The organism is Vibrio sp. 10N.261.51.F11 (assembly GCF_041471665.1).
GTDB lineage: Bacteria > Pseudomonadota > Gammaproteobacteria > Enterobacterales > Vibrionaceae > Vibrio > Vibrio crassostreae_C.
Window position 1 is genome coordinate 115,343 of record NZ_JBFROW010000034.1, and the last position, 41,874, is coordinate 157,216.

The 41,874-nt window shown below is 44.7% G+C and carries 32 protein-coding genes and 1 riboswitch (1 of these 33 running past the window's edge); of the genes, 16 read left to right on the forward strand and 16 right to left on the reverse strand.

From position 1 onward, the window contains the following. Together clpS and clpA are read left to right on the forward strand one after the other, a co-directional pair. Nucleotides 1-18 carry the end of an ATP-dependent Clp protease adapter ClpS gene (gene clpS, locus AB4351_RS12030; RefSeq protein WP_004737430.1) on the forward strand. The gene continues 303 nt to the left of window position 1, outside the view, so the window shows 18 of its 321 coding nt (coding positions 304-321); its start codon lies off the left edge, out of view; the stop codon is at nt 16-18. Nucleotides 19-57: 39 nt separating this feature from the next. After that, entirely contained in the window at nt 58-2,331 is a 2,274-nt protein-coding gene (clpA, locus tag AB4351_RS12035) for an ATP-dependent Clp protease ATP-binding subunit ClpA (protein WP_017062108.1), read from the forward strand. A 180-nt stretch (nt 2,332-2,511) separates the two neighbouring features. On the opposite strand, the gene infA is transcribed toward clpA, so the two are convergent. The 3 genes from infA to aat all read right to left on the reverse strand — a co-directional run bounded on the left by infA (nt 2,512) and on the right by aat (nt 4,220). After that, nucleotides 2,512-2,730, reverse strand: a complete 219-nt coding sequence (infA, locus tag AB4351_RS12040) for a translation initiation factor IF-1 (protein ID WP_001040192.1) — start codon at nt 2,728-2,730, stop codon at nt 2,512-2,514. 81 nt (nt 2,731-2,811) lie between these two features. Next, the gene (locus tag AB4351_RS12045) at nt 2,812-3,510 is read right to left on the reverse strand and encodes an arginyltransferase (protein ID WP_065585123.1); all 699 of its coding nucleotides are present in this window, start codon (nt 3,508-3,510) and stop codon (nt 2,812-2,814) included. Continuing rightward, on the reverse strand, nt 3,510-4,220 hold the full coding sequence (gene aat / locus AB4351_RS12050) for a leucyl/phenylalanyl-tRNA--protein transferase (protein ID WP_017063504.1): 711 nt from the start codon (nt 4,218-4,220) through the stop codon (nt 3,510-3,512). The genes AB4351_RS12045 and aat overlap by 1 nt, the downstream gene beginning before the upstream one ends. Nucleotides 4,221-4,273: 53 nt before the next feature. Between aat and AB4351_RS12055 the strand changes: the two genes are divergently transcribed. Both AB4351_RS12055 and aroA read left to right on the forward strand, forming a co-directional pair. Next, a complete protein-coding gene (locus AB4351_RS12055) occupies nt 4,274-4,729 on the forward strand; it encodes a glycine zipper 2TM domain-containing protein (protein WP_372126125.1) in 456 nt (151 codons plus the stop codon). A gap of 162 nt (nt 4,730-4,891) precedes the next feature. Further along, nucleotides 4,892-6,172 carry a 3-phosphoshikimate 1-carboxyvinyltransferase gene (gene aroA, locus AB4351_RS12060; protein WP_017062105.1) on the forward strand — a complete coding sequence of 427 codons (1,281 nt, stop codon included), beginning with the start codon at nt 4,892-4,894 and terminating at the stop codon, nt 6,170-6,172. A 61-nt stretch (nt 6,173-6,233) separates the two neighbouring features. Here aroA and AB4351_RS12065 read toward each other — a convergent pair whose 3' ends face one another. Beyond that, the gene (locus AB4351_RS12065) at nt 6,234-6,479 is read right to left on the reverse strand and encodes a YciN family protein (RefSeq protein WP_017062104.1); all 246 of its coding nucleotides are present in this window, start codon (nt 6,477-6,479) and stop codon (nt 6,234-6,236) included. Between the two features lie 439 nt (nt 6,480-6,918). Here AB4351_RS12065 and topA point away from each other — a divergent pair, with 439 nt between their 5' ends. The 4 genes from topA (at nt 6,919) to AB4351_RS12085 (ending at nt 13,829) form a co-directional block, all read left to right on the forward strand. Then, entirely contained in the window at nt 6,919-9,549 is a 2,631-nt protein-coding gene (gene topA, locus AB4351_RS12070) for a type I DNA topoisomerase (RefSeq protein ID WP_017067846.1), read from the forward strand. A gap of 523 nt (nt 9,550-10,072) precedes the next feature. After that, nucleotides 10,073-11,302: a glucose-1-phosphate adenylyltransferase gene (gene glgC / locus AB4351_RS12075; RefSeq protein ID WP_080582251.1), complete on the forward strand. Its 1,230-nt coding sequence runs from the start codon at nt 10,073-10,075 to the stop codon at nt 11,300-11,302. Then, nucleotides 11,292-12,746 carry a glycogen synthase GlgA gene (gene glgA, locus AB4351_RS12080; RefSeq protein WP_372126127.1) on the forward strand — a complete coding sequence of 485 codons (1,455 nt, stop codon included), beginning with the start codon at nt 11,292-11,294 and terminating at the stop codon, nt 12,744-12,746. Before glgC ends, glgA begins: the two co-directional genes overlap by 11 nt. A 285-nt stretch (nt 12,747-13,031) precedes the next feature. Then, nucleotides 13,032-13,829, forward strand: coding sequence for an alpha/beta fold hydrolase (locus tag AB4351_RS12085; protein ID WP_017062100.1), 798 nt, complete (start codon nt 13,032-13,034; stop codon nt 13,827-13,829). A gap of 131 nt (nt 13,830-13,960) precedes the next feature. On the opposite strand, the gene AB4351_RS12090 is transcribed toward AB4351_RS12085, so the two are convergent. The 5 genes from AB4351_RS12090 to torD all read right to left on the reverse strand — a co-directional run bounded on the left by AB4351_RS12090 (nt 13,961) and on the right by torD (nt 18,100). Next, entirely contained in the window at nt 13,961-14,278 is a 318-nt protein-coding gene (locus AB4351_RS12090; protein WP_017062099.1) for a DUF2007 domain-containing protein, read from the reverse strand. Nucleotides 14,279-14,342: 64 nt separating this feature from the next. Then, entirely contained in the window at nt 14,343-15,023 is a 681-nt protein-coding gene (locus AB4351_RS12095) for a TVP38/TMEM64 family protein (RefSeq protein ID WP_017072239.1), read from the reverse strand. A 134-nt stretch (nt 15,024-15,157) separates the two neighbouring features. Then, nucleotides 15,158-15,748, reverse strand: coding sequence for a TfoX/Sxy family DNA transformation protein (locus tag AB4351_RS12100; RefSeq protein ID WP_019820997.1), 591 nt, complete (start codon nt 15,746-15,748; stop codon nt 15,158-15,160). A gap of 127 nt (nt 15,749-15,875) precedes the next feature. Continuing rightward, a riboswitch (cyclic di-GMP riboswitch) is annotated at nt 15,876-15,961 on the reverse strand. Nucleotides 15,962-16,131: 170 nt separating this feature from the next. Next, nucleotides 16,132-17,136, reverse strand: coding sequence for an HTH-type transcriptional repressor PurR (purR, locus tag AB4351_RS12105; protein ID WP_017063507.1), 1,005 nt, complete (start codon nt 17,134-17,136; stop codon nt 16,132-16,134). A 316-nt stretch (nt 17,137-17,452) separates the two neighbouring features. Continuing rightward, complete coding sequence (gene torD, locus AB4351_RS12110) at nt 17,453-18,100, reverse strand: molecular chaperone TorD (protein ID WP_017062095.1); 648 nt, start codon at nt 18,098-18,100, stop codon at nt 17,453-17,455. Between the two features lie 285 nt (nt 18,101-18,385). Here torD and torR point away from each other — a divergent pair, with 285 nt between their 5' ends. After that, nucleotides 18,386-19,099 carry a two-component system response regulator TorR gene (gene torR / locus AB4351_RS12115; protein WP_017067841.1) on the forward strand — a complete coding sequence of 238 codons (714 nt, stop codon included), beginning with the start codon at nt 18,386-18,388 and terminating at the stop codon, nt 19,097-19,099. 166 nt (nt 19,100-19,265) lie between these two features. Here torR and elyC read toward each other — a convergent pair whose 3' ends face one another. Beyond that, nucleotides 19,266-20,117: an envelope biogenesis factor ElyC gene (elyC, locus tag AB4351_RS12120; RefSeq protein ID WP_102332487.1), complete on the reverse strand. Its 852-nt coding sequence runs from the start codon at nt 20,115-20,117 to the stop codon at nt 19,266-19,268. Nucleotides 20,118-20,232: 115 nt separating this feature from the next. On the opposite strand from elyC, the gene cmoM reads away from it, so the two are divergent. The 5 genes from cmoM (at nt 20,233) to fdhF (ending at nt 32,308) form a co-directional block, all read left to right on the forward strand. After that, on the forward strand, nt 20,233-21,018 hold the full coding sequence (cmoM, locus tag AB4351_RS12125; protein WP_372126129.1) for a tRNA uridine 5-oxyacetic acid(34) methyltransferase CmoM: 786 nt from the start codon (nt 20,233-20,235) through the stop codon (nt 21,016-21,018). Between the two features lie 125 nt (nt 21,019-21,143). Then, nucleotides 21,144-22,481 (forward strand): chromosome partition protein MukF, encoded by a 1,338-nt coding sequence (gene mukF / locus AB4351_RS12130; RefSeq protein WP_017055049.1) that lies wholly within the window; start codon nt 21,144-21,146, stop codon nt 22,479-22,481. Further along, nucleotides 22,462-23,268, forward strand: a complete 807-nt coding sequence (gene mukE, locus AB4351_RS12135; RefSeq protein ID WP_017067527.1) for a chromosome partition protein MukE — start codon at nt 22,462-22,464, stop codon at nt 23,266-23,268. Before mukF ends, mukE begins: the two co-directional genes overlap by 20 nt. Further along, entirely contained in the window at nt 23,265-27,725 is a 4,461-nt protein-coding gene (gene mukB / locus AB4351_RS12140) for a chromosome partition protein MukB (RefSeq protein ID WP_372126132.1), read from the forward strand. Before mukE ends, mukB begins: the two co-directional genes overlap by 4 nt. A gap of 353 nt (nt 27,726-28,078) precedes the next feature. Further along, nucleotides 28,079-32,308, forward strand: coding sequence for a formate dehydrogenase subunit alpha (gene fdhF, locus AB4351_RS12145; protein WP_372126134.1), 4,230 nt, complete (start codon nt 28,079-28,081; stop codon nt 32,306-32,308). Nucleotides 32,309-32,432: 124 nt separating this feature from the next. Here the strand turns inward: fdhF and AB4351_RS12150 are convergent, their stop codons facing one another. From AB4351_RS12150 to AB4351_RS12175, 6 genes are all read right to left on the reverse strand, one after another. Continuing rightward, nucleotides 32,433-33,413 carry an alpha-L-glutamate ligase-like protein gene (locus AB4351_RS12150; protein ID WP_029235672.1) on the reverse strand — a complete coding sequence of 327 codons (981 nt, stop codon included), beginning with the start codon at nt 33,411-33,413 and terminating at the stop codon, nt 32,433-32,435. 3 nt (nt 33,414-33,416) lie between these two features. Continuing rightward, nucleotides 33,417-34,922: an inactive transglutaminase family protein gene (locus AB4351_RS12155; RefSeq protein WP_029235905.1), complete on the reverse strand. Its 1,506-nt coding sequence runs from the start codon at nt 34,920-34,922 to the stop codon at nt 33,417-33,419. 17 nt (nt 34,923-34,939) lie between these two features. Next, on the reverse strand, nt 34,940-35,680 hold the full coding sequence (locus tag AB4351_RS12160; RefSeq protein ID WP_372126136.1) for an ATP-dependent zinc protease: 741 nt from the start codon (nt 35,678-35,680) through the stop codon (nt 34,940-34,942). 288 nt (nt 35,681-35,968) lie between these two features. Continuing rightward, nucleotides 35,969-36,940 (reverse strand): tRNA 5-methoxyuridine(34)/uridine 5-oxyacetic acid(34) synthase CmoB, encoded by a 972-nt coding sequence (gene cmoB, locus AB4351_RS12165; protein WP_009846365.1) that lies wholly within the window; start codon nt 36,938-36,940, stop codon nt 35,969-35,971. A gap of 186 nt (nt 36,941-37,126) precedes the next feature. Beyond that, nucleotides 37,127-37,855 carry a carboxy-S-adenosyl-L-methionine synthase CmoA gene (cmoA, locus tag AB4351_RS12170; RefSeq protein WP_017062083.1) on the reverse strand — a complete coding sequence of 243 codons (729 nt, stop codon included), beginning with the start codon at nt 37,853-37,855 and terminating at the stop codon, nt 37,127-37,129. A gap of 139 nt (nt 37,856-37,994) precedes the next feature. Beyond that, nucleotides 37,995-38,900 (reverse strand): DUF72 domain-containing protein, encoded by a 906-nt coding sequence (locus AB4351_RS12175; protein ID WP_372126137.1) that lies wholly within the window; start codon nt 38,898-38,900, stop codon nt 37,995-37,997. A gap of 314 nt (nt 38,901-39,214) precedes the next feature. Here AB4351_RS12175 and aspS point away from each other — a divergent pair, with 314 nt between their 5' ends. Together aspS and ruvC are read left to right on the forward strand one after the other, a co-directional pair. Continuing rightward, the gene (gene aspS / locus AB4351_RS12180) at nt 39,215-40,993 is read left to right on the forward strand and encodes an aspartate--tRNA ligase (protein ID WP_017062081.1); all 1,779 of its coding nucleotides are present in this window, start codon (nt 39,215-39,217) and stop codon (nt 40,991-40,993) included. 171 nt (nt 40,994-41,164) lie between these two features. Continuing rightward, nucleotides 41,165-41,686 (forward strand): crossover junction endodeoxyribonuclease RuvC, encoded by a 522-nt coding sequence (gene ruvC, locus AB4351_RS12185; RefSeq protein ID WP_008219936.1) that lies wholly within the window; start codon nt 41,165-41,167, stop codon nt 41,684-41,686. Nucleotides 41,687-41,874: the final 188 nt, after the last annotated feature.

Here is a 41,874-nt window from a genome sequence, read left to right on the forward strand (position 1 = left end):
ACAATGGAGCAAGTATAAATTGCTCGAACAACACTGTTGTTCCCTTAGGAGGTACTTATGCTAAATAAAGAATTAGAGACGAGTTTAAATGGCGCATTTGCTCGTGCGCGAGACAAGCGACATGAATTCATGACTGTCGAACACCTCCTACTAGCATTATTAGAAAATGATGCGGCCAAGGAAGCGCTCCAAGCTTGTCAGGCTGATCTCGATGCTCTTCGCAATGAGCTCGATATTTTTATCGATCAAACGACCCCACTTATCCCTGAAAGCGACGAAACTCGCGAAACTCAGCCTACGTTGAGCTTCCAACGAGTACTTCAACGCGCTGTTTTTCATGTTCAATCTTCAGGTCGCAGCGAAGTAACAGGTGCTAACGTACTTGTGGCTATTTTTAGTGAGCAAGAATCTCACGCGGCATATCTTCTTAAGAAAAACGACATTAGTCGCTTAGATATTGTTAACTTCATCTCACACGGTATTACCAAAGCGAGCAACGAAGGCGACAGTCCTTCATCATCCGATTCATTTGGTGGTGCAGAAAATGCTGAAGAAGCTAACTCTGAAGACCGTTTAGAAAATTTTGCTACTAACCTTAACGAAGTCGCAAAGCAGGGCAATATTGACCCACTAATCGGTCGTGACAAAGAGCTAGAACGCACTATCCAAGTTCTGTGTCGTCGTCGTAAGAACAACCCTCTGTTAGTGGGTGAAGCGGGGGTAGGTAAAACTGCCATCGCGGAAGGTCTTGCATGGCGCATCGTTGAAGGACAAGTGCCTGAAATCATTCAGAGCAGCGTAATTTATTCTCTAGATATCGGTTCACTGTTAGCCGGAACCAAATATCGTGGTGACTTTGAGAAACGTTTTAAAGCGATTCTTAAGCAACTGGAGAAAGAAGAAGACGCGATTCTGTTCATCGATGAGATCCACACCATTATCGGTGCCGGGGCTGCATCGGGTGGTCAGGTTGATGCGGCAAACTTAATTAAACCACTACTAAGCAGTGGCAAATTACGTTGCATCGGTTCAACAACGTACCAAGAGTACAGCAGTATTTTTGAGAAGGAGCGTGCTTTAGCTCGTCGCTTCCAGAAAATAGATATTATTGAACCATCGCTAGACGATACGACCAAGATCCTGATTGGCTTGAAGCCAAAATACGAAGCTCACCACGAAGTGCGCTACACCAACAAAGCGTTGCGTGCCGCTGTGGAACTGTCAGCTAAATACATTAATGAACGCCACCTTCCTGATAAGGCCATTGACGTAATCGATGAAGCGGGCGCTCGTAGCCGTTTGGCACCTGCAAGCCGTCGTAAGAAAACGGTAAGCGTGGCTGATATTGAGTCAATGGTTGCGAAAATGGCGCGTATTCCTGAAAAGTCAGTATCGTCTTCAGACAAAGATACACTCCAGAAACTGGATGAGCGCATGAAAATGTTGGTATTCGGACAAGACCCTGCAATCGATGTATTGAGTGAAGCGATTAAGCTGACCCGTGCTGGATTGGGTGCAGACAATAAACCTGTTGGTTCATTCTTGTTTGCTGGTCCTACTGGTGTCGGTAAAACAGAGGTGACTGTTCAGCTGTCTAAGTTGATGGGTATTGAGCTTCTGCGCTTTGATATGTCTGAGTACGGTGAGCGACACTCAGTGAGCCGCTTGATTGGTGCGCCTCCTGGTTATGTTGGTTACGACCAAGGTGGTTTGCTAACGGATGCCGTAATCAAGAACCCGCACTCTGTTGTGTTACTGGATGAAATCGAGAAAGCTCACCCAGATATCTTTAACTTGCTACTGCAGGTAATGGATAACGGCACGCTAACTGACAACAATGGTCGCAAAGCGGACTTCCGTAATGTGATTCTAGTGATGACGACCAACGCAGGTGTGGCTGAAACCGAGAAGAAATCGATCGGCCTGATCCAACAAGATCATGCGCCAGATGCGATGGGCGAAATCAAGAAGGTATTTACTCCTGAGTTCCGTAACCGTCTTGATAATATCATTTGGTTCAACAGCCTTGACCCAAGTGTGATTAGCCAAGTAGTTGATAAGTTCATTGTCGAGCTTCAGGTTCAACTGGACGCTCGTGGCGTGTCTTTAGAGGTTTCTGAGGATGCTCGTCACTGGTTAGCTGATAAAGGCTATGACAAGACCATGGGTGCTCGTCCAATGGGACGTGTTATTCAAGAGAAGCTTAAGAAACCACTTGCTAACGAGTTACTGTTCGGTAGCTTGGTTGATGGCGGTACGGTTAAAGTATCCCTGAAAAAAGACGAATTGGATTTCATCTATGTTGGTGCTAAAGAAGAGGTCATGCACTAACGAAGTGATTGATAAATCAAAGGCTTAAATATAAAACGCATGACTTAGGTTGTGCGTTTTTTTATGCTTGCGAGATGCGAGATGCGAGATGCGAGATTGATGTGCTTGTGTAGTAAAAAGCTCAGGCAATAAAAAACGGAGCCTTAAGCTCCGCTTCTTATTGTATTCGCTAATTAAAAATTAACGAGCACGGAAGACGATGCGGCCTTTAGAAAGGTCGTATGGAGTCATCTCAACAGTTACTTTATCACCAGTAAGAATACGGATGTAGTTCTTACGCATTTTACCAGAGATGTGTGCTGTCACTACGTGACCGTTTTCAAGCTCAACACGGAACATTGTGTTTGGTAGAGTATCAAGGACAGTGCCTTGCATCTCGATTACGTCTTCTTTAGCCATCTAATCCTCTTTCGAAATTTGGCGGTTTTCAACGGCTTGATTGTGCCGTTAAAATCAAAATATGTAAAGTTGTCGCGTATTCTACCCTTGCCACCGCTGATTTACTAGCCTTTGATGACGTTGAAATCGTACTTTATAGTTCATCGCAGGGCATTCATCGATTTGATAACCCAAATATAACCATTGTTTTTGTTCTTTCTGGGCATGTTGGATCTGAAATAGAACGCCAAGTGTTCCCATCGAAATGTCTATATCAGGATCGAAGAAGGTATAAAACGCGCTCGTACAGTGAGCCATGATGTCGGTTACGGCGATACCAACCAACTTGTTCTCATCATAGATGTGCATGAACTTTGTAGTAAGCCACTCATTTTTAGAGAATTGTAGAAACTCTTCTTTCTTGGGTGGGTACATGGTTCCCGAACGGTGACGAGCGGTGATATAGCGACTGTATAAGTCAAACCAGTTGTCATCCATCTCATCTTTCAGTTCCCAACGTAGTGATTTTCCTTTGTTAAGGATCCGTCGTTGGCTTTTGGAAAGCTTAACCTCAGGAATTGAAAGCCGAATCGCTTGGCATGCTGAGCAATTATCGCAATGTGGCTTATAAATGGTTGAACCACTGCGGCGAAATCCATTCGCAAGCAGAACTTCATAGTTATCTGAGGTGTGCATGTGTTCGTCAAGCGTGACCGCCACTCTCTCTTCGAAGTGAGGTAAGTAGCTGCAAGCGTGATTGTCTGTTAATCCAATTCTGATTTGTTGTAAATCTGGATTCATTAAGGCATTTCCTTTAGCCATTGGGTTTTAAAGCATGCATCGTCAACGGAGAACTCTTTGAGTAATTGCAGAGAGCCTAGGAATTCATCCCTATCAACCTCGATAGCGCCCAAGGATTCCAAGTGAGGGTTCATGACTTGGCAATCAATCAGTTGTCCGCCGAATCGGGTAAAGTGTTTACAAAAGTACCACAGCGCAATTTTAGAGGCATTGGTCTTTAGGCTGAACATCGATTCACCGCAAAAGACTTGGCCTCTTTGTAAGCCGTAAAGTCCACCGATCAGTTCATCATCTTGCCAAACCTCAACCGAGTGGCAGAAACCTAATGAAGCGAGTTTGCGGTAGGCTGACTGCATGTCGCTGTTTAGCCAGGTTTCTTCTTCGGGTCTTAGTGAAGAGCAATAACCAATTACTCTGTCCGTCGCTTGGTTGATGCTGACTCGGTAATTGTGCTTTCTTTGAAACTTTTTAAGACTTTTTGACGGTTCGAATGTCTTAGGATTAAATACCGCTCGCGGTGCAGGGCTCCACCAAAGTATAGGCTCACCTGGGCCATACCATGGAAATATACCTTGGCTATAAGCGTTTAAAATTCGCATTGGTGATAAATCACCACCGAAGGCGAGCAGACCGTTGGGGTCATCAAGCGCGTCGAAAGGCGAAGGAAACTCTATACTAGTAGTATCAAGTTCGGTTAGGTATATAGTCATAAGTACCGCATTACAGATTAATCACTGACCAAGAGGTCTTTAGGAGTTTTACCATGAAGAAGTTGCTTTGGATTTTACTTGTTTTGCCCATGTTGGCAAATGCAGCTTACAACAGAAACCAAGCTCGACCAGTAAACGAGGTGGTTTATGGTGAGATTGATACGGTCAGATACATCACTCAGCAAGAGATCGTTGAGTCGAAAGCGAATGGTTGGGAAACCTTGTTAGGTGCGGCGATTGGTGGCTTGATTGGTAACCAGTTTGGCGGCGGCACTGGTAAAGAAGTGGCGACAGCTGTAGGTGCAGTAGCAGGTGCGGGTATTGCTCGTAACCGAGGTAACACACAATATAAAGTAGAGTACAAACTGGTCGAGTTATTGGTCAAAACCAAAGACGACAAGTTGGTCAACATTATCCAAGATGTCGATAACTCGATGCTGTTCAACCGAGGCGATGATGTACGAATTCTTTATTTTTCAGATGGTGTTCGACTTGATCTCGTGTACTAGTATATAAATACGATTGATTGGCTAATTAATCACCGGTTTGGGCCGGATTAGCTCTGGAGTTCGTTGGAAAAGTTCGTTAGTCTGCAAGTACGAAGAATTATTCATCACCCGAAAATAAATACGCGCCAGTGACTTCGGGTGGTACAAGGACTATAAGATTTAATGGAAAGCCTTACGTTACAACCAATTCAAAAAGTGAACGGGGAAGTTAACCTACCTGGTTCAAAAAGCGTTTCCAACCGTGCACTTCTTTTGGCTGCACTTTCTACGGGAACCACTCGCCTAACAAACTTGCTAGACAGTGATGATATTCGTCATATGTTGAATGCATTAACTCAGTTAGGTGTTGATTATCAGTTGTCTGCAGACAAAACCGTTTGTGAAGTGACAGGTGTTGGTGGTGCATTTTCAAGTGACAAAGCCCTAGAGCTTTTCTTAGGTAATGCGGGTACGGCGATGCGTCCGTTGGCGGCTGCACTATGTTTAGGTCGCGGTGAATACGTTCTTACTGGTGAGCCTCGTATGAAAGAGCGCCCAATTGGCCACTTGGTAACAGCACTGCGAGAAGCCGGTGCCGATGTTGAATACTTAGAGAACGAAAACTACCCACCATTGAAGATCACAGGTACAGGTCTGAAGAGCGGTACAGTTTCTATCGACGGTTCTATCTCTAGTCAATTCTTGACGGCATTTTTGATGGCTGCGCCCTTAGCTGAAGGTGAAGTGACCATTAAAATTGACGGTGAATTGGTTTCTAAACCTTACATCGATATTACGCTGCACATCATGAAGCAATTTGGTGTGGACGTGATCAATAATGATTACCAAGAGTTTGTGATTCCTACCGGGCAATCTTACTCGGCACCGGGTGATTTCTTGGTTGAAGGTGATGCATCATCTGCGTCATATTTCCTTGCAGCCGCTGCTATCAAAGGTGGTGAGATTAAGGTCACTGGTATTGGTAAAAACAGTATCCAAGGTGATATCCAATTCGCTGATGCGCTTGAGAAAATGGGTGCGGAAATCGAATGGGGTGACGACTACGTTATTTCTCGTTGTGGCGAGCTGAAAGGCATTGATATGGACTATAACCATATCCCAGATGCTGCGATGACTATCGCGACAACCGCATTGTTTGCGAAAGGCACAACGGCAATCCGTAATGTCTACAACTGGCGTGTGAAAGAGACAGACCGCTTGGCTGCAATGGCAACAGAGCTACGCAAAGTCGGCGCTGAAGTGGAAGAGGGTGAAGATTACATTATTGTTAACCCTGTGGCTGAACTGACTCATGCGGCGATTGATACTTACGATGATCACCGTATGGCGATGTGTTTCTCGCTGGTTGCCTTGAGCGATACGCCTGTGACGATTAATGATCCAGGTTGTACGTCAAAGACATTCCCTGATTACTTCGACAAGCTGAAAATGCTAAGTCTATAAAAATGCTTAGTATGTAAAGGTTTAGGAACAAAAAAGCTTGCCTAAGTGGCAAGCTTTTTAATTATTGCTGAATTGTAAATTCTTTCGAAAGGTGGTGCGCTAAGTATTTAAACATGTTAAATACCGCGGTTGTATTCTCGGTCGGCATTCCATTGCTGTCTAAGAAGTATTCACCTTTGAAGACGAGTACATCGTCTTTTTCTACTACGCTGTTTGCGCGCATGCCTTCAATGTAGTCATCATGTGATTGGATAATTTGGTTTGCGATAAGCAGTAAATCAAATTCTGCTATTACTTTCTTTGTCATGAGTTTATCTCTGATAACTGAATATAACGTTGAGTTTATGGTGTCGAACTAGAAATTCAATGATTTCACAACCGATTAAGAGAGTCTTTTCAAACATCCACAATTTATTTTGTGATTTACGGCAAAAATAATTGAATGGGGCTCGCGTTAGATTCGCGGACAAGCTTAGTATGAGCCCGTTTAGACGTAATGCCTGATGAATAGGCTCTTGCAAGTATTCTTAGTGAGTACTTTATAGCTTCTTTATATTGTGCCCCTTTTCTCTATGAGTCGTCGAATTGTCGAGCGATCAGATCCAATTTTGAAAAAAGCGGTTGATCTTCTAGTAATCTCGCACAATAGTAAAAAAAGAAGCAATGAATTTAGAATATCATGCGTAAAAGCCCACAAGCTAAATTGTTGGTGCTGAAGCATCGTGATTAAGGACGTTAGAGTCAATATGGGTAAATCGCTCGTTATAGTGGAGTCGCCAGCCAAGGCTAAAACTATCAATAAATATCTTGGCAAAGACTTTGTCGTTAAGTCGAGTGTAGGTCACGTACGTGATTTACCAACGGCAGGTCAAAGTACTGGTCAAAAGGCTGCAGCAGTTTCAACCAAGGGTATGAGCCCAGAAGACAAAGCTCGTATCAAAAAAGAAAAAGATCGCAAAGCTCTTATCAAAAAGATGGGTATCAACCCATATAAAGAGTGGGAAGCGAACTATCAAATCCTACCTGGTAAAGAGAAAGTCGTCGCTGAATTGCAAAAACTGGCTGAGAACGCAGACCATGTTTATCTCGCAACCGATTTGGACCGCGAAGGAGAAGCTATCGCATGGCACCTTCGTGAGATCATCGGTGGCGATGAAACGCGATACAAGCGAGTGGTTTTTAACGAAATCACCAAGAATGCTATTCAACAAGCTTTCGAAACTCCAGGTGAGCTAAATATTGATGGCGTAAACGCACAACAAGCACGACGTTTTATGGACCGTGTTGTTGGCTTTATGGTGTCACCTCTGCTTTGGAAAAAAGTAGCACGAGGCCTGTCCGCTGGCCGTGTTCAATCAGTAGCGGTAAAACTACTGGTAGAGCGTGAGCGCGAGATCAACGCCTTTATCCCTGAAGAGTTCTGGGATGTGCATGCTGATACTAAAACAGCAGAGAAAACCGACTTTAGACTGCAAGTTGCACAGAAAGACGGTGTTGCGTTTAAACCTGAAAATGAAGCGCAAACACAAGCTGCTGTTAGCGTTTTAGAAAAAGCGCAATACGAAGTATGTAAACGTGAAGACCGCCCAACAAAGAGTAAGCCGTCTGCACCTTACATCACGTCGACGCTGCAACAAGCGGCGAGTACGCGTCTTGGTTATGGCGTAAAGAAAACCATGATGCTGGCTCAACGCCTGTATGAAGCGGGTTACATCACTTATATGCGTACTGATTCAACCAACTTGAGTTCAGAAGCTGTAGAAGCCGCTCGTGAATACATTGGTTCTGAGTACGGCGCGCAATACCTTCCACCTAAAGCTCTTGCATACGGCAGCAAAGAGGGCGCTCAAGAGGCCCACGAAGCGATTCGTCCTTCAAGTGTAGATGTTAAGTCGGAAGATCTAAACGGCGTAGACGCAGACGCACACAAGCTTTACTCGCTAATTTGGAATCAATTCGTAGCGTGTCAAATGACGCCAGCTCAATACGATTCAACGACAGTAAGCGTTAAAGCAGATGAGTACACGTTGAAAGCGAAAGGTCGTATCCTTAAATTTGATGGTTGGACTCGTGTTCAGCGTCCAATGGGCAAGAACGAAGATACGATCCTTCCAGCAGTACAGATCGGCGATAAGCTTGATCTGATTGCGCTAGACCCTAAACAGCACTTCACTAAGCCACCGGCTCGTTTCACTGAAGCGGCGCTAGTTAAAGAGCTTGAGAAGCGTGGTATTGGTCGTCCTTCAACATACGCATCAATCATCTCAACGATTCAAGATCGCGGTTATGTAAAAGTTGAACAGCGTCGTTTCTATGCTGAGAAGATGGGTGAAATTGTTACTGACCGTCTAGATGGCAGCTTCAATGACCTAATGAACTACGACTTCACTGCTCGTATGGAGCAGAAGTTGGACCAAATCGCAGAAGGCGAAGCAAGCTGGAAAGGCGTGCTAGATAACTTCTTCGAAGACTTTACTGGCGATTTGGAAAAAGCAGACTTAGACGAAGACGCTGGTGGCATGAAGCCAAATCATATCGTGGAAACCGATATTGAGTGTCCGACTTGTAGCCGTAAAATGGGTATTCGTACTGCTTCGACAGGTGTATTCCTTGGTTGTTCTGGCTATGCACTTCCACCAAAAGAGCGTTGTAAGACAACAATCAACCTTGGTGATGAAGAAGGCATTATCAACGTGCTTGAAGAAGACGTTGAAACAGCAGCACTTCGAGCTAAAAAGCGTTGTCCTATTTGTGAAACGGCAATGGATGCCTATCTAATCGATGATAAGCGTAAGATGCACGTATGTGGTAACAACCCGAACTGTGAAGGTTATGTGGTTGAGCACGGCGAATTTAAAGTGAAAGGCTACGATGGTCCACTTGTTGAGTGTGACAAGTGTGGTTCTGACATGGTTCTGAAGAACGGTCGTTTTGGTAAATACATGGACTGTACGAGTGAAGATTGTAAGAACACTCGTAAGATTCTGAAAAATGGCGAAGTTGCGCCACCAAAAGAAGACCCGGTGCATTTCCCTGAACTTCCGTGTGAAAATTCAGACGCGTACTTTGTTCTTCGTGATGGTGCTTCTGGTCTATTTATGGCTGCGAGCAACTTCCCTAAATCACGTGAAACACGTGCACCATTAGTGGAAGAGCTGGTTCGTTTTAAAGACCGTATCTCACCTAAGTTCCAATACCTAGCATCAGCGCCAGTTGCTGACCCTGATGGTAAGCCGACAGTGGTTCGTTTTAGTCGTAAGACCAAAGAAAACTACGTGCGTACTGAAGTAGATGGAAAACCGTCCGGTTGGACTGCGTTGTACATCGACGGTAAGTGGGAAGTTACGGATAAGCGTAAAAAGCCTAAAGAGAAATAACTGAACGTTATTGATGAAAAAGCAGCCTAATGGCTGCTTTTTTTGATCTCAATATGACTAAATATGCAACTTGTTGACCTGGTGTTTCGTCGGTGGGGATTTATTAAATTCACACCGCGAAATTAATGGCGGCAATTAATCACATCTTCTTATGCAACTTTAACGAAAATGTAACTTAATTAAAATATTGTAACTCACAGATCAGCGTTTAGTTGTATACCTGATGTGTGTCGGGTGTTAATGTAATGTTTCGTCTGGACGGTGTAGTGTGAGCTGCTTTAAGTCTTAGGAAAGCAATCAGCTTACGTACCACAGAATGGCGTATTAAAAATTGAATTCGGCCGAAAAGTCGATAACGTATATAAAACCAAGTGCAAAGAATAGTGCACACATAACAACGTTTGGCTTAGGATATTGTCACTGTATGTGAATGGATATTCGCTAAATACCGAAATAAGTGTTGGTGCTCATCCCCCAGAGGAAGATACCTCTACGAGTACTAACATCGACAAGCTATAGATATATGGAGAATAAAATGGCTGGTGTATTGGGAATGATTCTTGCTGGTGGTGAAGGCTCTCGCTTAAGACCTTTAACTGAATCTCGCAGCAAACCCTCGGTTCCTTTCGGTGGTAGTTACCGCTTAATTGATTTCGCTTTGAACAACTTCGTTAATGCTGATCTAATGAAGATCTACGTATTAACACAATTTAAGTCACAGTCACTGTTCCACCATATGAAAAAAGGCTGGAATATCAGTGGCATAACAGACCGTTTTATCGACCCAATTCCTGCGCAAATGCGTAAAGGAAAGCGTTGGTATGAAGGCACAGCAGATGCTATCTACCAAAACATGGGCTTTATGGAGTTGGAAGAACCTGATCAAGTATGTATTTTTGGTTCAGACCATATCTATAAGATGGACATCAAACAGATGCTTGATTTCCATAAAGAGAAGAAAGCGGCTCTAACAGTATCAGCATTGCGCATGCCGCTTGCTGAAGCATCAGAATTCGGTGTTATTGAGGTTGATGCTGACGGCCGTATGATTGGCTTTGAAGAGAAACCTGCAAATCCGAAGTCGATCCCGGGCGATCCAGAATCAGCGCTCGTTTCAATGGGCAACTACGTGTTCGAAGCGAAAGAGCTTTTTGCCGAACTAACGGAAGATGCTGATAGAGAAGGTTCGACACACGATTTCGGCAAAGACATTATTCCAAACATGTTCCCACGTGGTGATGTGTTTGTTTATGATTTCAGCACCAACCGTATTACTGGTGAGAAAGAAGAAGTTTACTGGCGCGATGTAGGTACGATTGACGCGTACTGGCAAGCGCACATGGACCTTCTTAAGAAAGATGCGCCATTCTCGCTATACAACCGTAAATGGCCTCTACACACTTATTACCCGCCACTACCACCAGCTACGTTTACTGATTCGGCAAATGGTCGAATTCAGATCATTGATAGCCTTGTGTGTAGCGGTAGTTATGTACGTGGTTCGCGTATTGAAAAGAGTGTACTGGGCTTCCGCAGCAATATCGCATCAGCGTGTGATATTAGCGAAAGCATCTTACTCGGTGATGTAAAAGTGGGTGAGGGTTGTATCTTGCGCCGCGTTATCATTGATAAAGACGCAGATATCGCACCGGGTACACAGATTGGTGTAAATCTGACAGAAGACAAAAAGCATTACCACGTATCTGACGATGGTGTCGTAGTGATTTCTAAAGGAGCACGAGTTGGTTACTAAGACTCTCTCGGTACTTTTTGTAGCGTCTGAAGTTGAAGGCTTGATTAAAAGTGGTGGCTTGGCTGATGTAGCCAAGGCACTGCCGAAAGCGTTGCAAACACTCGAACAGGACGTTCGAGTGACTATCCCCGCATATAGAAACATTCCAAACATTGATTCAGCAGAAGTTATTTTATCGACTGAACTCGATCATTGGCCTCATACGGCTTATCAAGTTAAAAAACTGAGCGTAGAAGCCGTTCCAGTTTTTGGTATTGAATGTGCCAAGTATTTCGACCGCCCGGAAATGTACGCAGAAAACAATCAAGCTTATGCTGATAACGGAGAGCGCTTCTCGTTCTTTAGTGCAGCCTGTCTTGATATGCTTCCTAAGCTTGGTTTCCAACCGGATATCATTCATGCAAATGACTGGCATACTGGTTTCGTTCCTTTCTTGCTTAAATCGCGTTATCAACAACACGATTTCTTTGAAAATACGCGCAGTGTTATTTCGATTCACAATGCGGTTTTCAAAGGTGTGTTCGCCTACGATGAACTTCAATTCCTGCCAGAGATGCACAGTTACCATGCGCCTGAAGCTTCAGTGAGTGACACTCATGTCACTATGCTAAGAGCTGGAGTGATGTGTGCGGATAAAGTGAACGCAGTAAGTCCTACCTATGCAGAAGAGTTGAAAACGGAATTAGGTAGCCACGGTATGGCTGCAGAATTCCAACACAGATCTGCTGATCTGTTCGGCATTTTGAATGGGTGTGATTATGGGGCTTGGAATCCGGAAACTGATGCTTTCCTTCCTCGTAAATACAAAGCGACCAAGCACAGCATGGCTCGCGGAAAATCAGCTTGTAAGCAAAAACTGCAACAAGATGTAGGTTTACCCGTTGCCGATTGCGCGGTTTATGGCATGGTTTGTCGCTTGACGAATCAAAAAGGTGTTCATTACTTACTGCCTATCATCGAACAGTTTTTGAAAAATGATCTTCAGATCGTGATTGTCGGTACTGGCGATCCGGTTTTGGCGAGTCAATTGAAAGAGCTATCAGCGCTTCACTCAGATAAGTTCTCGTTCGTAGAAGCGTACAATAATGAACTTGCGCACTTGGTTGAAGCAGGCTCTGATTTCTTCTTGATGCCTTCGGAATTTGAACCGTGTGGCTTAAACCAAATCTACAGCATGGCTTACGGTACTTTGCCGATTGTTCGTTCTGTGGGAGGTTTAAAAGACAGCGTGAATGATTACGATGAAGATCCTGAAGTCGCGACTGGGTTTGCTTTTGAAGAGCCAACACCGCAGGCGTTATTGGCTGTGTTACATCGTTCATTACTGCTTTATGCACAAAACCCATCTGAAATTAAGCGTGCTCAGCTTTATGCGATGCAGCAAGATTTTAGTTGGGAAGATGCGGCTAAAGAATACCTAGCTATGTATCATTCAGCATTTTAACTTGTTGACTTAGCTTTAAAATTAGCGGGCGGGCAACAACAGCTCGTAATAAATGAAGGCGCTCTAATTGTTGAGTGCCTTTTTGTTTCCTGGTCAGAGCACATCACGTTTACGAAGACAAAGCTTGCAAACTCATTTTTGTCAGGTAGAAAAGGTAAGGTAGGTATTCACATGACTAATGATAGGTTTGACACTATTATCACTTAAAGTTCTTAATAGCGTGGTATCCTTAGTCATCGCCTCGTGATGAGGCATAGCTCCATTCCAATAATTAAAGCGATAGGTATGTCTGAGAGTTTACTATTTCATAAAACATTTACTCACCCTACGAGCGATGAGTGGGTTGTATTTGTGCATGGCGCAGGAGGCAGTTCCTCCATCTGGTTCAAGCAGATCAAAGCGTATAAACAGCATTTCAACTTACTTCTCATTGATCTGAGAGGGCACGGTAAATCAGACAATATACTTAAAGGGCTGATTTCGAATCGTTATACGTTCAAATCGGTGACGCTTGATATTCTTAAAGTGTTAGACCATCTTAAGATCCGTTCTGCACATTTCGTTGGCATGTCTTTGGGCACGATTATTGTGCGTAACGTTGCCGAACTGGCGGCTGGCCGTGTACGTTCAATGGTACTGGGTGGCGCTGTCACCAAGCTAAACACTCGCTCTCAAGTGTTAATCAAGTTGGGTAACCTCAGCAAGCACATCATTCCTTACATGTGGTTATACAGCCTTTTTGCTTATGTTGTGATGCCACAAAAAAGCCAAAAAGAGTCTCGTCACCTTTTTATCCGCGAAGCCAAAAAACTGTGCCAGAAAGAATTTAAACGCTGGTTTATCTTAACGGCTGATGTAAACCCCTTGATGAAATATTTTAAAGATAGAGAGCTACCAATACCGACTCTTTATTTGATGGGTGAACGTGACTACATGTTTATTAAGCCTGTAAAAGAAATGGTTGCAGCGCATGAATCGAGTGAGCTAGTAGAAATCCCGAATTGTGGACACGTGTGTAACGTGGAAAACCCTGAAGAGTTTAATCAGCGTTCGATTGCGTTTATTCAAAAACAAATTCAGTGATTTTCTAGGCGTGAAATCAAAGATGATGAGTTAATCGAATTGAAATAAAAACGGGAAGCTAACTTTAGCTTCCCGTTTTTAATTGGAGGAGGTATCTGACCGAATCGTTCTATCAGGTCACTGAAACCCTGCTATTCAGGTGAGGCAGCACCGCACTGCCAGCAAGAGCCGAATTGCGCTTCGTTGACTTCATGACACTCACCACAACGCCACTCTTCATAGATGATCGAATCTTGCTGCTTTTGGTAGTCATTGACGAGCATGCGAGCTTTACTGGCCAATTCTGGCTCATATAACCATACGTAAGGGTCAGTTTCTTCAGTGAATGGGATTTCCCCCTTTAATCCGAACAACCCCTCACCACGGACTTCACAGGCAATATTCTCGCTTTCTAACAATCCACAGATGATATGAGCTTCTGTCGGATTCGATGCACTGAAGATTTTCATTGAAATAGAACCTTATTCGGCTATCTGTGTTGTTTAGATATTATAAACTATTCTGCTATATACATTATTCAGCTACGGGTGCTGAGCGAAACTTACCCATCAACCATTTAGCCACTATTGGGAATATCCCCAATAATGCAAATGACAATAGTACTGAAGGGGAGACGATGCCCGAAAGTGAATCAATTTCTGCGAGCTGAGTACCAGCATTCAAGAAAACCGCCGTCCCCGGTAACATCCCGATTTGACTCGTAATGTAGTAACGACTCACTGACATCGGTGTTAGACCCATCAATAGGTTGATAAGGAAAAATGGGAATACAGGAATCAGACGCAGAGAAAACAGGTAAAATGCGCCGTCTTTTTCAACCCCCTTGTTAATCGTCGCCAATTTGTCACCAAACTTGGTTTGAATCCAGTCACGCAACAGGTAACGGCTACTTAAGAAAGCTAAGGTCGCACCGATCGCACTTGCGAAAGATACCAGTAGCAAGCTGTTCCAGAAGCCAAATAGCGCGGCCCCTAATAAGGTTACAACAGCGGCACCAGGAATGGAGAAAGCCGTAATCATGACATACGCGACAAAATAGATAGCGGCAGCCGCAATAAAGTTGCTGTCAATGTAGTCATTTAACACAGCTTGTTGAGCCTTAGCATTTTCAAGCGTTAAGTATTGGCCGAAATTGATGCCTAACAAGACGATGGTTACGACCAACACAATACCCAATATCATTTTCTTACTCATTGATACTTCCTCTAAATTTTCAATGCATACCGATAGTATAGATAGACAGGCAAAGCATAGATTAACTTTCACCAGATATAAAAAAAGCCGCAGTAAATGCGGCTTAGTTATGTATATAGATTGCACTGACAATGTTAATTGACGCGATTGATAAGCTCCTCGCGACGCTGCTGCGGTATAACAGACCAATGTGTACCATTGATCGCGCCTTCTAGCGCCCAAAGTAGTTCAATACTGACAGAAGACGCATGCGATTCTTTGATGGCGTTAAATGCGTTTACAGAGCCAGATTCATATAAACGTTCTACAGAATCGATCCCTGCCTTTTTCAACATACGCTCGGTAGCGAGTCGAAGATTAGGCAGATCTTTGAGTCGGGTCGGCTTAGCAGAAGACTGCTCAGCTTTTTCTTCTTTAGCAAAACCTAGAGACGTGGTTGCAAGCTGCAAGATTTTCTCTTGGTCTTGCCAGAGGCCTTCAGGTAAAGCGAAATATTTAGTAACGACAGGGAAACCACGTTTTTTGTAGACGTACGGTTGAAACCCTTGTTGTTCGAATTGTTTCGTTGTGCCTTTGTCTGCGCGTATGTGCAACTGGTCATTTACAACCAGAGCAAACATAGTGTCATCAGCAAAAAGACCGAAGCCACCAAACATTGAGCGTGATTTTATTTTTCCTAGGGACTCAAATAACTTCATCGAGTCCTTTAGTATCGGTTTATCCATGTTATTTATCTCGGTGTATTTGAACTACGCCACCAAATAAGCAGGTCCGAGAGATTAGCAAAATGTTGCAATTAAATTGTCAATAAGCCGTAAATTACTAAATTATTAGTAGTTACTGCATTTTGCCATCGGTAACCCCGCTACCATACCAACGAGTGGTTTAGGCCGGAAGCTTTGCGTCTCACTCTTTCGAGTGGTTTGCCCTGTGCGTGACTGATTGAATAGAATAAAGTTTTTGTTGGATGAAGCTCACACTTGATATTTCAAAATGTGACACTGCTTCAATTAATGATCTTTCCGTTGTGCATCTGGGTTCATTATAGTTGCTGATAAAAAAAGCGCACCTAAAGGTGCGCTTGATGAAATTAAACTCGAATTATCAATTAATTTAACGTCTTAACTGTACTTCGTTCAACAATTTCAGGGTGCATTTCGAAGACGCGTTTTTCGTGGTCTTTGTCTTTGATGCGCTCCAATAGAATTTCGAATGCATTCTTACCAACACGACGTTTTGGTTGGTGAACTGTCGTTAACGGCGGAGAGAAGTATTCAGCGAGTTCGATGTTGTCGTAACCGATCACTGAGATATCTTCAGGAATGCGGATGCCTTTTTCTTGCAGTCGGCTCATTAAGCCGAGTGCCATTGTGTCGTTAAAGCAGAATACCGCCGTTGGACGATCTTCCATCTCAACGATTTGTTCTGCAGCAAGAACAGCCGTATCACACTCGAAGTTGCCTTCGATGATCATATTGTCATCGGCAGAAATTTTAGCTTCGTTAAGTGCGCGCTTGTAACCGGCAATACGTTCAACACATGCTGCTTTGTCTAAGTGGCCACTTAAACATGCAATCTTAGAGTGACCGCGTTCAATAAGGTATTTGGTCGCTAGGTAGCCACCTTCTTCAGAGTTATCGATGATCTTATCAGCTTGAGAACTCTCTGGGCCCCAGTCCATAATAACTTTAGGGATGTCAGCGTGACGGTCTAACATCTCTCTTAGTTCTTCAGTTAGGTCAGAACACATAACTAAGATGCCATCTACACGTTTCTCTGCAAGCATTCGAATGTAGTCACGTTGCTTCTCATAGATACCGCCCGTATTACACAGGATCAAAGTGTAACCTTGACGGTAGCAGTAGCTCTCAACACCATCGATAACTTCAGAGAAGAATAGATTAGTTGATTGAGTCACTAGCATGCCGATGGTGCGTGTTGTATTACACTTCAAGCTACGAGCAACAGCACTTGGTGCATAGTTCAGTTCATCTACGGCTTTGTTTACTTTTTCTTGCGTTGCTTCTGCAACAAAGCGAGTTTTATTGATTACGTGAGAAACGGTTGTTGTTGATACGCCGGCTAAGCGAGCGACATCTTTTATAGTGGCCATGGTTTTATCCTATTAGAAGCTACTTTCCCAAAGTACGGAATAAAGTAGCCGTTAAGCTACCTAACTAAGAGCTTAAATTTGTAGGGCTCTTTGGGTACTAAAAGTGCTAAAAAACAAAAAACCGCTATTGAGCGGCTTGTCTTAACACCGAAATGCTCAAAACTATAATAAGCATAGCATTTCGTGAATGTTTCATATTTTATCGTTTGCGGTCACAATTTTAGACTGACTAGAAATTACTCGCAATAAAATTCACCCGGAAATCCGGGTGAATTGTCACATTCTTCTGAATTTATTTAACGAGTCATCCAATAAGCTATTCACCAGCTAAATATTGAGTGTCTAATTGACAGAATGCGAGTAGCAACGATGAGACGGAGGCGTAGAAACCGAATTCATCAACGTCATGACATTTCACGTTGAACTTTGGTAACCAAGTCAGCAGTTGTTGTTCGATAAACTGCTGTTGAGCGGCAAATGAATTCTCTAGTTCTTCTTCAATATTCGTTTCGTTTGAACGAATGATCAAGTTACCAAGGAAATCGAGTTCGATAGCAATGTGGTCTGCTGGCTCTTTTAGATCTTGGTTCACAACTAAGTTGTGCTTAGCCATGATCTCTTCCATATCTTTTGCTGGCTTATCATTCAAAAGGCCAGTTTCGCCGATATACATTGAAGCGTAAGGAAGAGCGCCGTGCTTATCTGTCTTTAAGAAAAGATCGCAAAAGTCTGCAGACAGTTCTAGCTGAGCATCTTCACGAGTTTGTAGGCGGTTCAGCGCATCCACTAACTTATCAATCGCTGGCTTTAGTGTCTCATTTTCGCCTAAACCAGTTAGGAAAGAACGAATTTCAACAGAGTGGTAGTGATCGAGTTCTTCTTGAGTGAGCTCTTTGGCAAATAAGCTTGATAGCCACCAGTATATTTCTGCTCTTTGCTCGTTGAACGCTTTCGTATCTTTCATTTGTTAGATCCTGACTTAGTCTTGTGATGTTGCTTATATGCATCTTGAAGTCACTTGGGCATAAGCACACCAAGGCTGAATAACAAGGTTATTTGCGAAACGCAAAGTTACTCGTTAGTAGTAATGCCTATATTGAATTGCGATGGACGATAAATAGCAAGGTTTAAGATTGTCTTGTATCAAAAAAAATCCATGTTTCTGGCTTTTATCTTCTGTACCACTAGAATTGTTACTAGTTATGAATAGAATAGTCACTGAAACTATTAAATAAGAAAAGTGGTGTAGATGAGCTATCACGTATTAGTCGTAGAAGATGATGTGGTAACCCGCAGTAAACTGGTTGGATACTTCCAGAACGAGGGTTACACAGTGAGCGAAGCAGAAAGCGGCGCTCAAATGAGAAACGTGTTAGAAGAAAACAACGTTGACCTCATTATGCTGGACATCAACTTACCAGGCGAAGATGGATTGATGCTAACTCGCGAATTACGCAGTCAATCAGACATTGGAATTATTTTAGTTACTGGACGCACGGATAGCATCGACAAGATCGTAGGCCTTGAAATGGGCGCTGACGATTACGTTACTAAACCCTTCGAACTTCGCGAGTTATTAGTTCGAGTTAAAAACCTACTTTGGCGTATCTCTGCTGCTCGTAAAACAGCAGCGGGCGCTGTAGAAGAAACATCAGATGAGTCTGTGGTTCGTTTTGGTGAGTGGACATTTGATATCCCTCGTCGTGCGTTAAGCAAGAACGGCGAACCAGTGAAACTGACCAAAGCAGAATACGAACTGCTAGTGGCTTTGTCTTCTTACCCTAATCAAGTATTAAGCCGCGAACGTATTTTGAATATGATTAGCCACCGAGTGGACGCGCCTAATGACCGTACTATCGACGTGCTGATTCGTCGTATGCGTGCAAAAATGGAGTTCGATCCTAAGAACCCACAAATCTTTGTGACGGTTCACGGTGAAGGTTACATGTTCGCTGGTGATTGATTTCCTTCGGGAGTGATTAATTAACAACGACATTTAAACGTAAAAAGCCGAGACATCATTGATGTCTCGGCTTTTTTATTACTCAGCTTTTACTGTTAACGACCAGAGAATCTACAAATACTTGGCGACTCTGTATGCTTAAGATGAGTTTAAAGATTCAATGGGCTTATTGAGGCTGAGCCGCGGAAACTTCACCGTCATCTTCAATTAAGCTGGAAGCTTCTGGAATAACAGGCTCTTCAACAATGTCATTGCTTGTATCTAGCCAATCACGCAGGCTTTGCCAAACCAATCCCATGGTTTCGTGCCAGTAACGCTCAGTCTGCTCAAGGTATAGCGCTTTCGGCATGTACTTTTCCCACGGCTCAACTATACCTTCTTGTGCAAGGTAGTTAGTTGGTGCCGGCAGTGGTTTCATTCCAGCAGCATTGAATTCGTTCAGTGCGCGAGTCATATGGCTCGCTGAAGTCACCAACACCATTCTTTTATTCTTAACGAACGCAGCGGCTTGGCGGGCTTCTTCCCAAGTGTCTTTTGCGGTTTCAAGCAGAATGATGTCGGGCTTTGCTACGCCAAGTGCTAAAGCCACTTTAGCCATCATTCTTGCGTTACTTACTTCAGTGCCTGCGCCATAGCCAGACAAAATGAGTTTTGCACCAGGGTAGAGGCGTAGAATACGAATCCCTTCACTTAAACGCATCAGGCCGGTGCGGCTAAGTTCTGATGTCGGTGGAATTTGGTCGTCTACGACGTGACCACTTCCAAGAACCATCACGTAATCGACGGTTTCATCGACAGGTAAAAATGCGGTGTGTTGCCTTTCCATTGGCATTAAAAGTTGACTAGAAACTGGCTGGAAAGCGATTAGGAAAATACCACATAGGGCTGAGAGGGTGATTAGGCAACCAGTCTTCCTTTTGGTAGTAAACATCACTAGGGCTAAACCCAGAAAAGCGAGAATTAACATTGCTGGCAGTGGCATCAATAGCGAAGACACTACTTTTTTCAGCTCAAACATATCCGAATAGTCCGAAAAAACATCACTTAGTAGTAAAAAGAGACATCGCCTCTTTATTCCTGAAATTCCTGTGACAGAATAGCAGGCACGATAGGACATAATAACTCAAGTAGCCGTGACTGAAGACCGTAATTTCGACGATATTGCCCACAAATTTGCAAAAAATATTTACGGCTCTGACAAAGGAGAGATCCGTCAGATCATCGTATGGGAAGATTTAGAACAAGCTTTGAGCAAGTTTGAGCAATCAGCTTCTCCGCTGCATGTGCTTGATGCTGGAGGCGGCCTTGCACAGATGTCGCAAAAAATTGCGTCGCTTGGGCATAACGTTTCTCTGTGTGATCTCTCTTCTGAAATGCTGAAGCTCGCAGAAGAAAGTATCAGCGAAGCGGGTTTGCTAGAGCAATATCGATTTATTCATTCACCAGTACAAAAAGTCGCAGAACATCTCGATGAGAAAGTCGATTTTGTGATGTTTCATGCCGTAATGGAATGGTTAGCCGATCCTAAAGAGGCGCTTGATTTATTGCTTGAACAAGTTAAACCGCGTGGCGTTGCCTCGATAATGTTTTACAACCACCACGGATTAGTCCTGAAAAATGTGATTTGTGGCAACATTCCTCATGTATTGAATGGGATGCCACATCGAAAACGGTTTAAGCTGCAACCACAAAAAGGCTTGAAGCCGGAAGAGGTTTATCAATGGATAGAAGACGCTGGTCTAGAAATCTGTGGTAAATCAGGCATTCGCTCTTTCAGTGACTACATAGGTAATATGGAGTACATGGGCGATTACCAATTTGAAGATGTATTGGAACTGGAAAAACAGCTATGTCGCCAAGAGCCATATCTGTCACTAGGCCGTTATATTCACGTTTGGGCTCAAAAACCTGCGCAATAACAGCGGTGAATGTGGTAAAAGAAGCCACAACATGCGCTATGCAATCGTAAGAAGCCCGCGTCATAAAGAAATAGGCGTCATATCTAATACATTCGATATGACGAAGAACAGTAACAGGAACCACAATGAGTGAAATGACTCAAACTGCCGAAGAGCAGCCAATTGATGAGTTGGTGGGCTGGGTCAAGCAGCATGATTTTTCATTAAACTTGCCACCAGAGCGCTTAGCATTTTTGATTGCTATCGCAGTACTAAGCAATGAAAGGTTCGATGAAGAGTTGGGCGAGGGTGAACTGCACGATGCATTTACCATCGTCACTCGACTGTTTGAAGATACTGGTGAAGCGTCCGCGTTTCGTGCCAACAATGCCATCAACGAGTTAGTTAAACAGAAGTTGATTAGCCGCTTTACCAGCGAAATCACCGATGGTGCGAGTATTTATCGCTTATCACCATTGGCGATTGGTATTTCAGATTATTACTTACGCCACCGTCAGTTCTCTAAGTTAAAACTGTCTATCCAGCTTTCTATGGTTGCGGACGAGATGGCAAAAGCCATTGAAGCAGCACAAAAAGGCGGAACTCCAGGACATTGGAGAAAGAATGTTTACGGCGTGCTCAAGTATTCTGTTGGTGAAATTTTCGATCAGATTGATCTTAACCAACGTGTTATGGATGAGCAGCAGCAAACCGTTAAACAGCAAATTGCCGACCTTTTAAACAAGGATTGGCGAGAGGCGATTAACAACTGTGAAACCTTGCTTTCAGAAACCTCGTCCACACTAAAAGAATTGCAAGACACCTTGCAAGCGGCGGGGGATGAACTGCAAACACAGATCCTCGATATTCAAGAAATTGTTTACGGTGACGATGAACTCGAGTTCGTTGGCGAAACCCTGTTCGGCTTGCAGATGAAGCTAGACCGAATCACCAGTTGGGGCCAACAAGCCATCGATTTATGGATCGGCTACGACCGCCATGTTCACAAGTTCATCCGTACCGCGATTGATATGGATAAAAACCGCGCCTTTAGCCAGCGCTTGCGTCAGTCAGTCACTGACTACTTTGATGCGCCTTGGTTATTGACCTACGCCGATGCTGAGAAGCTGACGGATCTTCGTGATGAAGCGCTCGTGCTTCGTGATGACGAAGTGATGGGACAAGCACCAATCGACGTAGAGTACGAAGAATTTGAGCAAGTAAATGACCTGCTTTCAGATCGAATTGCAGAGATGTTAAAAGCTCACAAACAGCAAGGCGCGCCAATTGATCTTGGCCTTGTGTTACGCGATTACCTCGCTGCACACCCTCGCACACACCATTTTGATTTAGCCAGAATTGTTGTCGACCAAGCCGTGCGCTTAGGTTACTCAGAGTCTGATTATCAGGCTATTCAGCCAGATTGGCAGGCAATTAACGATTTCGGTGCAAAGGTACAAGCAAATGTCATTAACAAGTACTGATGATTACATGCCAGAGAAACTGGTAAAAGCGATAGCGAACCCACTGTTCCCTGCGCTAGATAGCATGCTGCGTTCAGGTAAGCATGTTTCAACAGAAGACCTAGATAACCACGCGTTGCTGTCTGATTTTGAAGTTGAGCTTCAGCATTTCTATCAACGCTACAATACGGAATTGGTAAAAGCGCCGGAAGGTTTCTATTACCTGCGTCCGCGTTCTACGTCTCTGATTGGTCGTAGTGTGTTGTCTGAGCTCGACATGTTGGTTGGAAAGGTGTTGTGTTTCTTATACCTAAGCCCAGAACGTCTTGCTCATGAAGGTATCTTCACCAACCAAGAACTGTTTGATGAGTTGATGTCGTTAGCGGATGAGAAAAAACTCATGAAGCTAGCAACCAACCGTGCGTCTGGTTCTGACCTAGATAAAGAAAAGCTGTTCGAAAAAGTACGTACTTCTCTACGTCGCTTACGCCGTATCGGTATGTTGATTGCGATTGGTGAAACCGGCAAGTTCCGTATCAGCGAAGCGGTATTCCGTTTTGGCGCTGACGTTCGTGTTGGCGATGATATGAAAGAAGCGCAGTTACGTCTTATCCGTGATGGTGAAGCTGTGGTGCATACCCAAGAGCCTAACCAAGGTAGCTTGTTGAATGAAGAACAAGCGGAAGCCACATCAGAAGTAGATGCAGACGTAGACGAAAACGGTCAACAAGACATTTTTAACGATCAAGCTGACTTTGACCTTGAGTCAAATGCTGGCGAACAAACAAAAGTAGAAGGTGAAGCATGATTGAAAGAGGTAAGTATCAATCATTAACCATGGTCAACTGGAACGGCTTCTTTGCGCGTACTTTTGATATTGATGGATTGGTTACAACGCTTTCTGGCGGTAACGGTGCGGGTAAGTCGACCACAATGGCGGCATTCATCACAGCACTGATCCCTGACCAAAGCCTTCTGCATTTCCGTAACACAACGGAAGCGGGTAGCTCACAGTCATCTCGTGATAAAGGCCTTTACGGTAAGCTTCAGCCAGGCGCATGTTATGCCGCACTAGATGTTGTGAACTCTCGTAATCAGCGTCTATTGTTTGCAGTAAAACTGCAGCAAGTCGCGGGTCGTGATAAGAAAGTCGACATTAAACCGTTCGTTATCCAAGGCCTTCCAAGCCATGTGAAACCAACGGATGTGTTGATTCAGAACGTTTCAGACAGCCACGCTCGCGTATGTCAGTTGAACGACGTGAAAGCGGCGGTTGCACAATACGAAGGCACGCATTTTAAGGCCTTCTCTTCGATTGTTGATTACCACTCGCAAATGTTTGAATACGGTGTGGTACCGAAGAAACTACGTAACAGCAGCGACCGTTCTAAGTTCTACCGCCTAATTGAAGCATCACTTTACGGTGGTATCTCAAGTGCGATTACGCGTTCTCTGCGTGATTACCTGTTACCGCAAAATGGTGGTGTGAAGAAAGCGTTCCAAGACATGGAATCAGCACTACGCGAAAACCGTATGACGCTAGAAGCGATCAAAACGACTCAGTCGGATCGTGATTTGTTTAAGCACTTGATCACTGAATCTACGAACTACGTAGCAGCAGATTACATGCGCCATGCTAACGATCGTCGCAACAATCTTGATCAAACCATGAAGTTCCGTGGTGAGCTGTTTGGTTCTCGTGAAACCTTGCTTGATCAAAACAACTTGTTGAACCGCGTTCAAGAAGAACTAGAGTTACTTGTCGATCAAGAATCAGCACTAGAGCAAGATTACCAAGCGGCTTCGGATCATCTGCAATTAGTTCAAACTGCACTTCGTCAGCAAGAGAAAATTGCCCGCTACAGCGAAGATCTAGAAGAGCTTAACGAGCGTCTAGAAGAGCAAATGATGGTGGTTGAAGAAGCTCAAGAGCGAGTACTTCTTGCTGAAGAGCAGGCAACCATCACTGAAGAAGAAGTGGATAGCCTGAAAACTCAGCTTGCTGACTACCAACAAGCGTTGGATGTTCAGCAAACGCGTGCACTTCAATACCAGCAAGCGGTTCAAGCATTAGAGAAAACTAAGCAGTTGCTTGGTGATGAATCTATTACGGCAGAAAGCGCACTAACTCTGGTTTCAGAGCTAAAAGCACAAGAAGAATCAAGCACTCAAACGCTACTGTCGACGAAGCATAAACTAGACATGTCTTCTGCTGCTTCTGCACAGTTCGACAAAGCGCTCGCTCTTGTTAAAAGTATTATCGGTGACGTTGAACGTAAAGAAGCGTCTAGCAGCGCTAAACAAGCGTTAGAGAAAGGTCGTAACGCAAAACACGTTGTTGAAAATGAACAGCAGTGGCGTGCTCAGCACCGTGATATGGCTCGTGATGTGGCTCAGCAGCGTCAAGCAAAAGAGCTTGCGACTGAATACCAAAAGCAACACAACATCTCACTGACTGACGAAGCGGTTTTCGATGAAGAACGTGAACGTCACGCTATGCAGATCGAGTCTCTTGAGTACGCTCAAGAAGAGCTGCGTGAAGCGAAGAGTGAGCAACGTCGTGTACAACAAAACCACGACCAAGAGATTCAAAAGCTTGAGTCCATTGCTCCTGCGTGGATCACGGCAAACGATGCGCTTGAAGCACTAAGAGATCAAACCGACGCTGAACTAGAAGATAGCCAAGCGGTGATGACTCAAATGCAGCAAGTGCTTGAAGATGAGAAATCGCAAGCGGCAGCAAAAGATCAGTTGGCTACGCGCCGAGCTGAACTTGAGCAAGAGATTGAGCGTTTAGCTTCGCCAGGTGGATCTAACGATCCTCGTTTGAAAGGTCTGGCGGATACGCTTGGTGGCGTGTTGCTTTCTGAGATCTACGATGACATCACGATTGGTGATGCGCCGTACTTCAGTGCGATGTACGGCCCAGCTCGTCACGCAATTGTGGTTTCTGATCTTGATGGTATTAAGGAGAAGCTGGTGGATCTTGATGATTGTCCAGAAGACCTTTACATCCTAGAAGGCGATGTCGACGCGTTTGATGACAGTTCATTTAATGCCGATGAGCTTGAAGGCGCAGTATGTGTTCAGCTGAACGATCGCCAAATGCGTTACTCACGTTTCCCTGAGATCCCACTGTTTGGCCGTGCGGCTCGTGAACAACGTCTAGAGAAATTGCGCGAAGAGCGTGACGTTGTTGTTGAGAACCACGCGAAAGCCGCGTTTGACTCTCAAAAGCTGAATCGCCTATATCAAGCATTCAACAGCTTTGTTGCGAAGCACCTGCACGTTGCGTTTAACGCAGACCCAGAACAAGCACTTGCTGCGATTCGTGATAAGCGTAATCAAATTGTTCGTTCTCTGGCTGAGCTTAACTCTAAAGAGCAGCAGCAACGTAGCCAGCTTCTACAAAGCAAGCAGGCACTCGGTGCGCTAGATAAATTAGCACCTATGGTTCGTATTTTAGAAGACGAAACATTGGCTGAGCGCTTAGCTGAATTAGAAGCGCAACTAGAGCGTTTAAGTGAAGCTAAGTCTTACTTGAATAAGCACGGCAAATCGCTTACTTCTCTAGAGCAAATCGTATCAGCACTAGACGCTGACCCAGAGCAGTTCGAAGCTTTGGAGGCCGAGTATCGTCAAGCCGACAGCGCTCTACAAACGCTAAAAGGCAAAGTGTTCGCACTGTCTGATCTGATTGAGCGTCGTCACTACTTTGCTTACGCGGATTCTGTTGATTTGCTTAACAAGAGCAGTGAACTGAGCGAGCAACTGAAAGCGAAGTTGGTTCAAGCTGAACAAGCAAGAACCAAAGGCCGCGATGGCTTGAAGCAAGCTCGCGAACAGATGAACCAATACAACCAAGTATTGGCGGCACTGAAGAGCTCACATCAAGCGAAGCAAGAGACGGTTCAAGAGTTCAAACAAGAGCTACAAGAGTTCGGCGTAAACGCTGACGAAGGCGCTGAAGAGCGTGCTGTACGTCGTCGTGATGAACTTCAAGAACGTCTGCACACATCTCGCAGCCGTAAGAGCGAATACGAGCGAACGATTACGTCAACAGAACTTGAGATGAAAGCCTTGGCTAAGCGTCTTAAGAAAGTTCAGAAAGAGTACACAGAGCTTCGTACTTTCGTTGTTGCAGCAAAAGCAGGCTGGTGTTCAGTACTTCGCTTAGCTCGTGAAAATGATGTTGAACGTCGTCTTCATAAGCGTGAACTGGCTTACCTAACGGCGGGCGAGCTTCGTTCTATGTCGGATAAATCACTGGGTGCTTTACGTCTAGCTGTAGCTGACAATGACGACCTACGTGATTCGCTGCGTCTATCTGAAGACAACGCACATCCAGAGCGTAAGGTTCTGTTCTATATTGCGGTTTACCAACATCTTCGCGAGCGTATTCGCCAAGACATCATTCATACGGATGATCCGGTAGAAGCAATCGAAGAGATGGAAGTTGAGCTAGCCCGACTAACAGAAGAACTGACGCAGCGTGAAAACCGCTTGGCGATCAGCTCTGAGTCGGTAGCAAGCATCATCAAGAAAACGATTCAGCGCGAGCAGAACCGTATTCGTATGCTGAACCAAGGTTTGTCGAACATCTACTTTGGTCAGGTTAAGGGCGTACGTCTGAACGTTAAGATTCGTGAAAGTCACGAGATCTTGCTATCAGGTCTAGCGACTCAGCAAGAGCAACACAAAGACTTGTTTGAATCAACGCGCTTTACCTTCTCAGAAGCGATGGCGAAGTTGTTCCAACGTGTTAACCCACATATCGATATGGGTCAACGTTCTCCACAAGTTCTAGGTGAAGAGCTACTGGATTACCGTAACTACCTAGAGCTAAGTGTTGAAGTTAACCGTGGTTCTGATGGTTGGTTACAAGCTGAATCGGGCGCACTTTCTACCGGTGAAGCGATCGGTACTGGTCAGTCTATCCTACTGATGGTTGTTCAGAGCTGGGAAGAAGAGTCTCGTCGACTTCGTAGCAAAGACATCGTTCCATGTCGTTTGTTGTTCCTTGATGAAGCAGCTCGTCTGGATGCGAAATCTATCTCTACCTTGTTCGAACTGTGTGACCGTTTAGGTATGCAACTTTTGATTGCAGCACCAGAGAACATTAGCCCTGAGAAAGGCACAACCTACAAACTGGTTCGTAAGGTCTTTAAAGATCACGAGCACGTACATGTTGTTGGCCTGCGCGGTTTTGCTCAAAACAAACCGGCATCCCCAGTTCAAGAGCTTATTGAAGAAGCTGAGCAATAACCTTGATAGCCGAGTCATAGCCTTGATAGCCGAGCAATAAGCTTGATAACTGAGTTATAAGCTCGAAAGCGACTCAATGATATTTGTACAAAGCCCCTAATCAATAGGGGCTTTTTTGTATCTTGAATCTAATTTCTTCAACTGAACTCCTCTCGCCTAATTCTTTTATCGATACTGATAAGACCACTCATATCTTGTGGTTATTATCAATGGAACTTGTTTGAGGTCACACGCACAAAACCACAAATAATGTATGGTAATGACATAGATTTAATAATATTAATAATATTGTATTACTTAAATTTTAATTATTGATAACTCGCGTGTGCGAAAGGTAAAGGTAGGACTTAGGTATGATTCAAATCGTGATTGATGGGAAATATCGAATCGTCGAGCAAGGACAAACCGTTCTTGAAGCGGCAAAAACATGTGGTTTGGAAATCCCATCTTTATGTGGTTTGAACAAAACAGCGGATAAAGTGCCGTGTGATTTGTGTGTCGTTGAAGTTGATGGCGTTGGTGTTACTCGCTCTTGTGAGCTTGAAGTGTCTAATGGGTTGAATATTACCACTCAGTCAAAACAGTTAACGAATCATCGACAAGAAGCGTTGAATCGCATTATGACCGATCACTACGCTGACTGTGAGGCGCCATGCCAAACAGCCTGTCCTGCTGGGGTCGACATCCAATCTTACCTGCACCATATTGCTCAAAATGATCACATCAAAGCGATTGAAGTGATCAAAAAGACATTACCAATGCCGCTTTCAATTGGTCGTGTGTGTCCTGCTTTCTGTGAAACCGAATGTCGTCGTAACTTGGTTGATGAATCCATTGCGATTCGCCAACTCAAACGACACGCTGCCGACGCGGATTTAGCGACTCAAGAGAGCTACATGCCAGCTAAGAAACCGAATAAAGGCAAGAGTATTGCAATTGTCGGTAGTGGCCCCGGTGGGCTTACGGCGGGTTATTACCTATCTAACGAAGGCTATGATGTCAGTGTCTATGAGTCGATGCCGCAAGCGGGTGGTTGGCTGCGTTACGGTATCCCTGAATATCGCTTACCTAAGTCGATTCTAGATAAAGAAATCGAGTTGATGTGTCGCAACGGAATGGTGGTTGAGTGCGGTAAAAAACTCGGTGTTGATTTTACACTGTCTGATTTAAGTAACGATTTTGATGCGGTTTGTTTAGCCGTTGGTGCATCGCAAGCGGTCGAGATGAATTACCCGGGTAGCGAACTCGGAGGTTGTTATTTGGGTGTCGATTATCTGAAAGATTACGTGACCGATCAGCAGTACGTCACTGGTAAAAAGGTTGCCGTGATCGGTGGCGGTAATACAGCGATTGACTGTGCTCGAACCGCAGTTCGTGATGGCGCGGATACTACGCTGATTTATCGTCGTACTCGAGATGAGATGCCAGCAGAAGATTACGAAATCGAAGAAGCTGAACATGAGGGTGTGAAGTTCCACTTCTTAACCAACCCTGCAGAAAACATAGCCGATGAAAATGGTCATGTATCAGAAATACGATTAGAACGAATGGCTTTGGGTCCTGCTGATGCTTCAGGCCGCCGCAGCCCTAAACCAACGGGCGAGTTCTTTGTTGAAGCGTTTGATACGGTTATTGCTGCCGTGTCGCAAAAGCCTGATCTGAGCTTTATGGACAATGAAGCGATTGATATTCCTCTTACTCGTTGGAATACCGCAGATGCTGATCCACAAACCATGCATACCGGAACCGGAAATATTTTCAGTATTGGTGATTTCCGACGCGGCCCTGCAACCGCAGTCGAAGCGGTGGGGGATGGGCGTATTGCTGCACAAGCGATCGATCGCTTCTTCCACGGTGATATGGAAAATATTCCGGCCAAACCGTTTAACTCAAGAAAACACAAACAGCTCAAAGCGGTGGATCCTGAGCAATACCAGTCGATACAACGTATGGCTCGTAAGATCATGCCAGAACTAACGCCCGAGCAGCGTGAACAAAGCTTTGATGAAGTAGAAACAGGGTTTGATAATGCTGATGCAATAGCGGAAGCAGCAAGATGTCTAGAGTGTGGTTGCCAAGCCAATACCGATTGCGACCTACGAGACTACTCGACCGAATACAAAGCAACGCAAACGCATCCAGAGTACAAAATCGATGTGGCTTCGAATGAGAGTTGGCAGGCGATTCGTGCTGAAGAAGCGAAGGTCGGGTTAACAAGACAAAAATTTTCGGTCGATGACAGTTCTGAGTTCATTATCTTTGACGCCAACCGCTGTATCAGTTGTGGCCAGTGTATCCAAGCCTGTCGCGAACAGAATGTTCATGGCGTTCTAAGCTTCATGAACCAATCCGATGGCAAACCTGCATCAAGACCCGAATGTCGCCCTAACTTTGGGGCGGACAAGACCTTAATGGGCGACTCAAACTGCGTTCAATGTGGATCGTGTATTCAGGCGTGTCCAACCGGTGCAATGGTGGATGCTCGCGACAGAAAGCAGGGAGACACAGACGTACTCAAGAAAGTCGATACCATCTGCACCTATTGCGGTGTCGGCTGCAAGCTAACCATGCATATCGATGAGCAGAAAAACAAAATCCGCTATATCGAAGGCGGAGACTCTCCGGTTAATGAAGGCATGTTGTGTGTTAAGGGACGATTTGGCTTCGATTTTGTGGGCAGCGATGCGCGTTTAACCACACCATTAATTCGTAAAGATGGCTGGTTGCAACCTGCAAGTTGGGATGAGGCAGTTAAGCTTATTGCCGAGAAGTTTACTGCGATTAAGCAAGGCTTTGGCAGTAACGCTTTAGCGGGGTTCTCGTCGGCGAAAACCACCAATGAAGATAACTATGCCTTCCAAAAATTCATACGTCGTGAACTCGGTACCAATAACGTCGATCACTGTGCGCGCCTTTGTCACGCATCTACTGTTACTGGTTTAGAGGCTTCGCTAGGTAGCGGGGCGATGACCAATGATATTCCAAGCATCAAGCACTCAGATGTGATCTTTATTATTGGCTCCGACACCACGTCAGCACACCCAATTATTGGCTCGCATATCAAGCAAGCTGTGAGACATGGTGGAGCGAGATTGATCGTTGCCGATCCAAAACGAATCGATATTGCTGACCATGCTGAACTTTATTTAGCGCACCGACCGGGTACTGATGTAATGTTGATCAATGGTGTGATGCAGCAAATCATCAAACACGGTTGGTACGACCAAGAGTATATCGAAGACCGTGTGGATGGCTTTGATACCTTGCTTCAAGAGGTAATGTCACCAAGTTATTCACTAGACAAAGTGGAGCTGGTAACTGGCGTTAAAGCGGAAGACATCTTCGCAATGGCGCGATTGATTGGTACTGCAGAGCGTACAGCGGTGTACTACTCGATGGGCATTACGCAACATACCACTGGTCACGATAACGTTCGATCAATCGCTAACCTACAGCTCTTGTGTGGCAATATCGGAATTGAAGGCGGCGGTATCAACCCATTACGTGGTCAATCCAATGTTCAGGGTGCGTGTGACATGGGCGCATTGCCAAATAACCTTCCGGGTTATCAGAAAGTGTACAACCCAATGGTTCGTCAAAAATTCGCGATGGAGTGGGGTGTTTCTGACCTACCGGCTGAAACAGGCTTAACGTTGACCGAAATTATTGATGGAGCGTGTCATCGAGATGTTCGTGGTCTGTACGTAATGGGCGAGAACCCAGTGCTGAGTGACCCGAACCAAGCGCATGTGATTGAAGGTCTTGAAGCGTTAGATTTCCTCGTGGTTCAAGATATTTTCTTAACCGAAACCGCTCAATATGCCGATGTGGTGCTACCGTCTTGCTCGTTTGCTGAGAAGTCTGGTCATTTTACTAATACCGAGCGTCGTGTTCAGCGTATTAACCCGGCGGTATTGCCTCCAGGTGAAGCGAAAGAAGATTGGGTGATTATCCAAATGTTGGCTAATGCGATGGGCGGCAATTGGGAATATGACTCGGTTGCTGATATCACCAATGAGATAGCGCGTGTCACGCCACAGTATGGTGGTTTACGTTGGGAGAACATTACGGTGAACGGCGTGCAATGGCCAAGTAATAAGAACAACCCTGATGGCACACGTATCATGCACCAGACCCAATTTACGCGTGGGCGTGGTCAAATGGAGGCGATTCCGTTTAGATACGCTGCTGAGCTACCGGATGCGGAATACCCGTTAGTATTAACGACAGGCCGTATTCTAGAACAGTTCCACACCGGAACCATGACACGTAAAACAAAAGGGTTGGATAACTTAGCAGGGCCGCGTGCCATGGTGAGTGTTCATGATGCTGAAGCGCTAGGTATCTCGAATGGTCAGATGCTTAAGGTCTCAACACGTCGTGGTGAAATCGAAATCGCGGCCTTTGTGACTAAACGAATGCAAAAGGGTGTGGTATTTATTCCATTCCATTTTGTTGAATCACCAGTTAACCGTTTGACTACCACAGCGACTGATCCACACGCGAAGATCCCTGAATTTAAGGTGGCGGCTGTGCGTATTGATCCTATTCGTGAGCCTGAGTGTGAAGTAACAGAGGCTTAATCATATTAGCTCGGTGAAGACGGCTGGCATTAAAAAGCCGCGTAACTCTCAGAGTTATGCGGCCTTTTTATCGAGCTAGATTCAGTATCAATAACTGAGTCGTTTCGCTTTAATTTAGATGAGCTTAGTTTTGAACAATTTCGCTACCGTGAACACCAAATTGCTTAGCAGCGTAGGCAACGCGCTCTGCTGGTTTTGGGTATTCAGCCGGTGTGCCCAGGTTTTCAATATGATGCAAGCGAGGTAATAAACCTGCGCCGTTTGCAATCTGTATTGCTAATCCAGGGCGAGCGTTTAGCTCCAGTACCATCGGGCCTTCTTCTTGGTCTAAAACCATGTCCGTACCCATGTAACCAAGGCCTGTCATTTCCCAAGCACTTGATGCAAGTGTCAGCAGCTTTTCCCAATGGGGTACTTGTAGTAGCGCCAACTCTTTACCCGTATCTGGGTGGTGAGTCACTGGGTGGTCAAATTGAACCGCACGAACGGCTTTACCCGTAGCGATACAAATACCTACGCCCACAGCACCTTGGTGCAAGTTAGCTTTACCATCAGAAGCCGAAGTCGATAGACGCATCATCGCCATTACAGGGTAGCCCTTGAATACAATGATTCGTACATCTGGTACACCCTCGTAACTGAAGCCGTCAAAACACTCGTCAAACTTGATGAGGTTTTCAACTACAGCAACATCGTTCTTACCACCGAGTGAGAAAAGACCCGCGAGAGCGTTACTGATGTGGCGCTCTACGTCTTCTTCATTGATAGTCGAACCCGATGGCTTGGTGTAAACGCCGTCCTTGTGAGAAGTCACAACAAGGATACCTTTACCACCACTGCCTTGAGCTGGCTTGATTACGAAACCCGGCCACTCTTTTACCATCTTGTGTATTGTTTTTACTTCAGCTTGATGACCAATCACGCCAATCAGTTTTGGTACAGTAGCACCAGCCTGTTCAGCAATGATCTTCGTCTTAAGCTTGTCATCAACGAGTGGATACTTGGAACGATCATTGTAGCGACCAATATAACTATGGTTACGCTTGTTCATTCCCATTATGCCTTTGTCTTTCAACCTAAACGGTGAAGTAAACTGATCAAACATAACTTAGTCCTCCGCTAGCGGTTTAAAGCGACGAAGCTCGGTTAGACGGTATCCTGTGTAGTTACCTAGTAGCAAGATGGTCGCTAGAATAACAAGTTGTAAACCAATAAAGTTAAACGTTAAGTGCTGAATGAACGGGTTAGTCATGCCTAAGTAAACAAGAACCGCAGTGAATAGAGAACCACCACCTTGCAGCATTACTTCTTTCGCGCCTTCTTCTTCCCATAGGATAGACATACGTTCGATAGTCCAAGATAGGATAATCATAGGGAAGAACGTAATAGATAGACCTTCAGTCAGACCCACTTTAAACGCGACTACAGTAAACACAGAGATAATCATGATTACCGTGATGATTACGGCGGATATCCTGGCTACCAAGAGCAAGTTGAGTTTGGACAAGTAACTTCGAATAATCAGACCCGTACCTACAATAAGCAGGAAGCCAACAATACCCGTTACCAGTTGTGTTTGTACAAAGGCTACCGCAATCAGTACTGGCATGAACGTACCAGACGTTTTCAGGCCGATGATGACACGTAGGAACACAACAATCAGAGCACCGATAGGAATCAGCATGATGGTTTTAAACATCGCTTGCTCTTCTAACGGTAGGCTGTGAATTGAAAGGTTTAACAGTTGATCAGCAGAGACTTTACTATTGGTTGCTTCCGTTGGTGAAACCTCTTGAGCAATCATAGAGAAGTGAACTTTACTGTTCTGACCGCCAACAACATCCAGTAGAGAAACGTTTGATTCGTCCCAGATGAGTAGGTTTGGTTGGACTTGTTGTTCGCTTGATTCAGGAGAGAATAGAACCCACTCGTCGTTATCCCAGATCTGAATCATGTTTTGAATCGACTGACGACGACGACCATCTTCTAGCTCGATAACACCAACCACTTTGTTGTGTATTTTCGCCGCTGAAAGTAGCTTGTGTGTCGCTTCCACTTTGGTCATGTTGTTCAGAATCAGCGCTGAGTTTTGGCTGTCTGGATCATTAAGTGTTTTGATGAGCTCACGGGTAAAAGTGATATTGTCTGCAGAACGTTTTGTCGCTCTATCAATCAATGCAAGAGAAGCCGCTTCTTCAGGGCCGTCGAAGCTTGGTTGCGAGACTTCACCTTCTGGTGCGATAGCATCAACTTTTGCTTGGTTGTCGACTAGGAATTGTGTTTTGTAGTAGATGGTTTGAGGGCCATCTGCGTATCGAATAGACCACTCTGCGCGGCGACCTGATTCGGTATTCAAGTAAGAGATACCGTAACCCGGCGATGAAGCCGATTCGCCGATAAGTGTGTAGTTAGACTGAGTATGAGGAGCCGCTAAGGAAACTTTTGCTTCTTTGCCTACTGCGTTGAACTCGATGCGAGCTTCAACGTCCCAAACCTGTCTGGTTTCCCCTGGAGTCCAAGGTACACCGTAGGTCGTATGTCTGAACATACTCAGTGTTATACCTGCCACAATAAGCAGGAATATAGAGATATAAAATGGAATTCTTGACGTCATAGCTTACCCTACTATTGTTATTTAACTTCCGTTTGTACGTACTTTTTACTTACATCTACTAGCGCTATGTCTTTGATAAATTCGCGCCCTAGTAACACAGGGTGACTCATTTGAGAGCGATCCGCCAATGTAAATTGCGCTTTTTCATGGATTTTTCCAACTTTCACCCATAATTCGATCACAGCTCGACGTTCTGCTTGATCATTGGTTGATTGACGGATTTTTACATAACGTACAACAGGCGCTTCAATCCATTTCTGGTCTTCTTTAGCTTGGGCTTTGTCGTCTAGGTGAAATTTAACCCAGTTCTTGCCGTTACGTTCGAATTCTTTGATATCGACAGCGTTTAAAGAAGAGGTGGTTGCACCTGTATCAACACGAGCATCAAAGCTTTGCTTGATAGAGTCGATAAACACTTTTTCGATGCCGCCAAGGATAGTCGGTTGTGATATAGGAGCGATAGGAGCAACGGCAATAGCGACCGGTTCCTCTTCCTCTAGCTCTTCAATAACCTTGTGTTCCATGCTCGTTAGATGGGTATCTAATTGACTAGAAAGGGTAGTAATTTCGTCTTCTAAGCTTTCAATATAGTCACTTTGATTGCTTAGTTGCAGTTCAAGATTTTGAACCTTATTTGCGATGTTTGTCTCTGAGCGGGCAATAGCATCGAGAGTTTCTTGGTGGTAGGCAGCACCGTTAGTAAGGGTACAACCAGAGAGCAAACCAACCGCCACAATAGGCGATAATCGCTTAAACATAAAAAAACCTTTGGAAATTAGAGAATAGTTCAGACTATTTAGAAGTTTAGCCCACAAAAAAGGATGCGTGAAGCATCCTATTGTAAGAGTCTGGTCATATTGAATCGCAATGTGAGCGCTACGCCAATTATTGTAATTTTAAATAGCTCACTTATTAAGCATAAGTCAATTTTTGTTCAATTTGCGCGCATTTTTGTGAAAGCTCACAGCGAAGCAAAAGGTGGCGCTGTAGCCACCAAAAAGCCATTACTCTGTTATCGGCTAAATAATGGCTTTCGGGCATCACATTTATGGCTTGGTCGCCACAAGAATGGCACGTCTTGGTGCTGGGTGACCTTCAACCGTTTTACTTGGATCATTCGGGTCTAAGTAATCTGGTAGAGAGTTGTGTGTCATCCATTCTGTCGTGCGTTGCTCGCCGATTGTCGTGACATTCTCATCCACGATGCGCACGTCTTCAAAGCCGACCTGTTCAAGCCAGCGTTTCAGAGCTCGAGCAGAGGGGAAGAAGTACACGTTTCTCATCTGCGCGTAACGGTCAACAGGAACCAGAACTGCATTTTCATCGCCTTCAATCACTAAGGTTTCAAGCACTAATTCACCGCCAGACACCAATTGGTCTTTCAGTTGAATCAAGTGATCAAGCGGAGAGCGACGGTGGTATAGCACGCCCATGCTGAATACAGTGTCGTACGCTTCCAGTTTTGGTAGTTGTTCAATACCTAGAGGTAAAAGGTGCGCACGTTGGTCATCGCCCATCAACTTACGGATCGCTTCAAACTGAACCAAGAAAAGGTGAGAAGGGTCGATACCTACTGTAAGACGAGCGCCTTCGCCAAGCATGCGCCACATGTGGTAACCATTGCCACAACCTACATCGAGCACAGAACGGTTTTTAAGTGGTGAGATATGTGGAAGCACACGATCCCATTTCCAGTCACTGCGCCATTCTGTATCGATATGAATGTCGTGAACCGTGTAAGGACCTTTTCTCCAAGGGTGGAAAGTCTTTAGCAAGCTTTCTAACTTTTTAAGTTCACCCGTGTGGAACGGTGTAGAGCTGCCAATGGTCACTGAGTTTTTCAGATCAACTTGGTCAGGCACACCTTGTGGAATCTTGTTCAATGCACGTAACCAGCGGTCGAAGTCACCGTGCTCTGCATTTTGCCAATCCGTCAGCTGTTGAGGAAGAACATTTAGCCACGGCTGAAGGCGAGTATCTTGGGCAATAAGTTGATAAAAATTGGCAAAATTAAACATAGGTTTTCACTGAGTTGGTGGTGTAGAAATTAAATTTGTCACTCCATTAAGAGTGTGGACAAACATGCTAGGGAATCTCGTTTATCGTGTTTGATAAGAGATCCCCAATTCGTTTGTTCCTCGCTCTTGAGGATGACATTTTAGTACGTGCTAACGGTGTCGCGACGGTTACGTAATCTAAAATGTTTACTTTATCGCGAACATTGAACCAAAGTTGAAACATTGGAACCAGACTTCGCTGCTTGAGAAGCCAATCTTATCAAATCGCTCTCTGTGAACAGGGATCGAATCCGGGCGCATCACGTTTTCAATTGCGCTACGTTTCTGACTTACTTCTAGCTCGCTGTACCCGTTAGCACGTTTGAAATCATGGTGCAGGTCGATAAGCAGTTCATTTGAGCTTTCATCTTCGAATACGTATTTTTCTGACAGGATTAAGATCCCGCCTGGGCGCAAGCCAGCATGAATTTTCTCAAGCAGAGCGTATCGATCGTCTGGAGAAAGAAATTGCAGCGTAAAGTTAAGCACCACAACAGAAGCGTCTTTGATTTCCACTTCACGGATGTCGGCTTCAATCACTTCTACCGGTGTGTCACTGCGGTAAGCATTAACGTGCAATTTGCAGCGCTCAACCATGGCTTCTGAATTATCGATCGCGAAAATCGTGCAGCCTTCTTGCTGAATGTGACGACGCATAGAAAGTGTCGCAGCACCAAGCGAGCAGCCAAGGTCGTAAATATTTGAGTGTGGCTTTACAAAGCGCTCAGCCAGCATGCCGATTGCAGAGATGATATTGCTATAGCCAGGCACCGAACGTTGAATCATATCCGGAAATACTTCAGCAACCCTTGCATCAAAGGTGAAGTCTCCAATTTTATCAATAGGAGCGGAAAAGATATTGTCTGTGTTGCTCATAGCATTTTCTCTCGACAGTCAGCGTAATTGGCACAAAATTCGTACCAAATAAAAGGGGGCGTATTTTACGTAAAAAAAACGCCACTGTCACGAAAACTGAGATTTAGCTCAAGGTTCGAAGCTACTTACAAGTGAGAGGTTAAAACATCGAGATTTGGTGATTGCCTTTTTGAGCTGGAAACTGAGCCAGTTCGGGCAGTAATAATGATGTATTTTCAGAGACTTGCTTTTGTAGCCTCTTATAAATAGCAATCGCAAGTTCAGGTGCGTGGTTATTGTCTGGGGTGTGGATCATTAAATAGGGCTGCTTGCCTTCATTAAGCCAGTTTGGGATTTTGGCAAACCAAGGCTTAAAAAACTCAATATTAGGTTCTTGGTCTGGGTGACCAATAAATCGAATCATCGGGTTATTGGCGGTAGCAATTGCATGAACAGGAACACGCGGTTTTTTCTGATGCGCATCGATCACCGCTTCTGTGGTGGGTGGCGCAGAGAAAACGGGGCGGCTGTCCATAATGATGCGATTGATGCCTTCCGCAACCAGCCATTGGTTGAAGCGTTTTTCCGCATCGCCCTTATCAAAGAAACCTAAGTGTCGAACTTCGACGCCAAGCTGCATATCTTTTGGGAATAAGGTGCAAAACTTTTGTAGGGCAGGCAGCATGCTGGGCTCAAAACTGTGCGGCAGCTGAATCGTCCATTGACCAATACGGTCATGCAGTGGCGACATCGTCATCAAGAACTCTTTGAGTTCGGCTTGGCAGTGTCTCAGTTGTTGCTGGTGGGTGATGAATTTGGGCAATTTGAAGGTGAACTTGAAATCATCGTGACTGGCGGCTTTCCAATTGTGAACGGTAGACATACTTGGCGTAGCGTAAAAGGTGGTGTTGCCCTCAACGGTATGGAAAACTTGGGTGTATTTTTCCAAGCGTTCGGCAGGCTTGGTGCCTTTACCGTAGAACTGACTTTGCCACTCAGAATGAGACCACATAGTTAATCCAAGTCTTAGAGGTAAAGTTTCTGTTGTTATTACACGATTATCCATCTATTACACCGTTATCCATCACGCCATCAGTCATTACAAAAAGTTTTTGGGTTGAAACGAAAATCTACTTTACGAGAGTTTTGCTGATTAAGGTACTTTCGAGATATAATTATCGCAATTTTTTCGGTTTTGATGAATCTTTGCGCACTTGATGGGCTAAAAAGCAGCAAAGCCAGATAAAACACAATAAATTCGAATGTGGAAGGTCGATTTTAAGCGAGTTTCCGCGTATAAATGTTCCTTTGCTCTGTTGTGTGGAATGACCACTGACAGCTTGGAAATTAGTAAATAATTAAGAGATTGGGAAATTCATTATGCGTACCCATTACTGTGGTAACCTGAACAAGTCCCTGGCGGGACAAACTGTAGAATTGTGCGGCTGGGTAAACCGTCGCCGTGATTTAGGCGGTCTTATCTTTATTGATATGCGTGATCGTGAAGGCATCGTTCAGGTTGTTGTCGATCCAGATATGAAAGATATCTTCCCGATCGCTAACCAACTGCGTAATGAATTCTGTATCAAGTTTACTGGTGAAGTACGAGTTCGTCCGGACAGCCAAGTAAATAAAGACATGGCTACTGGTGAAGTAGAACTTTACGCGACGGGTCTAGAGATCATTAACCGTTCAGAAGCGCTTCCACTAGACTTCAACCAAACGAACTCTGAAGAGCAGCGTCTTAAGTACCGTTACATCGATCTTCGTCGTCCAGAAATGAGCGACCGTATTAAGCTTCGTGCACGTGCTTCTAGCTTCGTTCGTCGTTTCCTAGATGAGAACTTATTCCTAGACATCGAAACGCCAGTACTAACGAAAGCGACACCAGAAGGTGCTCGTGACTACCTAGTACCAAGCCGTGTTCACAAAGGTAGCTTCTACGCACTTCCTCAATCTCCTCAGCTTTTCAAGCAACTGCTGATGATGTCTGGTTTTGACCGTTACTACCAAATCGTTAAATGTTTCCGTGATGAAGATTTACGTGCTGACCGTCAGCCTGAATTTACTCAAATCGATATCGAAACATCTTTCATGACTTCTCAAGAAGTACGTAACGTGACTGAGAAGCTTGTTCACGATATGTGGAAAGAACTTCTAGATGTTGAACTAGGTCAATTCCCAGTAATGCCTTTCTCTGAAGCGATTCGTCGTTTCGGTTCTGATAAGCCAGATCTACGTAACCCACTAGAGCTAGTGGACGTTGCTGACTTGGTTAAAGATGTTGAATTCAAGGTATTCTCTGGCCCAGCTAACGACGAAAAAGGTCGCGTAGCAGTTATCCGTGTTCCAGGTGGTGCTAAGCTAACTCGTAAGCAAATCGACGGCTACGCTGAACACGTAAACATCTACGGCGCGAAAGGCCTAGCTTGGATGAAGGTTAACGACCGTGCTGCAGGCATGGAAGGTATTCAATCTCCAGTTGCTAAATTCCTAAGCGAAGACGTAATCAACGGTATTCTAGATCGTACTCAAGCTGAATCTGGCGATATCATTCTGTTCGGCGCAGACAAAGCGGGCATCGTTGCTGAAGCAATGGGCGCACTTCGTCTTAAACTAGGTACGGATCTAGAGCTAACAGACACATCTGCATGGGCTCCACTGTGGGTTGTTGACTTCCCAATGTTCGAAGAAGACGGCGAAGGTAACCTACACGCAATGCACCACCCATTCACATCACCACTAGGTGTGAACGCGGAAGAGCTAAAAGCGAACCCAGCAGCAGCAAATTCTGATGCATACGACATGGTAATCAACGGCTACGAAGTAGGCGGCGGTTCTGTACGTATCCACAACGCAGAAATGCAAACAGCGGTATTTGGTATCCTAGGTATCGAAGCACAAGAGCAACAAGAGAAGTTCGGCTTCCTACTTGAAGCGCTTAAGTACGGCACGCCACCGCACGCTGGTCTAGCATTCGGTCTTGACCGTCTAGCAATGCTGCTTTGTGGTACTGAGAACATCCGTGACGTTATCGCATTTCCGAAAACAACAGCTGCAGCATGTCTACTGACAGACGCGCCAAGCCTAGCGAACCCAGCATCACTGGAAGAGCTAGCAATCGCAGTTAAATTGGCAGAGAAAAAAGAGCAAGCGTAAGCCTGTTATCTTTTCTTGTTGATGAAGAGATCCTAGTTGATAGAGAGCTCTCAATTAATTAGCCAAGACTTGCCAGTAAATTAGAGAATGCCCGTTAATTTGACGGGCATATTTTTTTGCGTTCGATATACTAAGCTCATAAAGCATGTATAAATAATCAGTATTGAAGTTATGTCTATTATCTTAGGAATTGACCCTGGCTCGCGTATTACCGGTTATGGCGTGATTCGTCAAAATGGTCGCCATCTATATTACTTAGGTAGCGGTTGTATTCGCACCTCTGAAAAAGAACTGCCGGGCCGACTCAAACAAATCTACGCCGGTGTGAGCGAAATCATCACTCAGTTTCAACCGGATGTGTTTGCGATAGAGCAGGTCTTCATGGCTAAGAATGCAGACTCAGCGCTTAAGCTTGGGCAAGCTAGGGGCAGCGCGATCGTAGCGGCTGTAAATGCGGATTTGCCTGTTCATGAATACGCGGCTCGTTTAATTAAGCAAGCGGTGACGGGTAATGGTGGTGCGGACAAGTCTATGGTTCAGAACATGGTGATGAGCATGCTTAAGTTACCCGCTAAACCACAGGCCGATGCTGCCGATGCTCTAGGCGTAGCGATCACTCACGCCAACACCAATAAAACTTTGATAGCGCTTGCGGGTAAAGCAACAGGTGCAAGAAAAGGGCGTTACCGTTAATCCCATCCCTCTATTTTCTAATAGCTTGCATTACATGAGCCTTACGCCTCGTTTGGCTCAGTTCAAAACAATACGCCCCTAAATCCTTGATGAAATGAGATCTTTCGAACACAAAAAAATAATAACATTGCGCATCATTTAACATTTTATTAACATTGATCAGAGGTCTAACAGATAAGGATTAAGGT

Bases quoted from the DNA above. Each gene is read 5' to 3' on its own strand.
- clpA (WP_017062108.1), top strand. From the start codon at position 58: ATGCTAAATAAAGAATTAGAGACGAGTTTAAATGGCGCATTTGCTCGT.
- infA (WP_001040192.1), bottom strand. From the start codon at position 2,730: ATGGCTAAAGAAGACGTAATCGAGATGCAAGGCACTGTCCTTGATACT.
- AB4351_RS12045 (WP_065585123.1), bottom strand. From the start codon at position 3,510: ATGAATCCAGATTTACAACAAATCAGAATTGGATTAACAGACAATCAC.
- aat (WP_017063504.1), bottom strand. From the start codon at position 4,220: ATGACTATATACCTAACCGAACTTGATACTACTAGTATAGAGTTTCCT.
- AB4351_RS12055 (WP_372126125.1), top strand. From the start codon at position 4,274: ATGAAGAAGTTGCTTTGGATTTTACTTGTTTTGCCCATGTTGGCAAAT.
- aroA (WP_017062105.1), top strand. From the start codon at position 4,892: ATGGAAAGCCTTACGTTACAACCAATTCAAAAAGTGAACGGGGAAGTT.
- AB4351_RS12065 (WP_017062104.1), bottom strand. From the start codon at position 6,479: ATGACAAAGAAAGTAATAGCAGAATTTGATTTACTGCTTATCGCAAAC.
- topA (WP_017067846.1), top strand. From the start codon at position 6,919: ATGGGTAAATCGCTCGTTATAGTGGAGTCGCCAGCCAAGGCTAAAACT.
- glgC (WP_080582251.1), top strand. From the start codon at position 10,073: ATGGAGAATAAAATGGCTGGTGTATTGGGAATGATTCTTGCTGGTGGT.
- AB4351_RS12085 (WP_017062100.1), top strand. From the start codon at position 13,032: ATGTCTGAGAGTTTACTATTTCATAAAACATTTACTCACCCTACGAGC.
- AB4351_RS12090 (WP_017062099.1), bottom strand. From the start codon at position 14,278: ATGAAAATCTTCAGTGCATCGAATCCGACAGAAGCTCATATCATCTGT.
- AB4351_RS12095 (WP_017072239.1), bottom strand. From the start codon at position 15,023: ATGAGTAAGAAAATGATATTGGGTATTGTGTTGGTCGTAACCATCGTC.
- AB4351_RS12100 (WP_019820997.1), bottom strand. From the start codon at position 15,748: ATGGATAAACCGATACTAAAGGACTCGATGAAGTTATTTGAGTCCCTA.
- purR (WP_017063507.1), bottom strand. From the start codon at position 17,136: ATGGCCACTATAAAAGATGTCGCTCGCTTAGCCGGCGTATCAACAACA.
- torD (WP_017062095.1), bottom strand. From the start codon at position 18,100: ATGAAAGATACGAAAGCGTTCAACGAGCAAAGAGCAGAAATATACTGG.
- torR (WP_017067841.1), top strand. From the start codon at position 18,386: ATGAGCTATCACGTATTAGTCGTAGAAGATGATGTGGTAACCCGCAGT.
- elyC (WP_102332487.1), bottom strand. From the start codon at position 20,117: ATGTTTGAGCTGAAAAAAGTAGTGTCTTCGCTATTGATGCCACTGCCA.
- mukF (WP_017055049.1), top strand. From the start codon at position 21,144: ATGAGTGAAATGACTCAAACTGCCGAAGAGCAGCCAATTGATGAGTTG.
- mukE (WP_017067527.1), top strand. From the start codon at position 22,462: ATGTCATTAACAAGTACTGATGATTACATGCCAGAGAAACTGGTAAAA.
- mukB (WP_372126132.1), top strand. From the start codon at position 23,265: ATGATTGAAAGAGGTAAGTATCAATCATTAACCATGGTCAACTGGAAC.
- fdhF (WP_372126134.1), top strand. From the start codon at position 28,079: ATGATTCAAATCGTGATTGATGGGAAATATCGAATCGTCGAGCAAGGA.
- AB4351_RS12150 (WP_029235672.1), bottom strand. From the start codon at position 33,413: ATGTTTGATCAGTTTACTTCACCGTTTAGGTTGAAAGACAAAGGCATA.
- AB4351_RS12155 (WP_029235905.1), bottom strand. From the start codon at position 34,922: ATGACGTCAAGAATTCCATTTTATATCTCTATATTCCTGCTTATTGTG.
- AB4351_RS12160 (WP_372126136.1), bottom strand. From the start codon at position 35,680: ATGTTTAAGCGATTATCGCCTATTGTGGCGGTTGGTTTGCTCTCTGGT.
- cmoB (WP_009846365.1), bottom strand. From the start codon at position 36,940: ATGTTTAATTTTGCCAATTTTTATCAACTTATTGCCCAAGATACTCGC.
- cmoA (WP_017062083.1), bottom strand. From the start codon at position 37,855: ATGAGCAACACAGACAATATCTTTTCCGCTCCTATTGATAAAATTGGA.
- AB4351_RS12175 (WP_372126137.1), bottom strand. From the start codon at position 38,900: ATGGATAATCGTGTAATAACAACAGAAACTTTACCTCTAAGACTTGGA.
- aspS (WP_017062081.1), top strand. From the start codon at position 39,215: ATGCGTACCCATTACTGTGGTAACCTGAACAAGTCCCTGGCGGGACAA.
- ruvC (WP_008219936.1), top strand. From the start codon at position 41,165: ATGTCTATTATCTTAGGAATTGACCCTGGCTCGCGTATTACCGGTTAT.